Source organism: Janthinobacterium sp. UMAB-56, from assembly GCF_900095265.1.
Classification (GTDB): Bacteria; Pseudomonadota; Gammaproteobacteria; order Burkholderiales; family Burkholderiaceae_D; genus Janthinobacterium.
Genome location: NZ_LT607660.1, coordinates 170,767 through 227,910, shown reverse-complemented (window position 1 = coordinate 227,910; position 57,144 = coordinate 170,767). Strand labels below are relative to the sequence as shown.

Below are 57,144 nucleotides of genomic sequence, written 5' to 3'. Positions count from 1 at the left end.
GATGGCCGGCGATCCACGCCTTGATGCCCTGCGCGGACGCCTGACTCAGGGTCAGCTCGCCCTTGTCGACCAGATAGCGGCCGATCGACTTGTAGGGATGGCCGTTTTGATCCGCATACGCCACGCGCACGGTTTCCTGCGTATCGGTCAGCTGCACGCGTCCGGAACCCTGCACCTGCAGGAAGAACGCTTCGACTTCGTCATCCACCCACAGCAATTCCTTGCCCGTGACGGCCGTGGCGCGCTCGATGTCGGCGCGGGTCGCGTACGGTATCACCTTCTTGCCGACCAGCTTGCCCCGCAAGCGCATGTTCTTCAGCTCCGGATACACGCCGGCCAGGTCGACCGAAACCAGATCGTCAGGCACCTTGTACAGCGGCGTCTGGTATGGACCGCCGCGCTTGCGCGCCCCGTGCAGCAGCGGTTCGTAATAGCCGGTCACCAAACCGGTACTGGCGCCATCGGCGGTGATGACTTGATTTGGCACAAAGAAAGTCTCGAAGAACAGGCGGATGGCTTTGTCGCTGTCCGCATTGACCTGGCGCGCGATGGTGCACGATTCCTTCCAGTCCGGGCGTTTGACCAGCACGCCGCATGAAGCCATGAACGCTGGCCAGACGGCGCGCATGTCATCGCGGGCCCAGCCAGGCAAGGCGGCAAACTTGGCGGGCACGAAGGTGGGAGCAGCCACATCAGTGGCATCCTTGGCATCCGCCGGCTTGGCAGGCACTGGCTTGACGACGGTCGGCGCGATGGCGGGCGCCTTGCCGCTGGAGGCAGTGGGCGGCGTGGACGGCGTGGTGCAGGCGGACAAAGCAAGCGCTACGACGCCGATTGAAACGGGTAGACTACCGCGTGTCAGTAGACGGCGGGTAAATACTAAGCTGCGGGTAAATAACATAGGGGTACGTATGTGGATCTTGATGATAGAGGCGCTGGTGGCGTTCTTCTTGCTGGCATTTATAGTCTGGTGGACCATGTATTCGGGTAAAAAACCCGCGCCACCAGCACGCAAACAGCTCAAAGAAGAACAGGACAGCACCGAAAAACTGAAATAAAGGGGCGCAAGCCCCGGCGTCCCGTCAATGCAAGGTACGCGGCACCGACAGTACGAACTCGGGAATCGGCGCTTCGAACTGATGGCCATCTTCGGCCACGCAAAAGTATTCGCCGTGCATCGAGCCTTGCGGCGTGCCCAGCATCGTCCCGCTCGTGTATTCGAACTGTTCGCCCGGCTGCAGGAGCGGCTGGTGACCGACGGCGCCCAGGCCGCGCACCTCTTCCACCTTGTTGTTCGCATCCGTGATGACCCAGTGGCGCGAAATCAGTTGCGCGCCAGCCGTGCCCGTGTTGACAACGCGTACCGTGTAGCTGAACACATGCCGCCCCTGGTCTGGTGCCGATTGCTCGGGCAGATATTGCGTCTTGACCGTTACCGTAAATTCATAAGTCGCCATCGTTATTCCTATTCAGACATTGCCAGTCGTATATTGTGTGCCGCGCGCCCGCATTGGCCATCGCGCGCCGTGTATTCAGCGTTTCACTGTGCTTCAATAAGGCATGGTAACGGCGTCAAGCGTAAAATAGCGCATCTTCGCATTTTCTACTCTTAGCTCTTAGCCACCATGACAACATTCCGTATCGCTCCCAGCATCCTGTCCGCCGACTTTGCCCGTCTGGGCGAGGAAGTGCGCAACGTCGTTACCGCCGGTGCCGACATCATCCACTTCGACGTGATGGATAACCATTATGTGCCGAACCTGACCATCGGCCCACTGGTGTGCGAAGCGATACGCCCACACGTGCAAGTGCCCATCGACGTGCATCTGATGGTCAAGCCTGTCGATCGCATTATCCCGGATTTCGCCAAGGCTGGCGCGAACATCATCACCTTCCACCCGGAAGCGTCGGATCACGTGGACCGCTCCTTGCAGCTGATCCGCGACAATGGCTGCAAATCGGGCCTGGTGTTCAACCCGGGCACGCCGCTGCACTACCTGGAACATGTAATGGACAAGATCGACATCATCCTGATCATGTCCGTCAACCCGGGTTTCGGCGGCCAGTCCTTTATTCCGCAAGCGCTGAAGAAAATCGCCGAAGCGCGCCGCATGATCGACGAATCGGGCCGTGACATCATGCTGGAAGTCGATGGCGGCATCAAGATCGACAACATCGCCGCCGCCGCCGCCGCCGGCGCCGACACCTTTGTCGCCGGCTCGGCCATCTTCGGCAAGCCTGACTACAAGGCCGTCATCGACGCCATGCGCGCCGAATTGGCCAAAGTGACGGGCGCCTGATGCAAGCGGGCACGCTGAAAGACCACGTACTGGCCGGCGTGCGCGCCGCCATCATCGATCTCGATGGCACGATGCTCGACACCGTGCCCGATTTTCATGTCGCCATCAATGGCATGCGCGCCGAACTGGACCTGGCACCCATCAGCGCCGAGGCCATCAAGCTGATGGTGGGCAAAGGTTCGGAAAACCTGATCCGCTCCGTGCTGGCGCTCGACTTTGATACGGCCGGCGTGGAACAGCGTTTTGACGCGGCGATGGAGGCCTACCAGCGCCACTACCTGGCCATCAATGGCCAGTTCAGCACCCTCTACCCGGACGTCGAAGCAGGACTGGCGGCGATGAAGGCGGCGGGCTTGCGCCTGGCTTGCGTCACCAACAAGCCGATCGCCTTCGCCCTGCCCCTGCTGCAGCAGAAAAACCTGGCGCAGTATTTCGAGATCGTCTACGGCGGCGATTCGCTGCCGAAGAAAAAACCGCACCCCATGCCGCTGCTGCAAGTGTGTGCGGACTTCGACCTGGCGCCCGCCAAAGTGGTGGCCATCGGCGACTCTTCGAATGACGCGCAAGCGGCACGGGCAGCGGCTTGCCCCGTGTTGACGGTGCCGTATGGCTACAACCACGGACACTCTATACACGACACCGATTCCGATGGTATAGTAAATACGCTGCTCGAAGCGGCCGATTTTATTAGCATGCACAACAGACCAGCATACTGACCAACCCCAACACCATATCGTGAACACGTTTCTCATCAAAAAACACAATGTCACCCAAACCGGCTCGATTGAGGCCTGGCTTTGGCGACGCTGGCAATCCTGGCAGGCCTAAGGGCCGAGCCGTGTAAGATTGCTGTCGGTTGCGCACGCGCACCGGCAGGTTTTTTGATAACCCACCGCAGGGTTTGTGCTTTGTAAGCACGACGCACACGCGTACCCTGGCGGCATGGAGAGACACATGACCGAACTCGAATTCAAATCGCTGGCACAGCAAGGCTACAACCGCATCCCCCTGATCGCGGAAGCTTTCGCCGATCTCGAAACCCCGCTCACCCTGTACCTGAAACTGGCGCAGACCCAGCAAGGCGGCAAGAATACCTTCCTGCTCGAATCCGTCGTCGGCGGCGAACGCTTCGGCCGCTATTCCTTCATCGGCTTGCCCGCCAACACCGTCTTGCGCAGCCATGGCAAGCGTACCGAGATCGTCAAGAACGGTGTCGTGATCGAAGAGCACGAAGGTAATCCGCTCGACTTCATCGAGCAGTACCAGTCGCGCTTCAAGGTAGCGCTGCGCCCCGGCATGCCGCGCTTCTGCGGAGGCCTGGCCGGCTACTTCGGCTACGACACGGTGCGCCACATCGAGAAAAAACTCGCCGGCGGCGCGCCGAAAGATGATCTGAACCTGCCCGACATCCAGCTGATGGTGACGGAAGAACTGGCCGTCATCGACAACCTGTCCGGCAAGCTTTACCTGATCGTCTACGCCGATACGACGCAAGCCGAATCGTTCAGCAAGGCGCGCCAGCGCCTGAAGGACTTGCGCATGATGCTGCGCCGCGGCGTCGATGCGCCCGTTACCAGCGCCTCCGTACGCACGGAAACGATCCGCGACTTTTCCAAGGAAGACTATCTGAAGGCGGTCGCCAAGGCGCATGAATATGTGATGGCCGGCGATCTGATGCAGGTGCAGATCGGCCAGCGCATCCGCAAGCCTTACGTCGATTCGCCGCTGACCCTGTATCGCGCCCTGCGTTCGCTGAACCCGTCGCCGTATATGTACTTCTATAATTTCGGCGACATGCAGATCATCGGCGCCTCGCCCGAGATTTTGGTACGCAACGAGACGACGGCCGACGGCGGCAAGAAAGTCACCCTGCGTCCCATCGCCGGCACCCGTCCGCGCGGCGCCACGCCAGAACGCGACGCCGAACTGTCCGCCGAATTGCTGGCCGATCCGAAAGAAATCGCCGAACACGTGATGCTGATCGACCTGGCGCGCAACGACATCGGCCGCATCGCGCAGACGGGCAGCGTGCACGTCACCGACCGCATGGTCATCGAAAAATATTCGCACGTGCAGCACATCGTCTCGAACGTGGAAGGCAACTTGAAAGACGGCCTGTCGAACCTGGACGTGCTGCGCGCGACCTTCCCCGCCGGCACCCTGACGGGCGCGCCGAAAGTGCGCGCCATGGAAGTGATCGACGAACTGGAAATCACCAAGCGCGGCATCTATGGCGGCGCCTGCGGCTATCTGTCGTTTGGCGGCGAGATGGATGTGGCGATTGCGATCCGCACTGGCGTGATCAAGGACGGCATGCTCTACGTGCAGGCTGCAGCCGGCATCGTGGCCGACTCGATCCCCGAAATGGAATGGCAGGAAACCGAAAACAAGGCGCGCGCCGTACTGCGCGCCGCCGAACAAGTGCAAGATGGCCTGGATGGGGAGTTTTAAGATGCTGCTGATGATCGACAACTACGATTCCTTCACCTACAACATCGTGCAGTATTTCGGCGAACTGGGCGAAGACGTGCGGGTCTACCGCAATGATGAAATCACGATCGAACAGATCGAGGCGCTGAACCCGGACCGCATCTGCATCTCGCCCGGTCCGAAAGCACCAGAGCAGGCAGGTATCTCGGTGGAAGTGCTCAAGCACTTCGCCGGCAAGAAGCCGATTCTTGGCGTGTGCCTGGGCCACCAGGCCATCGGTGTAGCATTTGGCGGCAAAGTCATCCGCGCCAAGCAAGTCATGCATGGCAAGACTTCCCTCATCGCCCATACGGGCGTGGGCGTTTTCAAAGGCTTGCCCAGCCCTTTCACAGTGATCCGCTACCACTCTTTGGCGATCGAACGCGCTTCGCTGCCTTCCTGCCTGGAAGTGACAGCGTGGACGGACGACGGCGAAATCATGGGCGTGCGCCACCGGGAATACGATATCGAGGGCGTGCAGTTCCACCCCGAATCGATCCTCTCGGAACACGGCCACGCCCTGCTGAAGAATTTTCTCGAGCGCTGATTTCATGCGCACGCCCCGGCGTGCCATCAGTGTCCTCCTGCGCCATCATTGAAGAAGGAAGCATCATGCCGATCACCCCACAAGAAGCCCTGCTGCGCTGCATCGAACACCGCGAGATCTTTCACGACGAAATGCTGTACCTGTTCCGCCAGATCATGTCCGGCGAAATGTCGCCCACCATGATCGCGGCCCTGACCATGGGTTTGCGCGTGAAAAAGGAAACCATCGGTGAGATCGCCGCCGCCGCGCAAGTCATGCGCGAGTTTTCCACCAAGGTGCCCATGGCCGACACCACCAACCTGCTCGACATCGTCGGCACGGGCGGCGACGGCGCGCACACTTTCAATATTTCCACCGCCTCGATGTTCGTGGCGGCAGCAGCCGGCGCGCGCGTGGCCAAGCATGGCGGACGCAGCGTCTCGTCCTCGTCCGGCAGCGCCGACGTACTGGACTCCCTGGGCGTCAACATCAACCTGCAACCCGAGCAGATCGCCCAGTCGATCGCGCAGACGGGCATCGGCTTCATGTATGCGCCCAACCACCATGCGGCCATGAAGCATGCGGCGCCCGTGCGCCGCGAACTCGGTGTGCGCACGATTTTCAATATCCTCGGCCCCCTGACGAACCCGGCCGGCGCACCTAACATTTTGATGGGCGTGTTCCACGCCGACCTGGTCGGCATCCAGGTGCGCGTGCTGCAGCGCCTGGGCGCACAGCACGCCATCGTCGTGTATGGCCGCGACAATATGGATGAAGTGTCGCTGGGTGCGGCCACCATGGTCGGCGAACTGGTCAACGGCGAGATCCGCGAATATGAAATCCATCCCGAAGATTTCGGCATGTCGATGATCGCCAGCCGCAACCTGAAGGTGGCCGATTCCATCGAATCAAAGGCCAAGATGATGGAAGCGCTACGCGGCGAGCCCGGTGCGGCGGCTGACATCGTCGCCCTGAATGCGGGCACGGCGCTGTACGCGGCAGGCGTGGCCAGCTCGATCGAAGACGGCCTGGCGCGTGCGCGCAGCGCCGTCAATTCCGGCGCCGCCCTGGCCAAACTCGACCAATTCGTGCAGGTGACGCAGCAACTGGGCACCCCGGCGCAAGCGTAAGCTGCCGCCCTCCTTTATAGAATAGCGACCATCATGTCCGACATACTCGATAAAATCCTGGCCGTGAAGGCCGATGAAGTGGCGAAAGCCAAAGCGCACCGCAGCCTGGCCAGCCTGCGCAGCGACGTGGAAAGCGACAACGCCCTGCGCGCCGGCCTGCGCGGCTTTGAAGCAAGCCTGCGCCAGCACATCACCGCCGGCAAGCCCGGCATCATCGCCGAAGTGAAAAAAGCGTCGCCGTCGAAAGGCGTGATACGCGCCGACTTCCATCCGTTTGATATCGCCGCCAGCTATGCGGCGCATGGCGCGGCCTGCCTGTCCGTGCTGACGGACGAGCAGTTCTTCCAGGGCTGCGTGGCATATCTGCAGCAGGCGCGCGCCGCCTGCACCATCCCCGTGCTGCGCAAGGATTTCATGGTCGACATGTACCAGATCTATGAAGCGCGCGCCATGGGTGCCGACTGCATCCTCCTGATCGTCGCGGCGCTCGACCATGGCCTGATGGCCGAGATGGAAGCGTGCGCCCACGAACTGGGCATGGGCGTGCTGATCGAAAGCCACGACGGCGAGGAACTCGACGCGGCACTCAAGCTCAAGAGCGCGCTGATCGGCATCAACAACCGCAACCTGCGCACCTTCGAGACCTCGCTCGACACGACCATCAATCTCTTGCCGCGCATCCCGCAAGACAAATTGATCATCACCGAATCGGGCATCCACAGCACGGCCGACGTGAAACGCATGCGCGACGCACACATACACAGCTTCCTGGTGGGCGAAGCGTTCATGCGTGCGCCAGACCCCGGCGTGGAACTGGCACGCCTGTTCAGTTAAGCCATGGTAGGCTGGCAGCCATGAGACACGCGATCAGCCTCCTTGCCGCCACTGTCCTGCTGTCGGCCTGCCAGACTGCGGCCCCGCCAGTAGCGCGCACGCCCCCTGGCACGCCGGCCGCGATACAGCTGGCCGCCAACATCGACATCTACAAGTCGCTGGTGGCGCAGCAGATCATGGCGGCCAACGGCGCATACACATACAGCGGGCGCCTGCCGCCCATGCTGCCGGCCATCGTCGTGCTCGACCTGAGCGTAGGCGCCGACGGCGAGCTGCAAAGCGTGCGCGTACGCCGCTCTCGCGACAGCGAAGCATCGGCAGCGGCGCTGGCCGCCGTACGGCGCGTGCAAAGCAAATTTCCGCCGGCGGCACACCTGATGCACCGCCACGCCCGCACCTTCGATTTTTCCGAAACCTTTTTGTTCAACGAGCAGTACCGATTCCAGCTGCGCACTTTGTCCGGTCCGCAGTAAGCGCGCCAGCATCGAGTTCGATGCGGTCGCGTCCCCGCTCCTTGGCCAGGTACAGGGCCGCATCGGCGCGCGACAGCAATGCTTCCAGCCCTTCCACCACCGATGCCTGACAAGCGACGCCTATGCTGACCGTACACGATGGCAGCCCCGCATGATTAGGTTCATGCAGCAAGGCGCGGATGCGCTCTGCCACGCCCAACGCGCTCTGCACCGGCATGTCCGGCATCAGCACGACGAACTCCTCGCCACCGAAACGCGCCACGCAATCCGATTCGCGCAAGGCGCCTTTGATAACGCTGGCCACATGCGCCAGCACCTGGTCACCCACCGCATGACCGTGGCGATCATTGATCAATTTGAAGTAATCGAGGTCGATGCTGAGCAGGGTCAGCGGCAGGCGGTGCCGCCGCGGATTGTCTGTCTCGCGCGCATAGGCGTCGCCAAAACCGCGCCGGTTCAGCACCTGCGTCAGCGGATCGTGGGTTGAGCGGCGCTCTAGTATCTGCTGCAGGCGTCGCGTCGCCATTGTCATGAAGCCGACCGTCAGCTGCAGCGCCATGAAATTGGCAACCACCAGATAAATGCCGGCCGGCGTACCTGCCACCGCCAGGTTCACACTGGCGCCGCCATGCAGCACAGCCGACACGCCGCGCGCCAGCACCACGACAGCTTGCAGCAACATCAGCGCGCCAAAGAAAAAATTCGAAAAGTGGCGCTCGCCGTAACGCCATACCAGTTGCGCCTGGCGCGCATAAAACAGGAAGACCAGCAGGGAGAAGAGTGCCACACGCGCCGAGAAATCGGGATGCGCCAGCAGCAGCCAGCTATTGCCGCAGATGTTCAGGGCAAGTATCAGCAGATAAGCGCGGCGACTGGGCGCCAGACCATAGAATTTCTCCGTGCCCAGCATCGACAAGCCGATGCCGGCCACCAGCGCCGCATTGGCCGCGATCAAAAACGCCGCCGATGGCCACGCCTCGCGGACAGCGAACAGCATGGACGCGCACACCAGCAACATCAAACCGGCTGCCCAATGCCCCAGGCCATGCACCTCGCGTCGGAAACTGCGATATACCGAGAACATGACGATACTCATCGCCCCGCACATCAGGGTCGTCATCAGCATAATCGTTCGAGGATCGAGGGTTTGCACGTTGGGAGCAATCTAAAAGAGACAGTGCGGCAATTTTAGTTTAGTTAAAGAAAAATTAGTTCATTTGCAGTAAATATGCTGGCAAGCCGCCAATGTCGGCGTAGGCGTTGAATTCGGGAAAATGCTGCCTGCAATAGAAAACCGGCCAGTCAAGGCCGGTTTTCTGTCTTAACGCATGCGCGTCAGCGTCATGCCGCGCTAGGACGCTTAGGCCCCGTGACTTTCTTTGGCGCCGGCAACAACGCCAGGCTGACACCCGGCACGCGGTCGCCCTGCAGTACAGCCGTCAATGTCATCAGCTCATCGCGGCGGAAGGCGTGGATCGCCACCTTGGCGCCGACCGCGTAACGGCCCAGCAAGGTGTCCAGGTTGGTGCCCGTGACGCGCAAGCCATCGACCGCCACCAGCACGTCGCCGGCCGACAGGCCGGCCACGTGGGCAGCGCCGCCCTGGTGCACCTGCGCCAGCCTGGCGTCGTTGCCGTCGCGGCCCAGGTTGACGTCCAGGCTGGCTTTTTCCGCCTTGCGCGCGTCGCTGTATTTCACGCCGAAGGGTGCCAGCAGGCGCGCCAGCGGCACATCATCCGTGCCGCGGATGTAGCGCTCGAAGAAGGGCTTCATGCGCGTGCCGGAGACCTCATCGAACAGGGCTTCGACTTCGGCCGGCGTCACGCCGCGCGCTTTGCCCTTGTAGAAATCGCGGCCATAGCGCTGCCATAGGGCCTGCATGACGTCGTCCAGCGATTGCTCACCATTCGTCTTGCTGCGGATCGTCAGGTCGAAGGCCAGCGCGATCAGCGAACCCTTGGTGTAGTAGCTGACGATGGCATTCGGCGCGTTTTCATCCTGGCGATAGTACTTGCCCCAGGCGTCGAAACTGGAATCGGCCACGCTTTGCTTGGTGCGGCCGCTGCCGCGCAGCACGCTGTTGACGGTTTTCCCGAGCAATTTGAAGTAGGCTGCCTCGTCGATCAGGCCCGCGCGCACCAGCATCAGGTCATCGTAATAGCTGGTGAAGCCCTCGAATAGCCACAGCAGCGGCGAGTAACTTTCCGCCTGCAGATTGTAGGGCGCGAAGGCGGCCGGCTTGATGCGCTTGACGTTCCATGTATGGAAGTACTCGTGGCTGCACAGGCCAAGGAATTTCAGGTAGCCATCGCCGATCTCGGTACTGGTTGATGCCGTCGTCGGCAAGTCGGCGCGCGCGCAGATCAGCGCCGTCGAAGCGCGGTGCTCCAGGCCACCGTAGCCGTCACCGACGGCCATGGTCATGAAGACATAGCGGTCCATCGGCGCTTTTTTGCTCTTCGGTTCGAAGAAGGCGATCTGCGTTTCGCAGATGGCTTTCAAGTCGCGGCACAGACGGTCCAGGTCCAGGTTTGGCACCTTGCCCGTGACGACGATATCGTGCGGCACGCCATGCGCGCTGAAGGTGGCCAGCGCGAAGTCGCCCATCTCCACAGGGTGGTCGATCAGCTCATCGTAGTTGGCCGCCTGGTAGCTGCCGAAGCCATAGCGTTTCGCTTTCAGTTCCGGCAGGGTCGTAGCGACTCGCCAGGTCTTGCAAGCCGCATCCTTGGGCTGCACGATGTGCACTTCGTGCGCATCGGATTCCTGGCCCAGCACGCGCAGGAACACGCTGGTGCCGTTGAAGAAGCCGTGATTCTGGTCCAGGTGCGCGGCGCGCACGGACAAATCCCAGGCATATACATCGTATTCGACCGTCAAGGCGCCCTGGCAGGGCGCGGCCTGCCACGAATGCTTGTCCAACTTGGTCAGCGCCACGGCCTTGCCCTCGGACTCGGCGCGGATGCTGACGATGTTGCGCGAAAATTCGCGGATCATGTAGCTGCCCGGGATCCAGGCCGGCAGGGACAATACCTGGCCGATGGCGGCCGGCGACTTGACTGTCAACGTCACCTTGAACATGTGGCCCGCCAGGTCAAGGGCGGCAATGCTGTAAATGATGCCGGCGGCCAGTGGGGCTTTCACTGCGGTTTTCACTGCGCTTTTCGCCGCGGCTTTGCTTGTGGCTTTGCCGCTTGCCTTGGCGCCTGCCTTGGCGGTGATTTTTTGAATCGGTGCTTTCTTCATGTTTTCCTCGTGTCTGGCTTGTCTTCCCGGGAGCGCCACTGCCCCGCCTTACAAATCGTCAGGTGTATCAATATCGCGCAAGATGCCGCTGTCGTCCACTGTCACTTCACACACGGCATGGCTGTTGACGATGCTGCGCGCGCCCTGGTCGCCATCGAGCGCCAGCAGCAGCGGCAAGTGGAAGGCGCTGAAGGCGACAGGATTGCCGCGCCGTCCCTGTAACACGGGCACGGCGATGCGCGCACCATCGTCTATGGCGTGTGACAAGGCGGCGATTGTAGCGGCTTCCACCCAAGGCATGTCGCCCAGGGCGATCAACCAGCCCGGCGCGCCGCGCACGTAATCGATGGCGCAGGTGAGCGAGGCGGCCATGCCCGTGTCGGCATCATGGCAGACGCGCACCTCGCAGCCCAGCGCGCCGAGCACGCGCGCGACCTGCGTGTCGTCGGCACGCACCACGGCCAGCACGCGCGGCAAGGCCGCCAGCATGGACTTTGCAGCCGCCACCACCACGGGCAAGCCCGCATGCGGGCCTTCCGTCAAAGGCTGCAATAATTTGTTCTGACCGCCGGAAGGGTCGAACCTGCGTCCCCTTCCGGCTGCCAGCAAGATGCCGACCGTACTCAAAAAACTGCTACCGTCATGCGGCCGCCAGGTCGAATGGCAGCTTGCGCAGGCGCTTGCCCGTCAGGGCAAACAGCGCGTTGGCGAAGGCGGGCGCCAGCGGCGGCACGCCTGGCTCGCCCATGCCCGTCGGCGCGTCGCCCGACGGCACCAGATGCACCTCGATCACGGGCATGTCGGGCATGCGCGGCACCGGGTAGTCGCCGAAGTTCTGCTGTTCCACCAGGCCATCCTTGAGCGTAATGGCCGCGCCGGGAATCGTCATGCCCAGCGCCATCAGCGCAGCGCCCTGCACTTGCGCCTCGATCGTCAAGGGATTGACAGCCAGGTTGCAATGCACGCCCGCCCACACCTGGTGCAGCTTGGGCGCGCCTTCCACCACGGAGGCCGTCACCACGTAGGCGACCACGGAATTGAACGATTCATGCATGGCCACGCCCCAGGCTTGCCCTTTCGGCAGCTTCTTCCTGCCATAACCGGACTTGGCCACGGCCAGGTCCAGCGCGGCGATGTGGCGCGTATGCTTGGCATCGATCAGCTGCTTGCGGTAGGCGACGGGGTCCATCTTCGCCACGTGCGCCGCTTCGTCGATCAGGGTTTCCATGACGAAGGCCGTATGCGTCGAACCTACCGAGCGCCACCACAGCACGGGCACGTTTGCCTTGGCCGTGTGCACCGACAGCTTCATCGGCAGGGTGTACGGCTCGCCCATGCCTTCGACCATGGTGCCGTCGACGCCATTTTTCACCATGAAGGCCTCGAACGGCGTGCCGGCCATGATGGACTGGCCCACGATGGTATGGTCCCAGGCGAGGATTTTCCCTTTGGCGTCGAGACCGATCTGCGCGCGGTGCACATGCGACGGCCGGTAGTAGCCGCCCTTGATGTCATCCTCGCGGCTCCACATCAGCTTTAACGGGCCGCTCTTGCCCGCCGCCCGATAAGCCTTGGCCACGTTGACGGCTTCGACCACGTAGTCGGAGGACGGCACGGCGCGCCGGCCGAAGCCGCCGCCCGCCATCATCGTGTGCAGGGTCACTTGCTCCGGTTTCAGGCCTGACGTGGCGGCGATGGCCGCCTGGTCGCCCGTCTGGAATTGCGAGCCCACCCACATCGTGCATTTGTCGGCCTGCAAGTCGACGACGCAATTGAGCGGCTCCATCGGCGCGTGCGCCAGGTAAGGGAATTCATACACGGCTTCGATCTTTTTCGGCGCCGAGGCCAGCTTGCCCATGTCGGCCAGTTTGGCGACGGTGCCCGGCGTTTTCGCCAGTGCCTTGAAGGCGGCCAGTTGCTGCTCGCTGCTGACCTTTTCCACGGCGCTCGTATCCCACTCGATCACCAGCGCGTCGCGCCCCTGCTTGGCCGGCCAGTAGCCGTCGGCGATGACGGCCACGCCGCTGCCGCCACGGTCCGTCTTCACTTCCAGCACCTCCAGCACACCCTTGATGGCCTTGGCCTTGCTGGCATCGAATTTCGCCACCCTGGCGCCGAACACGGGCGGGCGCGCCACCATGGCCACTTTCGCGCCAGGCGGCTTGAAGTCGATGCCGAACTGCTGTTTTCCCGTGGACTTGGCGGCCGCGTCGAGCCGTTTCACGGGTTTGCCGATGATGGAAAAATCGCGCGGGTCTTTCAGCTTGACGCTGGCGGGCACGGCTTGGCGCATGGCCGCATCGGCAAGTTCGCCATACGTCGCCTTTTGCCCACCGGGGCCATACAGCACACCCTTGGCGGCGCGCACCTGGTCGGGATTGACTTTCCATTGCGCGGCGGCGGCGGCCACCAGCATGGCGCGCGCCTTGGCGCCGATTTCGCGGTACTGCGTAAACGAGTGCGCGATGCTGCCCGAGCCGCCCGTCATCTGCATGCCGTAGGCTGCATCCTTGTACTGCTCGCCGGCCGGCGCCAGCGCGCCATGCACCAGGCTCCAGTCGGCGTCGAGTTCCTCGGCGATCAGCATGGGCAAGCTCGTTTGCACGCCCTGGCCAAATTCCAGCCGGTTCACCTGCACCGTCACCGTGTTGTCGGGAGCGATGTGCAGAAAGGCGTTCGGTGCATACACGGGCTTGGCGGGAGCGCTATCGGCCGCCATGGCCAGCTTGCCCGCGCCGGGCAGGAAAAAGCCCAACATCAAGCCGCCGCCGGCCACCGCGCCGGCCTTCATGAAACCGCGCCGCGAGACGCCATCGGCCACGCCAACCACAGCCACCGGCGCCGATGCCAGCGCCGCGCCCAGGGTCACCCCGCCATGCTGCAATGCTTCCTGATTCAACCATTCGATACGCATGTCGCTCTCCTCAGGCCAGGGTCTTGGCCGCGTCCTTGATGGCTGCGCGGATACGTTGATAGGTGCCGCAGCGGCAGATATTGCCGCTCATGGCGCCGTCGATGTCGGCATCGCTGGGCGCCTTGTTGCTGCGCAGCAGCGCCGTGGCGCTCATCACCTGGCCACTTTGACAGTAGCCGCATTGCGGCACGTCGTGGCGCACCCATGCCGCCTGCACGGCCTTGCCCACCTGGTCGTTTTCCATCGCTTCGATGGTGGTGATCTTTTGTGCGCCGACCGAGGAAATCGGCGTTATGCACGAGCGGATAGGCTGGCCGTCGAGATGCACCGTGCAGGCGCCGCACAGGGCCGCGCCGCAACCGAATTTGGTGCCCGTCATGTTCAGGTTATCGCGCAACGCCCACAAGATGGGCGTGGAAGGATCGGCGTCGACCTGCGTGTCGTGTCCGTTGATATTCAAGGTAATCATCTGCTGCTTCCCCTTTTTTGGATTGTTATGGCGTCGACAAACAACACCTGATGATACGACAGCGGAAAAAAGTGCAAAAAAAAGCGCGCCTTGCGAGGGCGCGCCGTCCAGCCTTCCTGGCGACAGCCCGGATTACTTAATGGTCGAGAATTTCTGTTCCAGCGTTTTCGCATCGACTGCGCCCGGAATGCGGCTGCCGTCGGCAAAGAAGATGGCAGGCGTGCCCGAAACGCGCAATTGCTGGCCCAGGGCCAGGATTTTTTCATGCGGGTTGGCGCAAGTGGCGGCCACCGTGGCCGGCGCCTTGCCGTTCAACATCCAGTCATCCCAGGCCTTGTTGCGGTCAGGTGCGCACCAGACATTGCGCGACTTGACGATGGAGTCCGGCGACAGAATGTTGTACATGAAGGTGTAGACGGTGACGTTGTCGATTTCCTTCAGCGCGTTCTGGCGGAAGCGCTTGCAATAGCCGCAGTTCGGATCTTCGAATACGGCGATCACGCGCTTGCCATTGCCCTTGACGGATTTCATCGCCGAATCGAGCGGCAGGTCGGAGAATTTGATGCGGTTGACTTCGTCCAGGCGCACCTTGGTCAGGTCTTGCGAGGTCTTGGCGTCGAAGACGTGGCCCACGAACAGGTATTGCGCGGCCTTGTCCGTGTACAGGATGTCGCCGCCCGTACGCACTTCATACAGACCGCCGTACGGCGTTTCCTTGACCGAATCGACCTTGGCGCCTTCGCCCAGGCGCGGTTCGATCAGCTTTTTAATGCTCGCTTCCGTCGGCGTTTCCGCGCCGGCGCACGACATCATCAGGCCCGAGGCCAGCACCAATGCGATTCTGCTCATTTTTATCACTATTACTTCTCCACTTGAAACGCCTGGCGGAACTGGCCTCTGACCCGGCGCAACTATCTTCTTAACAAAACGAGCGCCGCAGACCAGCTGCGGCGACCTTGAATTTTCACTACTTCCATTATCCAGCGATATCTTAAGGCTTAATGATGTCCCAACGCGTGAGAAATCATTTTTCGCTTCAGGGCCGGTAATTTATCCAGCAAGTTTAATCCCAAATTGCGAACCACGCGCAACGGCTCCAGATCGGCGCCGAACAAACGCGCCAGGCCATCGGTGGCCAGTTGCATCAGCAGCACATCTTCCTTGCGCGCGCGGGCATAGCGGGCCAGCACGCGTTCGTCGCCGATGCCGCGGTGCGCTTCGCGCTCGGCGATCGTCTTGACCAGCTGCGCCACGTCGGCAAAGCCCAGGTTCATGCCGTGGCCGGCCATCGGGTGCACCACGTGGGCGGCGTCGCCCACCAGGGCCACGCGCGGCGCCACCATGGCGTGCGGGCGCATCAGGGTCAGCGGAAATGCGCGCACCAGCTCCGGCTGCAACGGCGTCAGCTTGCCCAGTTTGTCGTGACTATACGCAGCCAGGCGCTCGGCCAGCGCGTCGGCCGATTCGGACATTAATGTATCAGCCAGCGCATCGGGCGCCGACCAGACCAGCGAGACGCGCTCACCCTGCAGCGGCAGCAGCGCGACGATGCCTTCGCTGCCCGTAAACCACTGGTGGGCCGCGCCATGGTGCGGCTTTTCGCAGGCAAAGTTGCTGACCACGCCACGCTGGCCGTAGGAGCGGTAATCGAGGCCGATGTCGCACTGGCCGCGCACCCACGATTGGGCGCCGTCCGCGCCCACTACCAGCGCGCAGGTGATGGTGTCGCCGCCATCGAGGTGCACGATGGCCGAGTCGTTGGTCCATTCCAGGCGGCTGGCGCGGCCCTGCAGCACGCTGACGTTCGGCGCGAATTTCAGGGCGGCGTCCAGGGCCTGGCCCAGGTTGCGGTCTTCGACGATCCACGCCAGGCTGCCCACATGCGCGCCGTAGGCGTCGAAACCGAGTCCGCCCGCCTGCGCGCCGTCGCCGTTGACCAGCATGGCGTCGACCGGCGCCACCCTGTCGGCTTCCAGGGCGCCCCACACCTTCAGCGACGACAGCAACTGGTGCGCCGTGTGATTGAGCGCATACACGCGCACATCCCAACTGGCTTCGACCGGCTTGACGGCGGCAGTGGGCGCGGACGGGCTCACCGGGGATAACAGGGTGACGCTTTGTCCTGCCTGGGCAAACGCCAGCGCCGTGGTTTTCGCGATGGCGCCATTGCCGACGATGCAAACGTCGCTGTGGCTATGCATGCAGCGCCGCGTGGTGGGGGAAGTAGGACTGTTCATGCGGCCATTATAGCGTTTGCCCCAGCTGTTTCAGATAGTCCGGAAGTACAGGACGCGTGCCCCAGATCAAGCGGCGCAATGAAATACAGGCAACACGTGGTCTGCGAGCTCCTGCAAGATCTCGGCCAGCGGGAGGCGGCTCTGCCGCAGTTGCAAGCCGATATGCCGCACGCCCCCCCCGCGCATGGTCTTCCGGCGTGCCCGCAGGTACGCGAGCGAGCCATCTGCGCGCCCATCGCGGCCAGCGTTGGCGTCACGCCGTGCTGGCCGCGATGGCCACACCATGCACCCTTGCTTTGTTGATAAAAATACCGTTTATATCAAATCATATTTGATTCAAAGGCAAATAAATCAATGAGCATGCAGGAAATCCGGGAAAAGTCGCAGCCGGCTCTTGCATTCCCGTTTTGGTCTGCTATAATTCGCCACCTTGGCCTGGTAGCTCAGTCGGTAGAGCAGAGGATTGAAAATCCTTGTGTCGGTGGTTCGATTCCGCCCCGGGCCACCAAGAATTCGTTCACGCAACGCCCACTCATGCTAGTGGGCGTTGTCATTTCTGAGGGGCGCAATCCTTGGCTCCGGTTCATTTCCGGCGCAAGCGCTGCACCCCGTTGACATCCCTCACTTCAGCTCGACCTGCGCCGTGCCTTGCGTCGCCCAGAGGCGCCGATATGCCCCTTCTGGATCATGGTCGCGCATTTGCTTTTGCAGGTTGAACCGTCGCCCATTGCGCGGGTCGGTCCCCCGGCCGGCAACGTACAGCCAGTTACCCTGATTGCTGTAGACGTCGTAGTCGATCAGTTGCGCTTCAAACCAGGCAGCGCCGGCGCGCCAATCGCAGCCCAGATCGTGCACCAGGTAACTGGCAACAATTTGACGCAGCCGGTTGGAGAGATAACCGGTGGCACTGAGCTCGGCCATGCCCGCATTGACAAGCGGTTCACTGGTGCGGGCTTGGCACCATGCTTCGAATCGATGCGCATCGTGACTGGGCTGGCCCAGGCTGCTCAAGCCTTGCGCCCGGTACAACGCGACCCCGTGCTGCAGGTGCAGAAAGCGGAAATAGTCACGCCACATCAATTCAAACCAGATCCAGTAAGTGCTGTCGTTGGCGCCGTGCGCTGCTTCAAACTGCCTGAGCGCGGCGCATACCATGCGCGCGGATAGCGCGCCGCAGGCGAGCCATGGCGAAAACTTGGTGGAGTAGTCCACGCCGGTCAAGCCATTGCGTGAGAGCTTGTAAGTGTGCGCCAGCGCGCCAGAAAAATACTGGCGCAGATGTTCAGCGGCGGCACTCGGGCCACCGTAAAAAGCAGGTAGCGCGTACGGGAACGACGACCGTGCGGTGGCAAGATGCGCGTCCTGGGGCACGTCCGGTACCACTGTCCAGGTTTCAGCCAGGGCTGCGAAGGCCGGCGGCAAGGGCGGAATCGTCGTCGGCCGCGCGAGCGGGGCCGACGGCGCCAACTGCTCTCGCTCTACAAGTATGCGGAAGTTAGTGAATACATCGGGCAAGGCAGCGCACGGAAACGGCAGCGCTGCCGGATCGAGCAAGCTCGATTGCCACAGCGCTTCTACTGTCAGGCCAGCAGCACGCAGTGCGGCAAGGTCGCCCTGCTCTTCTGGCGCGGCAACCTCCTCGCAATGGATAGTCGTCACGCCGATGGAATGCGCCAGCGCCAGCAACACCTGGGCGGGGTCGCCCACGACCTCCAGCAACTGACTGCCGTGCGACGCCAGCTGCGTCGCCAAGTCCGCCAGGCCCGACCGGAAAAAATGCTGGCGATGCGGGCTGGTGCGCGGCACATTCCAGGGCGTCGCGACCGATGCGCTGCGATGGCAATACACAAATAACAGATGGCCGGCGCGTTGGCAGGCTTCGCGCAAGGCCAGATTATCCTCGAGCCGCAAATCATTGCGGAACCAGTAAATATGCGTTTGTGCCGACCTTGCAGCGGGGTCGGTATTCATGCCTGACGCTTGCTATCCTGGCGACAGCGATCTGAACAGTACTTCACCTCGGCCCAGACCTTTTCCCATTTTTTACGCCATGCAAACGGCAGCTGGCATTGCTGACAGAGCTTGGTCGGAAGGTCAGATTTTTTTCGCATACGCATGTTGATAGCTCTGGCTAACGTCGGACGTAGGGTGTCGCGGGAGGCAGCAGAAGCCGGCCGCAACTGGGCGGCCTGACGGCCCGCTCGATCGAGTATGCCACATTCGGGCGGCGCCACACTCTTACGGAAAAAACGGATCTGGCGCTGCTATAAGCGCCGTCCTGAACGGGCCATTTCCGGCCCGCTCGCTACCCTCATCCGACGCACCTGGCGCCGAGCAATCCGCTTTACCACATCAAATCATCAGGAATCTGGAACGCCGCATACGGATCGTCCTCGTCCACTTCCGTGCTGGCCTGCTTCACGCGCACGACGATGGCGGGGTCGCGTTCGGCGATCTTGTCGGCGATGATGCGCGGCACCAGTTCCACGGCGCCGCCCAGGCAGACGATCACCAGACGGCCCGCCACCAGGTGGGCTTGCACGGCGGCCGTCACGTAGATGCGCTCGATCTTGTTGTTGAACGTAAAGTTGTACGGCACGTCGCCGTTGTTGCCCTTGCTCTGGCGGTTCTTTTGCACCATTTGCGCGATCTGCGCCACGATGGCTTTCTGGTTGGCGGCCGCGTCGCGCTGGGCGTTCAGTTCGCGCGCGCGCTCCGCGTTCTTGCGCTGCGTCTCCAGGGCGGCCAGGCGCACCTCATCGACACTTTGCGTGCCGCTCTTGCGCTCGTCCTTCTTCTGCTTGCTCTTGTCCTGGTTGGCCAGTTTGACCTTCTTCTTGTCGACCAGGCCGGCCTTTAAAAACTGCTCTTGCAACGAGACCATAACTACTCCGTATTGAGGGTGCGCCGGCCAAGGCAGCGGCATCGGCCGGTGGAAAGACGCTAGCATAGCAAAAAACAGGGCTGCTGCCGCCGCAGAATAGCTGCCCTGGCCAGCGGGCGGGCGCTTGACACCGGGCAGTAACAAAAAGACACACTCAATTTGAAATTTTGTTGATAAATGTCATATAGTTGGTTACGTTTTGCATATCGACACTTGCGTGCCGATTGCATGCCCCTTCCATCAACTGCGTCTACAAGGATTTGCCATGAAACAATTAATCGCCCTTTGCATCGCCGCCGCGTTTGCCAGCACCGCCTTTGCCGCCGCACCGGAAGCGGCGCCCGTCGCCAAGACGGCGCAACAGTCAAAAATGACCACCTGCAATGCGGACGCCGCCGGCAAGAAAGGCGATGAGCGCAAGACCTTCATGAAGGAATGCCTGAGCGCCAAGCCGGCGCCGGCCATGACGCAGCAAAACAAGATGAAAGCGTGCAATGCCGACGCCAAGGACATGAAGGGCGACGCGCGCAAGGCTTTCATGAAAGAATGCCTGAGCGCACCCAAGAAATAAGCACCGGTTCGAAGCGCCCGTGTGTGCTTCACGCCGCAGCGCCAGCCGAAAGGCTGGCTTTTTTTTGTTCCCACCACCTGGAGTTGCCTCTTGCCCCATCGCCAGCCCCTGTCCTTTGCCAGCAGCCTGTTGGCCACCGCCTGCCTCGCCACATTCCTGGCAGCTTGCCAGACGCCCACTGCGCCGCCGGTTTCGACACCGGCCGTGCGCGTGCCGGCCAGCATGCCTGCCGGCTGCGCCAAGCCAGCCTGGCCCCTGGACGCGAAGCGGCACGGCGCCCAGGGCAGGGTGACATTGCACTTCACGGTGGAAGCCGATGGCAAGGTCAGCAAAGCGGCGGTCATCCGCTCCAGCGGCTATCCCGCCCTCGACGAGGCGGCCCGCGATGCGCTGGCCAGCTGCGTCTTCCAGCCCGAAACGCTGGACGGCAAGCCCGTCGCCAGCAAAGTGATCATGCCCTACCAATGGATCAATGAATGAATCGCCGGCGCTGAACGCCGGCAATCATGATCAATGATCAAGATGACATGTGGAAAGATAGCGCGTAGTATTTAATCAACCTACTGCTCAGTACGGTTACATGGCATTCTGGAGAAAGGACGGCAGCTTGGCGGCGTCGAACGATCTCGCGCACTGGCGCGGCCAGGTCTTTAGCCGCCTGTTGCAGGTGGTGCTGCTGCTTGGCTGCGTCACGGCCATTCCCAGCGCGCTGCTGGCCGCGAGCGAAGCGCTCTGGTCCATCGTCGCCCTCGACTTGCTGGCCATCGGCTGGGTCGGCGTCATCTGGCATCTGCGCGCCATGCCCTACCGCTGGCGCGTATGGCAATTCCTCATCGTCGCCTACCTGTTGGGCGTGGGCTTGCTGCTGAAAATCGGCCCCGTCAGCCAAATCTACATGATGCTCATGCCCGTGCTGGCGGCACTGCTGCTGGGCATGCGACCGGCCCTGTCTACACTGGCCCTGACCTCGCTGACCATCTTTTTTCTCGGCCTGCATCCCACCGTCGCCCTGCACCTGCCGGGCACGCCCGACTCTCCCGTGCTGCGCGCGCTGATCGTGGCCCTGAACTTCCTGTTTATCGCCGCCGTGCTGACCCTGTCCTGCGCCTTTCTGCTGCGCCATCTGGAGCGCAGCAGCCAGGCCCTGTCGCAGCTCAACGCCGAGCTGCGCTTGACGGCCACGGCGCTGGCCCGCCTGAACGACATGGTGATGATCGCCGACGTGCTCGATGCCCCGCCCGGCCCCGGCGCAGTACCGGCCACGCGCATCATTTTCGTCAACGACGCCTTCGAACGCAGCAGCGGCTATGCGCGCGCCGAGGTGCTGGGTCGCAGCCTGCTGTTCCAGCAAGGTCCCGCCACCGATAAGGATGAGCTGGCGCGCATCGCCGCCGCCATGGCAAGCGCCCAGCCGGCCAGGGCGGAGTTACTGAACTACAACAAGGCCGGCAAGGCGTACTGGGTCGAAGCGGAACTGGTGCCGTTTACGGATGCGGATGGCAGGCAGACGCACTGGGTGGCCGTCGAGCGCGAAATCGGCGAACGCAAGAAATCGGAAGCGGATATCCACCGCCTGGCCTTCTACGACGTGCTGACGGGCTTGCCCAACCGGCGCCTGCTGATGGACCGCATCGGCCACTTGCTGGCCGCCGCGCCGCGCGACCATACCATCAGCGCGCTGATGTTCATCGACCTCGACCACTTCAAGCACATCAACGACGCGCGCGGCCATGCCACCGGCGACGCGCTGTTGCGCCTGGCAGGTGAACGGCTGGCACAGCTGATGCGCAAGGCCGATACGGTGGCGCGCATCGGCGGCGATGAATTTGTCGTACTGCTGGCGCACCTGGCCGATGACATCGACAACGCCGCCCGCGCGGCGGCCCAGGTGGCCGAAAAAATCCGCGCCGCCATCGCGCGCGACTTCGAGATCGGCGCGCAGTCCTATCATTGCAGCGCCAGCATCGGCGTGACCCTGCTGCCGAAAGCGGGCCGGCAGGCGCACGACCTGCTGCGCGAAGCCGACATCGCCATGTACCGCGCCAAGGCGGAAGGGCGCAACGGCATCGCCTTCTTTGAAGCTGCCATGCAGGCGGGCGTGGAGCGGCGCCTGACTTTGGAACGGACGTTGGCGCGTGCCCTCGACCAGGGGCAATTGTGCATGCACGTGCAGCCCCAGGTCGACCGCCATGGCCGGGTCACGGGCGCCGAATTGCTGATGCGCTGGCCGCAGCCCGACGGCATGCAGATCGCGCCGGGCATCTTCATCCCGATTGCCGAGGAATCGGGCCTGATCGTCCGACTCGGAGACTGGGCCCTGCGCGAAGCGTGCCGCGCCGCCAGCCTGCTGGCGCAGGCCGGCCAGTCCGTGGCGCTGTCAGTGAACGTCAGTCCGGCCCAGTTTCGCCAGCCCGATTTCGCCGCCCGCGTGCAGGCGGCGCTGGCCGAACACGGCACGCCGGCCGGCGCCCTGATCCTGGAATTGACGGAAGGCTTGCTGATCGACCAGCGCGACGCCTCGCTGGCGCGCATGCGTGCACTGGCGGCCCTGGGCATCCGCTTCTCCATCGACGATTTCGGCACCGGCTATTCCAGCCTCGCCTACCTGACCTCGATGCCGCTGTACGAACTCAAAATCGACAAGCGCTTCATCGACGACACGCCGCACGACACGGCCATCGTACAAGCGATACTGGCCATGGCGCGCCACCTGGGCTTGCGCGTCGTGGCCGAAGGCGTGGAAACGCAGGAGCAGGCCGACTTCCTCGTCGCCCACGATTGCGACGGCTTGCAGGGCTATCTGTATGCGCAGCCCATGCCGCTCGATGACTTTATCGCTTGGCTGGCCCTGCCCCGGGCTTAGCTTTCCGACATTTCCTGTACGAAACTCCTCCGCTAGAATACCGGCCTCATAGCCTGTACCTGCACCATCCCCACTTGTCATCTTGTCACATAAAGCGATCCCTGATGCGTCTGCTTCTTCCCCTGTTGGCCCGTCCCTTGCTGCTGTCTCTGCTGGCCGCCGCCCTGCCCGCCGCCCACGCGGCCCCTTCCACCACCGCGCCCACGCCGATCACGCTGGACCAGGCCATGGCCGATCCCGACTGGATCGGCACGCCCGTCGAAGCGGCATGGTGGGGCTGGAAAGGCCAGCTGTATTACATGCAAAAACGCCTCGGCTCGCCCCTGCGCGACACCTATCAATTGCCTGGCGCGAACGCCAAGCTCAATAGCGGCAAGAAGGTCGATGACGCGCAACTGGCCAACCTCGATGGCCAGCAAATGGTGGTCAACCGGGCCGGCACGCGCGCCATCCTGCTGCGCAACGGCGACTTGTTCGAACGCGACCTGAAAAGTGGCGCCTTGATCCAGATCACGCGTGGCGTCACGGCCATCAGCGATCCGCAATATTCTGCCGATGGCGGCGCCGTGCAATACCGCAGCGGCAGCGACTGGTTCAGCTGGAACCGTGCCGAACGCTTGAGCGCACCCGTCGCCCTGCTGCGCGCGGCCAAGGACCCGGACGCCAAGCCGGAAGCGGACGCCCTGCGCGAACTGCAACTGCGCCTGATCGTCAACCTGGCGCGCCAGAAGGAAGACCGCGACGCGAGCCGCGAGCGCCGCCACGAAGAACGCCGCCTGGACAGCACCCGCGCGCCGGAACCGATCTACCTGGGCGAAAAAGTCACGATATCGGGCAAGGCCCTGTCGCCGGATGGCCGCTGGCTGCTGTTCGTCACGCAAGACAAGGCCGCCGAAAAAGGCAAGCTGGGCAAACTGGCCCGCTACGTCACGGAAACGGGCTACCCGGACGTGGACGACGAGCGCACGCGCGTGGGCCGCAACATGCCCATCGCGCAAAGCCTGAAACTGGCCGACCTGCGCACGGGCCAGGTACGCGACATCGGTTTCGACAGCCTGCCCGGCATCGCCACCGATCCGCTGGCGACTTTGCGCATCGAGCAAAAACTGCCACCGCTGAAAGGCAACCGTGCCGTGCACATCGACGCCCAGCGCGACGGCATCGCCTGGACCGATGACGGCAGCAAGGTTGTCGTGCGCGTGCGCGCCATCGACAACAAGGACCGCTGGCTCGCCAGTGTCGACCTGGCTAATGCCGCCCTGGTGCCCGTGCACCGCCTCAGCGACACGGCCTGGGTCAACCGCCGCGCCGACGAATTCGGCTGGCTGCCCGACAACGCCACCCTGTGGTATTTGTCCGAGGAAAGCGGCTACGCCCACCTGTACGCGAAAACCGGCAACGCGCCCGCACGCGCCTTGACCAGCGGCCAGTGGGAAGTGAGCGCCGTCGAATGGAGCCGCGACGGTAAACACGCCTATTTCCTATGCAACCGGCAAGCGCCAGGCACGTATGAAGTGTGCGCCAGCACGGCCAGCGAGGGCGGCGCGCGCGAAGTGACGAACTTGAAAGGCGTGGAAAACTTCGGCCTGTCGCCCGATGGCGGCAAGCTGCTGCTACGCTATTCCGCCAGCTACCTGCCGGCGCAGCTGGCGACCATTCCAGTGTCCGGCGGCAAGGCCCATATCCTCACGGATACGCGCAGCGACGCCTTCAAGGCGCGCAGCTGGGTCATGCCGGAACTGGTGCAAGTGCCGTCCACGCATGGCGCGGCGCCCATCTGGGCCAAGCTGTACCGCCCTGCGCAGCTGGAAGCGGGCAAGCATTATCCCATCGTGATGTTCGCGCACGGCGCCGGCTACCTGCAAAACGTGACCGAGCGCTACCCTGTTTATTTCCGTGAACAGATGTTCCACAACCTGCTGGTGGAAAAGGGCTATATCGTGCTCGACGTCGATTACCGCGCCTCGCTCGGCTACGGCAGCGCCTGGCGCACGGCCATCTATCGCCAGATGGGGCACCCTGAACTCGAAGATTTCATCGACGGCGCCAATTGGCTGGGACAGCAGCACCAGGGCGATATCCAGAATGTGGGCATCTATGGCGGCAGCTATGGCGGCTTCATGAGCCTGATGGCCCTGATGCGCGCGCCGGACGTATTCAAGTCGGGCGCCGCCCTGCGTCCCGTGACAGACTGGACCACCTACAACCACGAGTACACGGCGAATATCCTGAACACGCCGGACATCGATCCGCAAGCCTACAAAATCTCGTCGCCGATCGAATACGCCGACAAACTGACGGGTAACCTCCTGATCGCCCACGGCATGATCGATGACAACGTGTTTTACCAGGATTCCGTGCGCCTGTCGCAGCGCTTGATCGAACTCAAAAAGGATAACTGGGAAATGGCCAGCTACCCGATGGAGCGCCACGGCTTCGTGCAGCCGGAAGCATGGTATGACGAATACCGCCGCATCTATCAATTGTTCCAGCGCACGCTGAAATAAGCCACGATGCCCGCTGGCGGCAGGATTTACCGGCACGCGAATCGCGCTTGCCATTTACGCAAGCGTGGCACATGATGAGAGCATGCAAACGCCAAACTACTCCGCCCTGCTGCGCGCCGCGTGCGCCAGCTTCCTGCTGCTGACCGCCAGCGCCTGCGGCAGCGCCCCCACGCACGATGCGCCGCCCGCCCCCGGCAATGCCGGCTTGCTGGCGCAAATCCAGGCGGAAGTGGGCGCCGCCGCCTGCGATTCCACCCAGCAATGCAAGACCATCGCCATCGGCGCCAAGGCCTGCGGCGGCCCCGAGCGCTACCTGGCCTGGTCCAGCAAGGACTATGACGGCAAGAAACTCAAGGCACTGGCCCAGGCGCAAGCCGAGGCAAGCCGCAAGCAGCAGCAGGCAGACGGCATGATGTCGACTTGCTCCATCGTCACGGACCCGGGCGCCACTTGCCAAGCGGGACGCTGCGTGCTGCAAAAAAGCGGCCTGGGCGGCAGCAACGCCATGTAACTGAGTGATTCGGCAACCAGTCAGGACTGTAGCTGCAAGGTCTTGACGATCTTGCTGTCTACCTTCTCGCCCGCGCCCGAGGTGGTGTTCCGGCTTTCCTTACGCAGCAACAATAAACGGTCGCCACTGACGCCATACTGGCGTGTCTCGTCCGTTTTTTGCGTGAAGCTGACGACGACAAAGGCGCGCCCGCTCACGTCAAAATGAAAATGGCTGGCCAGCGGCGTGCCATCGGCGGCGAGCCACACCTCGATCCCGCCTTCGAACTTCTTCACATACTTGCGGTCTTTCTCAGACACCTTGTCCAGCGACAGGGTAAAACTCAGCAGCCGTGCCGGCTTGCCTTTATAGCTGTCGAGCTTTTCGCCGCTGAACACCGCCTCGTCGATCTCGCGCGACAGGGCGTCCGCTGCCGACACCATGGAACGCAACTCCGTCGCCTTCATTTCCCCCAGCGCAAAGCCGGTCGGCGTCTTGACCTTCGGATCCTTTACCTTGGCGCGCTGCTCGGCTTCCACTTTCGCCAGCAAGTCTTTACCGTAGAGCACCTGCAAGCCCGCAGGCCCGCCCTCGACAGCCACCATGGCCTGGCCGCTATCTTCTTCCGCCGCCTTGCCCTCGCCCTCGCGGCGCCAAGTTTTCGATTCGACCTGCGCCTTGATAGGCATCTGCCCCTGCAAGCGCACCAGCGCCGCAGTCAAATCGGCCAGCCCGTCGGCCCGCGCCGTACCGCAAAACAAACTGAACAAGCCCACCACCGCCAGGCCTTGCACTCCACAACGTCGTTGCATCGTCGCATCCTCATGTCACATATCGATGCCAAAACACCATGTTTTAGCCATCTGTTGCATTTGAACACAGCTAGCTCTGGTCAGGTAGAAAGTCTTTCTGCTATAATTCGCCGCCTTGGCCTGGTAGCTCAGTCGGTAGAGCAGAGGATTGAAAATCCTTGTGTCGGTGGTTCGATTCCGCCCCGGGCCACCAAGAATTCAGAAAAAATATCAAGAAGCCAACCTTAGGGTTGGCTTTTTTGTTTACAGGCTCAAAAAATCTGTGCCCCGGTCCATCTATGATGCCCGGTAGGCCACCGTACTTCTGGCGGCTCCGCTTGTTGCTCAGCGTCAATATACTCCACCATGCCGAGCACGACCGCCTGAGATCAGGGCGTAGGACTATTCAGTTCTTGGCACCCATGCCTTAACCTTTGCAAACATTTTTTCATGCGCCGCATCTGTCTCATTGCTGTCAAAGGAAGCAAGTAGCCTGGATAGCGTTGCGGCTTTATGGCCTCTGAAGCTAGATAACAGGCACCAGAAATAAGCTTGCTGAATATCCTGCGGGACGCCTCTGCCGTAAAGGTACATCAAGCTCAAATTGTACTGCGCACCAGCATCACCTTGATCCGCCGCTCGGCGATACCATTTAACCGCTTGCTTCTCATCCTTGATAGGCCCGCGACTGCTGGCATACAGCACTCCCAGATTGTATTGCGCGTCGACGTAGCCTTGCTCCGCAGCCTTCCGATACCAGGTCGAGGCTTCCTCTTCGTCACGCGGGACCCCTGTACCGTTGACATAAGCCAATGCCAAACTGAACTGTCCACGCGAACTCCCCTGCGCCGCCGCTTTTCGATACCAGCTCACAGCTTGCTGCTCATCTTTCGGGACACCATCCCCACTGGCGAACGTTAAGCCCAATTCAAGCTGTGCGTTGGCATGCCCTTGTTCAGCAGCCTTGCGATACCAGGTCACCGCCTGCTGTCCGTCCTCAGGCATGCCCCACCCGTCTGCCGCTGCCGTTCCCATACGATATTGCGCACGAGCAAACCCATCATCGGCCGCTCTGCGGTACCAACTGATAGCTTGTACTGGATCCTTGGAAACCCCATGTCCGAATTCGTACATCCCTCCCATGAAAAACTGTGCGAGAGCGTAGCCCTGCTCTGCCGCCTTGCGATGCCAAGCCAGAGCCTGTTGCCAATCCTGGGGGACTCCCTTGCCTTTGCCGTACATTACGGCCAGGTTCTGCTGCGCATCGGCCAAGCCCTGCTCCGCAGCTTTTCGATACCATGAAACCGCCCGTTGCTCATCTTTTGAAGTACCCACGCCGTTGGCGTACATCTCGCCCAACTTGTTCTGCGCCACCGCATTACCATCCGCAGCGAGTTTCGCGTAGCCCGTTAAAGACGCAGCGTAATCTTTCGCCTCATATGCCGCGTTGACTTCGTCTAATGTCGGGGACGACATAGCAGCTTCGGAGGCAAGTGCGAGTGTCAACAGACATGTCAAAAAATAGAATTTCATGGTTGAATGACCTTTATCAGAAAAAATTTCTTCAAAACCATTTAGATGGAAAGTCGCTGCCTTGAAATGCGGGCCGAACCCTTCGGCCGACGATCGGGATATCCACGGTAGAGTTCCCGATGCTAGAGGTCGTTCGTACCATCGATATCAGGGGCAAACGCCGTCGAAGTTGACGTTCGTTTCGAAGAGGCACTCGGACTGCTCAGTAGATAGTGTCTTCCTTTTGTGCGGCAGCCGATGACCAGAATGAGAGATCGTTGCCCTTGATCAACTATGGTTTGATGTGCACGTACCGTACTCTGGGATACCAGATTGATTGCACCATGTTGATTTTCAGGAATTATCTCGAAGATAAATAAAAGTGTGATTTATTTGATATCGACCAGCATCGGAATTGAAAATCCTTGTATCGGTGGTTCGATACCACCCGGGCACCAAGAATTGAGCAGCACCGAGCAAAAACCTTCCATCCCGCCGCTATGTACGAAAACGTACGGACTGCGGCCGCGCAAGAGCACATGCTGCAAGCAGACCATCGCTTCCCATCCCGCCGCCAGCGTCCTGCGCGACACGGCAGACGCGGCGCACGGTCCGCTCTCCCCGCCTCACCGCCATGCGAAACCTGCGCCCGACGCCGTCGAGCCGTTCCGTACATAACGGCGCACACTGCCAAAGGATGCATCATGAAAACTACCCTGATATTGCTTGCGCTCGCCTCTACCCTCGCCTTGAGCGCTTGCCAGCGCGAAGCGCCTGCCGTCGTGCAAGTCGTCCCCGGCCCGGTCGGCGCACCTGGTCCTGCCGGCGCTACGGGTGCCACGGGTGCTGAAGCCCCTGCCGGCGCGATGGGTGCCACCGGCGCCACGGGCCAGACCGGTGACAGCGGTGCTGCCGGATACGACGGTGCCAAGGGCGCTACCGGTGCACAAGGCAACGATGGCGCCAAGGGCGATGACGGCGCCAAGGGCAAAACTGGCGACACGGGCGACACGGTAATCGTCGTTCCACAACGTTAAACCGCTACACGCCGGATACCACAACGCCCCCTCCGGTTGGCGTTGTGGGTATGCGCTGTACCGCACAGTAACATCAGCCATAATGGTCTACCCTGTACTTATTACACAGGGAGATATCGCATGCTGACGATCATACTGATGGTGGCCCTGCTGGGCCTGCTTGCACTGTTCGCGCCCGGCCCCGTGCGCCGCGCCCTGATTACGCCACACTTGCTGGCCCTGTTCAAGCGCATCCTGCCGAGCATGTCGGACACGGAACGCGATGCCCTCGAAGCGGGCACCACCTGGTGGGATGCGGACCTGTTTTCCGGCCGGCCCGACTGGTCCAGGCTGCTGGCTTATGGCCGCGCCTCGCTCACTGCCGAGGAACGCCACTTTCTCGAGCACGACGTCGAGCGGCTGTGCGAACTGGTCGATGACTGGCAAACGCAGCAGCAACTCGACTTACCACCGCAAGCCTGGGCCTACATGAAAAGCCAGGGCTTCCTCGGCATGATCATCCCGAAACAATATGGCGGCAAACAGTTCTCCGCCTACATGCACTCGCAAGTGGTCATGAAATTGTCCAGCCGCTGCTCGGCCCTGGCCGTGACCGTAATGGTGCCCAATTCGCTGGGGCCGGCCGAATTGCTGTTGCACTACGGCACCGAAGAACAAAAAGATTATTACCTGCCGCGATTGGCCTCCGGCACCGAGATCCCCTGCTTTGCCCTCACCAGCCCGTATGCAGGTTCCGACGCGGCCGCCATTCCCGACCTGGGCGTGGTCTGCATGGGCATGCACGAAGGGCGCTCCACGTTGGGTTTCCGCCTCAGCTGGAACAAGCGCTACATCACGCTGGCTCCCGTGGCAACCTTGCTGGGGCTGGCATTCCAGACCAGCGACCCCGATCATTTGCTCTCCGACAACGATGACCCCGGCATCACCTGCGCCCTGATCCCCTCCAGCCACGATGGCGTGGTGATCGGCCGCCGCCACCATCCCTTGAACGCCGCGTTCCAGAACGGCCCGACGTCAGGCAACGATGTCTTCATCCCCATCGACTGGGTCATCGGCGGCCAGGCGCAAGTGGGTAAAGGATGGCGCATGCTGATGGAATGCCTGGCGGCCGGGCGCGCCATTTCGCTGCCCTCGTCCAGCGTGGGCATGGGCAAGATGGCCGTGCGCGGCACCGGCGCGTATGCGGCCGTGCGGCGCCAGTTCAACATGGCTATCGGCAAATTTGAAGGGGTGCAGGAAGCGCTGGCCCGCATGGGCGCCAATCTGTACCTGATGGATGCGGCCCGCACCCTGGCCGCGCACGCCGTCGACCTGGGCGAAAAGCCGGCCGTCATTTCCGCCATCGTCAAATACCATGTCACGGAGCGGGGACGCGCGCTCGTCAACGATGGCATGGATATCCTGGGCGGCAAGGGCATCTGCGTGGGGCCAGGCAATTTCCTCGCCAGCGCCTACCAGCAAATTCCCATCGCCATCACCGTCGAAGGGGCCAACATCCTCACGCGCAGCTTGATCATCTTCGGCCAGGGCGCCATCCGCGCACACCCGTATGTACTGAGGGAAATGGCCGCCGTCAGCGAAAGCGACGGCCGCAAAGCCGTGCGCGATTTCGACTCGGCCTTCTTTGGCCACGTGGGCTTTGTGCTGGGCAACCTGGCCAGGGGATTGTGGTACGGACTGGGCGGCGCGCGCCTGGCGACCGTGCCCGATGCCGGCGCGCCCGCACTGGCGCCCTACTACCGCGCCCTGACGCGGCTGTCGACGGCTTTTGCCGTCATGACGGATATGTCGATGTTCGTGCTCGGTGGCGAACTCAAGCGCCGCGAGCGGCTGTCTGCCCGGCTGGGCGATGTGCTGGCGCAACTTTACCTGGCTTCGTCCGTGCTGAAACGCTACGAGGACGATGGCCGGCCCGAGGCCGACCTGCCCTATGTGCACTGGTCGCTGCAAGATGCGCTGGTGCAGGCGCAGCAGGGCTTGACGGGGGTGCTCGACAATTTCCCCGCGCGCGGCCTGGCCGTGCTGCTGCGCACCTTGCTCTTTCCTTTTGGACTGCCCCATCGTCCGCCCTCGGATGAACTTGGCAGTGAAGTGGCGCTGGCCCTGCAAACGCCGGGCGCCGACCGCGAACGCTTGCTGGCCGACGGCCATGTGGCCAGCGAGGGCAGCCAAGGCGGCGATCCCGTGGCCTGCGCCGAGCGGGCGCTGGCCCTGCTGCCCGACGTCTTGCACATCGAAAAACGCCTGAAAGACACGCCCGAAGGCGCGGCCCTCAGGCACCTGCCGCAAAGCCTGTCCGCCATGCAGCAGTGGCTGGCTGCGGCCAAGGCAGCAAGCTCGGTCAGCTGCCAGGAGCACAACACCTTGCTGGAATATGCGCGTCTGGTGGACGGCTTGATACAGGTCGACGATTTTGCCCCCGTCGCCGCGCAAGCCACGCCGCCCTATCCCCGCGATGACGCCGGCGTGGACGATGCCAGCGGCAAGCCCAGCACGAGCGGCACGAGTGCCGCATACACGACGATCACGGACAGCCAGATGGCGCCGGGCCAGTGCGCCCTGACGCCTAAATAAATGCTGGAAAACACCAGCGGGCACAGCACGGACGCCAGGCTAACGGACGCGGCCAACACGCCCTGGAACTGGCCTTGGCGCTCATCGGCAACCTGCCGCGTGGCCAGCGACTGCAGGGCTGGCGCGCCGATGCCGCCAAGGGCGAACACGGGCATGATGGCGAAGATCATCCAGCTACGCGTGGCAAAGGCCATGACGAGCAGCGCGGCGCAGGCACAGGCCACGCCCGCCAGGATGGTGGCGCGTTCGCCCAGCAGTTTTACTGCCGGGCCGGGCAAGAAGGCCTGGGCCAGCGCCTGGCACAGGCCATAGGCGCCCAGCGACAGGCCTATCCACAGCCCGTTCCACTCGAACGCATCGTGGCCCCACAGCGCCCAGCACACGCCATACACTTCACCGGCCGCACTGAAGGTAAAGAAGATGACGGTGATTGGCAGCAAGCTTTTGTGTGAGAAAACCCAGCGCAAGGGGCGCAGGGGGTTCAATGCCGCCAGGTCGATTTTTCCGCCAGTGGGCGTGCGTGACTCTGGCAGCAGATACCAGGCCAGTAGCAGGTTGCCTGTATTCAAGATGGCCGCCGCCATGAACGGCAGGCGCAATCCATAATCGCCGAGTGCGCCACCGAGTACGGGGCCGATGATGAAGCCGGCGCCGAACATGGCGTTGAGCAAGCCGAAACGGCGCGCCCGCCTCGCCTCGGGAGAAATGTCGGTGATGTAAGCGGTGGCCACGGAAACGTTGGCACTCGTCAGTCCGGCGATGGCACGCCCCAGCAGCAGCATCCACAGGCTGGGCGCAAACGCCAGGAACAGGTAATTGACGGCGGCGCCCGCCAGCGATAGCAGCAGCACGGGACGCCGACCCAGGCGGTCGCTCAGCGCGCCCAGCACCGGCGCAAAGATGAACTGCATCAGCGCATACAGGGCCGTCATGATGCCGATATACGGCGCCACGTTGGCCACCTGCGTGACGTCACGCAGCAGCGCAGGCAGGATGGGAAAGATCAGGCCGATGCCGATGGCATCGAGCACGACAGTGGCGAAGATGACAGACAGCGCTGTCGCAGATGTGGATTGTTTCATATACTCGATCTAAATATGTACTCAGTACATAAATATTAAACCTGGTCTTGTTACGCCATCAAGCGTTATCTGTACTCAGTACATCTGCTGTATGATCGTGGCAACATGACGATTCCTTCCGACCTCCGCTCCCGCAAACGCCTTGCTACCCGGCAAGCCATCTCGAATGCCGCCACGCGCCTGTTCTTCGTGCACGGCTTCGAGCAGGTGACGGTGGACGACATCGCGGCGGCCGCCAGCGTGGGACGCATGACGGTGTTCAACCACTTCCCCCGCAAGGAAGACATGTTCTTCGACCGCGAGGAAGAGGGACGCGAGCTGCTGCGTGAGGCGCTGCGCCAGCGCGCCCCCGCCATGGCCCCCATCGAAACCCTGCGCCTGCTGGCGCACCGTCTGGTACTGGAAGGCAGTCCCTACATCGCGTTTTCCGCCGCCGGCCAGGGTTTCATTGCCACCATCGAAGTCAGCGATACCCTGAAAGCGCGCGCGCGGGCAATACGCGACGAGCTGGCGCAAGTGGTGGCACAAGCGCTGACCGAGTGCAGCGGGCGCGACGCGCACGATCCCCTGGCCCCACTGGCGGCCAGCCTGCTGCTGGCCACCTGGAGCACCGCCCTCATCGAAGCGCACCGCGCCTTTCGCCGCGATGGCGACGCGCAGCAAGCCAAGGCCTGCTTCCTGTCCCTGGTGGACCAGGGACACGTCGGCCTGAATGCGGCATTGGCGGGTACGCCTTACGTCTGAAGTTGCCTGGCACCGGCGATGGCAGCGAATGCAAATCCCTTGACCCAAGGCAAGGCGCTACCGCGCCTGTCCGCATAGAATTGCCGGCTTTGCCCACCTTCCATGCGCCACGCTCCCGAACTCCTCCTGCCTGCCGGCTCCCTGGCCAAGATGCATGCCGCCTTCGACTATGGCGCCGACGCCGTCTACGCGGGCCAGCCGCGCTACAGCTTGCGCGTGCGCAATAACGATTTTTCGACCTTGCAAGCCTTGCAGGAAGGCATCGCTGGCGCGCATGCGCGCGGCAAGCAATTCTTTGTCGCCAGCAACATCTTCGCCCATAACGCCAAACTGAAGACCTATTTGCGCGACATGGAACCGGTGATCGCCATGCGCCCCGATGCCCTGATCATGGCTGACCCCGGCCTGATCATGATGGTGCGCGACAAGTGGCCCGACGTCCCCGTGCACCTGTCCGTGCAGGCGAATGCCGTCAACTGGGCCGACGTGAAGTTCTGGCACCGCATGGGTCTGACACGCGTGATTTTGTCGCGCGAACTGTCGCTCGACGAGATCGAGGAAATCCGCCAGCGCTGCCCGGAAATGGAACTGGAAGTATTCGTCCACGGCGCCCTGTGCATCGCCTATTCGGGCCGCTGCCTGCTGTCCGGCTATTTCAACCACCGCGACCCGAACCAGGGCACCTGCACGAATTCCTGCCGCTGGGATTACAAGGTGAAAAATGCCGCGGAAGATGCCAGCGGCGACCTGGGCGGCATGCAGGTAGTGCCGCTGGAATTTCACCAGGCGCTGGCCGAGGCCGACAACAATGCATTTTCCGCACTGCATCAGCAACCGCGCCACCCGCTGGCCGACCAGCCCTATTTCATCGAAGAAGCGCAGCGCCCGGGCCAGCTGATGCCGATACTCGAAGACGAGCACGGCACCTACATCATGAATTCGAAGGACTTGCGCGCCGTCGAACATATCGAACGCCTGGTCAAGATCGGCGTCGATTCGCTGAAGGTCGAGGGCCGCACCAAGTCGCTGTACTACGCGGCGCGCACGGCGCAAGTCTACCGCCAGGCCATCGATGATGCCGTTGCGGGCCGCCCCTTCGATATCGGTCTGCTGGGCCAGTTGCAAGGGCTGGCCAACCGCGGCTATACGGACGGCTTCTACCAGCGCCACCACACGCAGGCGCACCAGAACTATATGCGCGGCGCCTCCGAGGCAGACCGCAGCCAGTACGTGGGCGACGTGCTGGGCGTGACGGACGGCTGGGCCAGGGTGGAAGTGAAAAACCGCTTCGCCGTGGGCGACCGCATCGAGGCCGTGCATCCGGGCGGCAACCGCGATTTCACGATCGCGCGCATGCTCAGCGATGACGGCAAGGAGATCCAGGTGGCGCCCGGCAGTGGCCATTTCGTGCGCATCGAACTCGACGGCACACTGGACAGGGCCTTGCTGGCGCGCTATTTGTAACCGCCAGTCTGCCGCGCCGGCTGGCGTAGCAGTTTCCAAGTGTTTGATTTGACAAGTAAAAATCAGCAGCCGCTCGCTTAAACAATTTGTTTAAGCCTCAACATTGCTATACGATACGGCCACCCTGCGCACGGGGCCGTTATCGGACTCCCGTGCGTTCCTGACACGTTCACCGGAATCCCCGATGCCACCTGCCACTACCGCCCTGATCACCAATGACGCCGTCGTCCTCGGCCTGCTCGCCATGACCCTGGGGGCCGTCTTCTGGACCGCCTCCCGCCCGGATGGCTTCTGGAAAAAGTTCTACACGTATATTCCGTCGCTGCTGATGTGCTACCTGATCCCGGCGCTGCTCAACACGTTTGGCATCATCGACGGCAATGCGTCCGGCCTGTACGCCGTGGCGCGCGACTATCTGCTGCCCAGCGCGCTGGTCCTGCTGTGCGTGGCCATCGATTTCGGCGGCATCCTCCGCCTCGGCCCCAAGGCCATCATCATGTTTCTCACCGGCACCTTGGGCGTCATGCTGGGCGCCCTCGTCTCGTTCGAAGCGCTGCGCCTGGTCCACCCGGAAACGGTGGCGGGCGACACCTGGCGCGGCATGACCACCGTGGCCGGTTCGTGGATAGGCGGCGGCGCCAACCAGGCGGCCATGAAGGAAGTGTTTGAAGTGAACGCCACCCTGTTTGGCCAGTTCGTCGCCGTCGATGTGCTGGTGGCCAACGTCTGGACGGCCGTGCTGCTGTTCCTGGCCGGCCGCGCAGGCGCCTTCGACCGCTGGACCGGTGCGGATTTATCCGCCATCAATGCACTCAAGGATGGCATGGAAAGCTACCGCGCCCAGCATGCGCGCGTCGCCAGCCTGACCGATATCATGGTCATCCTCGGCGTGGGCCTGGGCGTGACGGGCCTGTCGCACTTCCTGGCCGGCCCCATCATCAGCGGGATCAACACCCTGCCCGCCGCATGGTGCCTGCAGGATTACAGCCTGACGTCGAGCTTCTTCTGGATCGTCGTCCTCGCCACCACCTTCGGCCTGCTGCTCAGCTTTACCCGGGCGCGCAGCCTGGAAGGCGCGGGCGCCTCGACCATCGGCTCGGCCATGCTGTACGTGCTGGTGGCCACCATCGGCATGCACATGGACTTGAAAGCCCTGCTCGACAAGCCCTTCCTCTTCCTGCTTGGCCTGATCTGGATGGCCGTGCATGGCGGCCTGATGCTGCTCGTCGCCAAGCTGATCCGCGCGCCCCTGTTCTTCATGGCCGTGGGCTCGCAAGCCAATATCGGCGGCGCCGCCTCCGCCCCCGTGATCGCCAGCGCCTTCCACCCGGCCCTGGCCCCCGTCGGCGTGCTGCTGGCCGTGCTTGGCTATGCGCTGGGCACCTACGGCGCCTACATCACGGGATTGCTATTGCGCAGCATGGCGGGCTGATCCACCCGGCAATAACGACAACGCCAGCCTGCGGGCTGGCGTTGTCGTTCATGGGCTGCTCACCGGCCTGTTTTTCCAGCCACACCAGTTCCCCTCACATCGGCCAAAGCGGCCTAAAAAAGCCCCACAATGTAGCAGAAAGCCCTCAAAACCAAATTTCCGCACCATTTTCGTGCAAAATCTGCGATGATAGTTGCCCAAATAACCGATTACCTCCATGGAATTCTGATGAAATACGCATCTGCTCACGAGTATGTCCAGCATGTCGCCGCACGCAATCCAGGTCAGCCCGAGTTTCTGCAAGCCGTCACCGAAGTCATGGAGAGCTTGTGGCCATTCCTGGAGCAGCACCCGAAATACGCGGAACAAGGCTTGCTGGAACGCTTGATCGAGCCGGAACGCGTGGTGATGTTCCGCGTGTCATGGGTCGATGACCATGGGCAGGTGCAAGTCAATCGCGGCTACCGCATCCAGCACAGCATGGCCATCGGGCCGTACAAGGGCGGCATCCGCTTCCACCCTTCCGTCACCTTATCGGTGCTGAAATTCCTCGCCTTCGAGCAAACGTTCAAGAATGCACTGACGACCTTGCCGATGGGCGGCGGCAAGGGCGGCGCCGACTTCGATCCGAAGGGCAAGAGCCCGGGCGAAGTGATGCGTTTCTGCCAGGCCTTCGTGAGCGAGCTGTTCCGCCATGTGGGTTCGGACACGGACGTACCGGCCGGCGACATCGGCGTGGGCGGGCGTGAAGTCGGTTATATGGCCGGCATGATGAAAAAACTCAGCAACCGCGCCGATTGCGTGTTCACGGGCAAGGGCGCCAGCTTCGGCGGCTCGCTGATGCGCCCGGAAGCGACGGGCTACGGCACCGTATATTTTGCGCAGGAAATGCTAAAGACGCGGGGCCGCTCATTCGAAGGCATGCGCGTGTCCGTTTCCGGCTCGGGCAACGTGGCGCAATATGCGGTGGAAAAGGCCATGGCCATGGGTGCGAAAGTCATCACCGTCTCCGATTCGAGCGGCACCGTCATCGACGAAGACGGTTTTACGCCGGAAAAACTGGCCATCTTGATGGAAATCAAGAACCATCTGTATGGCAGGGTCAGCGACTACGCAGAACGCACGGGCGTGCGCTTCGAGGCGGGCGTGTCGCCATGGCATGTGCCGGTCGACATCGCCCTGCCCTGCGCCACGCAAAATGAACTGCATATCGACGATGCGCGCCTTCTCATCGCCAATGGCGTGCAGTGCGTGGCCGAAGGCGCCAACATGCCCACCACCATCGAGGCAGCCAAGGCCTTCGAGGCGGCCGGCGTGCTGTATGCACCGGGCAAGGCCAGCAATGCCGGCGGCGTGGCCACGTCTGGCCTGGAAATGAGCCAGAACGCGGCCCGCATGGCATGGCCGCGCGAAGAAGTCGACGCGCGTTTGCTGCAGATCATGCAAGGCATCCATGCCGCATGCAAGCAGTACGGCACGCGCGCCGATGGCACCGTCAGCTATGTCGATGGCGCCAATATCGCCGGCTTCGTGAAAGTGGCCGACGCGATGCTGGCACAAGGCGTCATTTAAAGCATCTCCGGCTTCATCAGGCTCTTGCGGCTAATCGTGCGGCCCGACACCATGAACTCGCCGTTGCCGCGGTAGTGCAGGGTTTCGGGCAGCTTGGGCGAGGTGGCCACGTGGGCCTTCACGCACTCGAAAATGAAGAAGCCGCCCTTGGGATTGCCCGCCACCTGGGCCAGCTTGCATTCGAAGTTGGCGTAGCACTCGGCGATCAGGGGCGCGCCCACCAGCTCGGCCGGCTGCGGCTTCAGGCCGAAGGCCGTGAACTTGTCCGTGTCTTCGCCACTGCAATTGCCGATGGCGACCACCTGGTCGACCATGTCGGCCGTGGGCAGGTTGATCACGCATTCCATGCTGCGCTTGATCATTTCATAGCTGTGGTTTGCCTCGGAAATGAAGCAGCCTAGCAACGCGGGCGACAATGCCATCGGCATATGCCAGGCCATGGTCATGACATCGCTCTCGCCCTTCCAGGTAGAACTGACCAGCACCACCGGCCCCGGTTCGAGGAAGCGACGGATATCGGCGACGGGATAATCTTCTTTGTGGTAATTTTTCATCTGATCTCCAGGACGCGGTACGCCATAGCATAGCCCAACGGCGCCTGGCCGGGCGCGCGGCTGGCCCATGGCGGCAGCGTGCCATCCGCGCCGCGATTTGTGCCGTTCAGCGCAATTTTCTCCCTCTCGGCGAACTTGCGCCCTAGAATACAAGATCAACTACTCAAGGAAACCGCCATGCGTCCTCTGTTCCTGTTGTCCATCCTGTCCCTTGCCTGCCTCTCCAGCCTCGCGCATGCCGACGAGCAGACGCGCACGGTCGGCGCCTTCAACGCCATCGACATCCGCGGCCCCATCAGCATCGAAGTCGAATCGGGCAAGGAGCAAAGCCTGTTGCTGCGCGGGGACCAGAAATTCCTCAGCGGCGTGATCACGGAAGTGGTCGATGGCGAGCTGAAAATTTCCATGAAGGATAAAGACATCAAGAAAACGGAGGGCGACCCGCGCATCATCATCACCATGCCCACCTTGCGCAAGCTGATCGCGGAAGGCGCGGGCGAGAAGATCTTGACCAAGCTCAATGGTCCAAGAGTCGACATCAGCTACAAGGGTGCGGGCCGCCTGGCCGCCGATGGCCAGATCGACTGGCTGCGCCTGAAGGCGCAAGGCGTGGGCGAAGTCGACACGAAAGCCTTGCTGGCGAAAAACGTTGACGTCAATTTCGAAGGCATCGGCTCCGTCAAGGTGTATTCCTCGGGCGAACTGAACGCCGTGGTGCGCGGCATGGGCGAACTGACCTATTACGGCAAGCCGAAGATCGTGCACAAGTCGGTCGCCGGTATCGGCAGCGTGAATGCCGCCAAATAAGATTTTCTAAAACAACAAGGCCATCAGGCCAGTGGAGACCGCATGACAGCAACACACGACACCGACGCACCGCTTGTGCTGCGCGAGAATGAAGGTGGCCTCGTCACCCTGCGTTTGAACCGTCCCCTGCAATTCAATGCCCTGTCGGTCGCCATGCTGGCGGCGCTGCAAGAGGCGTTCGATGCCATCGCGCAGCAGCCGCACGTGCGCTGCGTGGTGCTGGCCGCCGAAGGCAAGGCCTTTTGCGCGGGCCACGATTTGCGCCAGATGCAGGCGACGCGCCAGCTTGCGTATTATCAAACCCTGTTCGCGCAATGCTCGCGCGTGATGCAAGCCATCCAGGCCTTGCCCGTGCCCGTGATTGCCCGCGTGCACGGCATCGCCACGGCGGCCGGCTGCCAGCTGGTGGCCAGCTGCGACCTGGCAGTAGCGGGCGCGTCCGCGCGCTTTGCCGTGTCGGGCATCAACGTGGGCCTGTTCTGTGCCACGCCATCGGTCGCCTTGTCGCGTAATGTGTCGCCCAAGCGGGCCTTCGACATGCTGGTGACGGGCCGCTTCATCGACGCCGACACGGCTGTCGACTGGGGCCTGGTCAATGAAACGGTGGCCGACACGGCGCTCGACGAAGCCGTGGCGCGCCTGGCACAGCAGATCATGGCGAAAAGCCCGACAGCCATCCGCTACGGCAAGCAGATGTTCTACCGGCAGCGCCAGCTGCCGTTGGACGAGGCGTATGCGTATGCGGGCGAGGTGATGGCGCGCAATATGATGGAAGAGGATGCGGATGAAGGCGTGAGCGCCTTCCTGGAGAAACGGCCGCCCAATTGGCTGGCGCGGCCGTAAGATAGTTTAACGCTCTTGCTTCATCTGCTGCAGCACGGAAAGACTCAAGGTACCGAGGTCTTCCTTGCCCAGCAGCGGCAATTGCGCCAGCATCTGCATCAGGGCGGAGCTGCCTGTCACGTCCAGCTCGGACGACTGCACCAGCACCGTGCCGGCGCCCGTGAAGTCGATCTGCTTTTCCTCGCCAGATAAACTGAAGCCCGTCAGCGCGCCGGCGGCCGAGGCCCAGCCCTGCACGTGGGCATAATCATAATGGTAGGAAGGGCTGGGGCAATCTGCCCAGCCCAGCACGGCCTGCTCGTCTACGCGGCACGGCAACTCGAGGAAATGCACGGGGCCGTTCGACGAGGCGATCACTTTACCGGTGCCTATCATGGTCAGATAACCGGGCAAGGTCGATTCCTGGCAAATCACATCCTTGGTAAAACCCAGCAGGTTTTTCGCGCGTATGGTCATGTTGGCGTTGTCCAGGTCGTAGCACGCCAGGTCGTTGCCGTTGTCGCCCAGGATCAGCTGGCCCTGACCATGGGCCACGACAAAGTGATGCACGTACTTCGGTGCATTGAAGGCATTGCGCACGATCAAGTCCAGCACGCTGCTGCCCATGGCTTCGAAGCGCAGCTCGCCATAGAAGGCGATCATCTTGCCCTTGCGAATGAAGATCTGTTCCTTGACATCGATGACATACGAAAAGCGGTTCAGATTATCGTTCTTCGGCAAGGTATCGGGATTGTAAATCGTCATGGCTTACCTTTCGCTCGCTTGAATGTAGACCGTGCCCTGGCCCGTAAACTTTACCTGGTAGGATTCGCCGGAAGCCTGGCCGACAAAGGTTTTCCAGTTCAGGTCCGTGACGATGGTCGAGCTCAGCTGCCCCGTATGGCCGATATACGCTTGCGGGTCGACGAACACGGGCACGTCCGGCGTGACGGGCAAGCCGATGGCATTGCCATCCGACAAAATCGCCACTTCGCCCGTGCCTTGCAAGGTGGTGGTAAACAAGCCCTGGCCCGAGGCCATGCCGCGCACCACGCCCTGCACGCCGCCCTGGTTGCCCAGAAACATGGTGCCGGCCGTCAGGCGCGCATCGAAGGCCAGCAGGGAGTCGCTTTCCACATAGAAAGTTTCGCCGCGCACGGGCACGATGCTGACGAACAAGCCGCCCTGCGCATAAAACACGCTGCCCGTGCCGCGCGCCGACATCAGGGCATAACCCTCATTCGTGACGGCGCGCATGGCCAGGCTTTGCACGCCCTGGCCCGCCAGGAAGGAGCGGCTGAACGCCACATCGCCCTGGTACGACACCATGGCGCCCTTGCGAGCGAACACTTCTTCATTGCCGAGTTTGACCTCAAGCATCTTTTCATTGATTTGCTGATAGACAGGCATCGCGGGTCCTCGCTAACTTAACGTTCGGCGGGCTGGATGAACACCACGCCCTGGCCTGTGAATTTATGCTGGTACGACTCGCCCGAGCTCTGGCCTATCATGGTGCGCCAGTTGACATCAAAAACGAATTCCTGGCGAATATCGCCCTTGAAGCCGACAAAGGCGTCAGGGTCCACGCGCAGCGGGTGCGCCGGCGTCACTTCCAGCATGATCAGGTTGCCGCGCGAAATGACGGCCAGGTTGCCATGGCCTTCGACGGTGGTGGAAAACAGGCCCTGGCCCGAACTGGCGCCGCGCAGGCCGGCAAAGCTGGTGCCCGTCTTCAGGCTGGTGTCGTAGGCCAGCAGGCTGCTGCTTTCGATGGTCAGCTTTTCGCCGGCCAGCGCCATGACGGTGATCTCGGCCGCATTCTGCGCGAAAAACACCGTGCCGCTGCCTGAAGCCTGCATCAGCTGCATGCCTTCGTTCGTCACCTTGCGCTTGAGCGCGCCGAAGATGCCTTCGCCACCGAGCAGGGATTTTTCAAATTTGATACTGCCCGTATAGGCGACCATGGCGCCGGCAATCGCCAGCACTTTTTCATCCTGCAGGCGTACTTCCAGCAGGCGGTCGGTATTGGTGCGGAAACTGGTCACGCGCGACTCCCAAAATATGCCAGGGCACAAAACCATGGCTGCTCGACAAGATACCCGGGGTATTGCCGCCCTGCAAGTGCTATTCCTGTCGAACGGGGGGGCGCACCATAAAAAAAGCGTGCCCGGAGGCACGCCTTGCGTTCACGCAGGAAACGGCTTATTCAGCCAGCACCGGCTTGGCGCCGCGCGCATTCTGGAACAGCGGCACCGGATCATTGGTATTGACCTCGACCACCGTCACGCCCTGCACCACGCCAGCCACCTGGTAGCCGACGGCGCCCAGGTGGCGCTTGCCTTCGGCCAGGTTGGACCAGCCCAGTGAGACTGACGCGGTGCCGCCCGTATAGGCCGTGCCAGGCATGAGCGCCTTGAAGTTGCCGTTGTTCAAGCCCGGCGCCAGCACCCACGACGACAAGGTGTAGTTGGCCTGGCCATTTTGCGGCGCGTAACCTATCACGCACACCTTGTAGGTGCCGGCGGCGGGCAGGCGCAGTTCCACTTGCTCATTGGAACTTTCATTGCCGCTGCTGCCGACCAGCACATTGGCGGCATTGTAGACCTCCATGTCCATGTCGGTATTCGCGCCGCCCGTCGTTTCCGCATCATAGGTGGCAAAGCGCGCCGCCAGGGTGCCGGCCGGTATCACCACGTTGTGCACGTTCACGCCCGTGGCACCGCCGGCCTTGCAGGCAGCCGATGCGGCGGCACCCGTCGCCGCCTGGCCTATCGTGCGCGTCTCGCGCACGGCTTCGACCAGCCCCGACTTGATGCCCACCAGCGCGCCCGTGAAGCCCGTGCCCAGGGTCAGCACCTTGCTGCCCGTGGCCGCTTCACTGCTGACCAGAGGAATGGCGGCCAGCGAGGTGCCGCGCGCCGTCAGCGGGCTGCGCACCGTGTGCGTGCCATCCGTCCAGCTCAAGGCGCCGTAGGTCCAGGTATTGGCCGGCGCCGTGGTGCGCGTCAGCTTGACCTGGTACTGCGCCTTGGCGCCGGGCGCCAGATTCAGGCTCGTTGGCGTCACCACCACCGCATAGCCGGGCAGGCTGGCCGAGACGTTGTAGACGGCACTGCTGGCGCCCACGTTGGTCACCGTGCGCGTCAGCACTTGCGTGCCCAGCACATTGGCCGCCGTCAGCGACGCCAGGTTCAGGTTGTAGGCGGCGATGCTGCCGATGGACTGGCAGGTGGCGGCGCTGTAGACCTTCAGGTTCAGGCCGCACAGGAAGCGCGCATAGTCGATTTCCGACATGTCATACACGAGGCCGGGATCGGCCGCGCCGTTCGGTGCGATGTGGCCGGCGCCCTGGCCCCACGGCAACTGGCCCGAGTTCTTCGCCGTGGCATCCCACGACACGGAACCGTTCAAGCCATCCGAATACGTGCTGAAGGCCGTCGTCATCAGCGCCGACTTGATGGCCGCAGGCGACCAGTCAGGATGCTGCTGCTTGAGCAGCGCCGCCACGCCCGCTACGTGCGGGCTGGCCATCGAGGTGCCGGAATAGAAATCCCATTCCGCCGATGGCGCCACGCCGCCGGCCGCCACGGCATCGCGCTGCGCCTGCGTCAGGTCGGCCGTCACGCCAGCGAGCACGTTGGTGCCGGGCGCCGACAGGTCGGGTTTGAGGATGTTCGCGTTAGCCACGTTCGGCCCGCGCGAGGAACGGTCGCTGACGATAGGCGCCTGCACCGTCGTGTCGGCGACAGTATGGATGTCGCCCAGTGCCGCCGTACCGTCGGGCGTCGCCGCCATGAAGGCCTTCAGCGCGTCGCCCTGTGCCTGCGCCAGGTGCACGGTCGACAGCGCGTGCGCCTGGTTGATGATGGTGTTGGCGCCGCCGGCCACGTTGGCGATGACCACGCCCGCCGCGCCCGCCGTCCTGGCATTCGCGCTCTTGTTGACCAGCACGTTGCCGCCACGGTCGCACACGAGTACCTTGCCGGCCACTTTCGCCGGGTCCAGATAGGCCGAGGTGGCATCGGCCCCGCCGAAGCAGCGCAGCAAATTGAGGTCCGTCGGCAATACGCCGGCCAGGCCCGCGTCGCGCGAGCGTATCAGCGGCAGCGCCGGCGTATTCGCATTGCTCGACGCGCCTTCCAGTTTCGTGCCATTGCTGAGAGTCACGTTGCCCGCGTACAGGCGGTTGTGGGTGGAATTGGCCACCGTGGCCAGCCAGGGGCTGATGTGCGACACGGGCGCCGGCACGTCGGGGGCGGGCGTGGCAGGGCCGGAATTGCCACCGGACGTGGCGACGAAAACGCCAGCCGCCGCCGCGCCCAGGAAGGCGACTTCCGTCGGTTCGTCGAAGGCGCCGCCGCCCGCATTCGGGCCGATGGAGAAATTGATGACGTTGACGCCATCCTTCACCGCCTGGTCGATGGCGGCCACGCTGTCGGCCGTGGCGCAACCATTGCGGCCCGTCGACGCTGCCGTCCAGCAGACTTTATAGGCGGCGATGCGGGCGCGCGGCGCCATGCCCGAAGCCTTGCCCAGCGACACGCCGCCCGAAGTGGCGATGGCGCCATTGTTGCCGCCGGCCGTGGACGCCGTGTGCGTGCCATGGCCGCCGTGCCCCGTCAGTCCGGCGACGGAATCGCGCGGCGATAGAAATTCCGTCCAGTGCAGCGCCGACGTGGCGGCGCGGTAATAGCGCGCGCCGATCAGCTTATTGTTGCAATTCTCGACGGAAAAGCCCTCGCCCGTCTGGCAAGTGCCATGCCAGTTGGCCGGTGGCGCGCCGTACACGACATTGTTGCCGCTGTGGCTGGGCACGCCGTTCTCGTCGAGGCGGTCGGCAAAGGCCGTGTTCTCGGGCCAGATGCCGCTGTCGACGATGCCGATGATGATGTCTTCGCCCGCATGCGCCTTGCCGCCCAGTTGCTCCCAGATGCCGCCCGGCTTGTCCAGGCCCAGGAAGCTGGGCGTGTAGCTGGTGTCGAGCTGCAAGATGGAGTCGGCGCTGATATTGGCCACGCCGCTGTTCTTCTTCAGGGCCCGCACTTCATCGTCCGTCAGCAAGGCGGAAAAGCCGTTGAAGACGACGCTGTACTGGTGCGTGATTTCGGCCGCGCTGACGGTGCCGGCCACGGCGGCCTGCTTGTTGTCGAGGTAGCTCAGGTAAGCTTGCACATCGGCGGCGCCCACATTGATGCGCGCGCCGGGAGCCGGCTTGGTGGCAGCCAGGCCGTCGACCTGGCCCGTATAGGTGGCGGCCGGCTTGTCGACCAGCTGCACGATGTAGGAGCGGCGTTCCTGCGCCTGCGCCGCTTGCGCCAAGCTGGCAGCCAGCAAGAGGATGCCGAGTGAGACGGGACGTAGTTTCATCTTACGCTCCTTGCACAGTGGCAGTGGCGACTTTGCCGGCGCGGCGACGCGACAGCATGCCGATGGCGCCCAGGCCGGCCAGCATCAGCATGTAGGTCGACGGTTCCGGCACCGCACTGACATTGATATTGTCGAGCGCAAACTGGCCCTGGTTAAAAGCGGGGAAATCGAGGGAATTGCTGCACGCGCCAGTGTCATTGAAAATGCAGGCATTGAAGGTCAGGCCCGTGAAGGCGTAATTGCTGAAGCCGCCCAGCAGGGAAGCGCTCTGGAAATAGTAATTGCCATCGCTGCCCTGGCCGGGAAACGCCAGCGAGGTGCTGACCACCTGGCCATTGCTGAGGGTGCCACTCAGCTGCAACTCACCCCACTGCATATTGGGCAAGCCGGACACAGGGGCGATGAAGGAATAGTCGAAGCCGGCCAGGGTGAATGCCTGGTGGTCGGCACGGGAAAAGTTCACACCGCCATCGTTGAGGATGGCCAGGTAATTGCCGGTGGCGCCCTGCGGGCAGGCGGCGATATCGCATGACGAGCCCACGCGGCCATCGAGGATGGCGCCCACGCCGCTGACGCCGCCGCCGGCCGCCGTGGTCGGGTCGGCCAGGAACAGCAGGTTGTAGCTCGACGTATTGAGCGTCTGCCCGCTTTCATAGATATCGGGAGGCAAGGAGTCGAAGCTCAGGACACCGGCCATGGCCGGCGCCGAGGCCAGCACGGACAAGGCGGCCAGCGCGGCAAGGACGGTGGAGCGACCGCGGGTAGCGGGCGCATTGACGGTGGCGGGCGATACCCGCGCATGTGATAAACGATTCATTCTATTCCCTTGATTGTTGTGGATAGATAGGTCGGCAGGTCTGATGCCCGCTTTCAGCTTTTTCACAAAAGTGTCAACAAATATAGCAAATCGCATAAAACAAATAACATATTTTTAATATCATTTATTTATTTTTTATCTAACTCAGCGAAACTTTGTTTTGTTTTATCTATGGAAATTTGAGGAATTTCAGCGTTACATTGAAACAACAATTGATGGCAGGCCACGCGTGCGCAGCAGCGCGCGGACAGAACTTCGGATAAGCTCGAAAACCGCGCCTCAGCGCACGGTCAGCGCAAGCGTCACATCGCGGTACACCTGTTCCATCCTGGAACACCAACGCCCTGCCAGAGGCACCCTTGCCTCGCCTGCGCCGATGGCATGAAACTTGCGCAACAAGGCAATCGACTGTGCTCAGGGAACCCCATCATGGAACACGAGCAACTGGCCGGCAGCGGCCGCACAAGCACGCGCGCGGCCTGGCGCGTCATCGCTTGCGGCGCCCTGGCGCTGGCTTTTTTCCTGCTGGCCGCCAGGCTGGACCTGGCTGAACGGCTGACGCACGCGCTCTGGCGCCAGGAACACTGGCAGCTCGATGAGCTGGTCCTGAGCCTGCTGCTGCTGGTATTGGCCCTGGCCGGCTTTGCCGTGCGGCGCGGGCGCCAGGTGGCGCTGCTGCTGGCGCAGAACCGGATGCTGACGCAGCGCCTGCTGCGCGCACAGGAAGAGGAGCGCTGCGCGCTGGCGCGCGAGCTGCACGATGAAGTGGGACAAGACTGCACGGCCATCCGCGCCGCCGCCAGCTACATCCTGCGTGCGCGCGAGGGCGACCAGGCGAACGTGCAGGCGTGCGCCGCCAGCATCGCCCGCTCTGCGGAAGCGCTGCATGCGATGGTGGGCAGCATGTTGCGCCGGCTGCGTCCGCCCGTGCTAGACAGCCTGGGATTGGCGCCGGCCCTGCAGGCGCTGTGCGACAGCTGGGCCCAGCAACACGGCATCGCTTGCCATTTCGCGCCGCACGCCCTCCCCGCCGACCTCGACGACAGCACCGCCACCGCTCTCTACCGCCTGGTGCAGGAAGGCTTGACGAACGTGGCGCGCCACGCGGGCGCCGACCAGGCCACGGTGGAATTGCGCGCCGATGCACACGGCTTGCTGCACCTGGCCATCGAAGACAATGGCCGGGGTTTGCGCCAGGACAGGCAGCAGGCGTCCGGCTTCGGCATGCTGGGCATGCGCGAGCGCGTGGCCGGCCTGCGCGGCCATATCCGCTGGGTCAGCGCGCTGGGCAAGGGCTTGCGCATCGAAGTGGCCCTGGCGGCACGGTGCACGGCATGAGTGGGATGAGCGGCAGCATGCTGCCCATCCGCGTGATGCTGGTGGACGACCACCCGGTAGTGCGGGCGGGCTACCGGCGCCTGCTGGAACAGACTGGCGACATCGCCGTCGTGGCCGAGGCCGGCAATGGTGAAACGGCCTATGCCTTGCATCTGGAGCAGGCGCCCGACGTCTGCGTGACGGATTTGTCCATGCCCGGCATCGGCGGCCTGGAATTGCTGCGCAAGCTGCTGGCCCGTGACGCCAGCGTCCGCGTGCTGGTGTTTACCATGCACGACACGCCACAGCTGATCGCTCGGGCCCTCGATGGCGGCGCCTGCGGCTTCGTCAGCAAGCAAGCCGACCCGGAGCATCTGGTCGCCGCCGTGCGCGCCGCCCACGCAGGCCGGCGCTACCTGGACCCGCACAGCGCACCGGACGTGCTGCAGGGCGCGGCCCGCCTGGAAGCGCAGCGCTTGAGCAGCCTGAGCCAGCGCGAATTTGAAATCTTCCGCCTGCTGGCCGAAGGCCGCAGCGCCGCCGACTGCGCCCGCCTGCTGCACGTGAGCAGCAAGACGGTGGCCAACCACCAGACTTGCATCAAGGAAAAGCTCGACGTGCCCGGCCCCGCCGCTTTGGTCCACCTGGCCTTACGTAACGGGGTCATCGAACACGTTCAGCCGAATGCCTGACCGAACCTACTGCGCGGCGCGCTTTGCGGCCTGCGATGCTCACCGTACTAGAGTACGGTTGCGCTTCTTAGCCACAAATCCCATCCGCTCGCTACGGTTTTGCCAGGCATCTTGAGTGTCAAGAAAACCTAATTAAATACATAGCGCAAGCCCGCATTCACGCTGCGCGGCGCGCCGGCCGCATAAAACGTCGCGTTGACCATCGGATACGCACCGCCCACGGCGGGCAGTGGCCGGGCGGCAAAATTGCCGTTGGCATCGAAACCCGTCGCACCCAGCTGGGCCGCCGTCGCATACTGGCGGTCGAACAGATTATTCACCTGGGCGAACACGCTCAGCTGCGGTGTCAGCTGATATTTGCCATTCAGTTCGACCACGGCGTAGCCGGCGCTCTTGCCGGAACCCAGGTACGCTGGGCCGCCCGCCTGGTGCTGGTTGTTTTCATTGCCGCGCGCATAGGCGCTGGAGACGGCGATCATGGCCAGGCCCACCGTCCAGTCGCGTCCGCCCTGGAGATCCACGTGCGCCTTGAAAATGTGGCTCGGTGTCAGGGGAATCCGCTTGCCCGGGCTAATGACGATATTGCCTTCCAGGCCGGGCGCATCCGCATCGCTGCTGCTGTTGGCGCTGCCGTTGACCACTTCCCGGCTTTGATACGTCGCCTGCAGCCACGTGTAGTTGATGCCGAAGTCCAGCGCGCCCGTCTTGCCGTCCGCCGCCAGCTCCACGCCCTGGTGGCGCGTCTTGCCGAAATTCTTGAAGTAGCCGAAACCAGCCTGCCGGTTGGCCACGAACAGGATATCGTCGTGGTTTTCCGCGCGAAACAGGCCTGCGCTCCAGCGGGCCACGTCGGCAAGCTTGCCGCGCAGGCCAGCCTCCCACGTCTTCGTCACCACCTGCTTCAATGGCGGGTCGCCGGCCATGGCGTTGGGCAGGCGGCACGGGTTTTCCGGATCGGCGCAACCGAGTTCGATGGCCGTCGGCGTGCGGCTGCCTTCGTTGTAGCCCAGGTAGGCGCCGATGCCGACGGCTGGCGCGTAGGCCAGGCCGATGGCGGGATTGAAGCGGCTGAAGCGGTGGTCGCCATCCAGCGAACCACTGCCGCCGCCGGGCGTGATGGCGTCGCGGTTGCGCACCGTGTTGCGGTTGTAGCGGCCGGAAACGCTCAAGGTCAGGTTTTGATTGAACGCAATGCTGTCGCTCGCATACACGCTCCAGGTACGCATGCGCCCGCTCAAGTCGACCCGATTATCGACGGGCGTGCCGTCGTCGTCAATTTCCGTGCCATCGGCAAAGAAGTTCACGGGTGTGATGCTGCGGTCCGGGGTCAGGTAGCCGAACTGACTGGTCTGGCGGAAGGTGGCATGACTGGCATCGAAGGCCGCGCCGGCCGTGACGGCATGGCGTGCTCCCGCCAGGTCGGCCAGCGCGGTGAACTGGCCTGAAAACCCATAGTTTTCCTGTTCTGTATGGCTGCGGTTGATCATGCCGTTGCATTTTTCGGCTGGCTCATCGTTCAACAACACATTGCCGATACAGCGCCACTTCGGGAAAGGCGTATTGGACGCATTCGCCGCGCTGGCGGGAAAGCCCGTGTAGCCGGCCGCCGCCAGGGCCGCGCGCTCGGCCGCACCGGGCTGGTAGACGGACTGGTCAAGCGACTCGTCGTTCAGGTCGCCATTCAAGGTGTGCGTGTCGATCTTGCGGTAGTACACATTGCCCGACAACAACAAGGCCGCGCCGGCCTGGTGCTTGCCCGTCAGATTGAGCAGGGTCGACTTGTTTTCGGTCAAGTCCGGCTTGGTGTAGACACTGCGGTAATCGCGCGCCAGCATACGCTGTTCCTGCAAGCCGTTGCCCGTCAGCGCATTGTCCGCGTGGGCCACGGTGACGGCGATATCGGTGCGCGCATCGCTCCAGCCCAGCTTGCCAAATACCTGGCGCACGTCGGACGGCGAAGCGTCGCGCCAGCCCTCTTCCTTAAAACGGTTGCCCGTCACATACCAGTGCCAGCCTTGTGCATTGCTGCCGCCATGCTCGACCTCGACGGCGCGCCGCTGGTGCGAACCCAGGCGCGCCTCGATGGCCGTACCGGGGTCGCTACGCCCATCCTTGGTTTGCAGGGCCAGCGCGCCGCCCAGCGTGTTGAGGCCGAACAGGGGGTTCGAGCCGGGCATCAGGGTCAGCGAGGCGATCGCCATGCGCGGGATCAAGTCCCAGCTGACGACGTCGCCAAACGGCTGGTTCAGCCGCATGCCGTCCAGGTACACGGACAGGCCTTGCGGCGTACCCAGCAGGGGCGAAGCCGTATAGCCGCGATAGCTGACGTCGGGCTGGAAGGGGTTGTTCTGCACTTCGTTCACAACCACGCTGCCCAGGTTGCGGCGCAAAAAAGCCGAGATATCGAGCGCGCCGCTGGCGGCGATCTGTTGCGCGCTGGCCGTCTGCACGGGTGCGGCCAGCGCATCGCGCGACTGCTCCACGGTGGGCAGCGGCATGCTGCCCGTGATGATGACGGTGGGCAAGTCGCCCGAGGCGGCCGGCTCGGCGGCCTGCGCCTGGCACAGCGCCATGGCGGCGACGGCGAATAAAGTCAGTTTCATGCGTATCCCCGTTTTTATAGTGGTTTTTATTGCGTCCAGTATCGGACAGCCACCATGGATGAACTAGGGAAAAACTCCCGCCCTGCATGCAATTAACGCTGCAAGGGTAAATAACTCTGTTTGAGCTGGCGCAAGACAAAGCTCGATTTGCTGTGGCGGATACCGGGAATTTTATATAAACGCTCGCGCAGCAGGCGCTCATAGTCGCGCGTGTCGCTAACCGCAATGCGCAGGTAGTAATCGTAGTCGCCGGAAACGAGAAACGCTTCCAGCACTTCCGGGATCATGGCCAAGGCGTGGCCAAATTCAAACAGGGCCTGGTCGGAATGGTCGTCCAGCGTGACTTGCACGATGACGGTGTCGGCCAGTCCCACCTTGGCCGCGTTGACGTTCACCGTGTAACCCTCGATGACGCCATCGTCTTCCATGCGCTTGATGCGCGCCCAGCACGGCGACGAGGTCAGGCCCACCTTGGCGCTCAGCTCGTGCAAGCTGATGCGGGCATCCTGCTGCAGGGCCGTCAGGATGGCGAGGTCGAATTTATCCAGCTTCATTCTGTCATATCCTTATTTCACAGCAAATTTTGCTCAAATATGCATTCTATACGAGAAAACCAGCAGCCTTTTCTGCCATGGGGAGCAGAAAATAGAGCCATGAAACCTGACCCCGCCCCCCTCCTCGCTCCCGCCCACGCTCTCGCGCCACGCAATGGCGCCAGCGTCCTCATCGACACCCTGCTGGCGCTCGGCGTCGACACCGTCTTCGGCTATCCGGGCGGCGCCGTGCTGCCCCTGTACGACGCGCTACACGCCCAGCCCCGTTTGCGCCACGTACTGGTGCGCCACGAACAGGCGGCCGTGCACGCGGCCGAAGGCTATGCGCGCAGCACGGGCCGGCCCGGTGTGGTGTTCGTCACGTCCGGCCCCGGCATGAGCAATACCACCACGGGCTTGCTCGACGCCCTGTGCGATTCGATTCCCCTCATCTGCATCAGCGGCCAGGTGGCCACTACCAGCATCGGCACCAGCGCCTTCCAGGAATGCGACGCGCTGGGCATTTCGCGCTCCGTCACCAAGTGGAACCGGCAAATCCGTACGGCAGATGAAACGGCTGGCGTCGTGCACGAAGCCTACGCGCAGGCCACGCAGGGGCGGCCCGGACCCGTGCTGGTTGATTTCCCCAAGGATTTGCAGTTGGCGCCGGTCAAGGAAACGGCGACGCGTGCCCCCGGCACGCCGACAGTTGCTCCCCTGCCAGAGTTCACCGACCTGGAACGGGCCGCCAGCCTGATCGCCGGCGCGCGCCAACCCGTGTTCTATGGCGGCGGCGGCCTCATCAATTCCGGCCCGGAAGCCTGCGCCGCCTTCGGCCAATTGGTGAAGCTGGCCGCCGCGCCGTGCACCCTGACCTTATTGGGCCTGGGTGCCTTTCCCGCCTCGCACCCGGCCTTCCTCGGCATGCTGGGCATGCACGGCACGCTGGAAGCGAACCTGGCCATGCACCACGCTGACCTGATCGTTTGCGTCGGCGCCCGCTTCGACGACCGCGTGACGGGCCGCCTGGACGCCTTCTGTCCCGGCGCGAAGATCATCCACATCGATATCGACCCGGCCTCCATTGGCAAAGTGGTGCGCGCCGACGTGGCCCTGCGCGGCGATTGCGCGCCCGTGCTGACTGCCTTGCTGGCGCAGCTGCGCGGACGCTTGCTGGCGGACCGCCAGCCGTGGTGGCAGCGCATCGATGGCTGGCGCGCGCAAGACAGCCTGGCATTCGACGACACGCCCGACGTCATCGCGCCGCAGGCGCTGATGCGCAGGCTGCAGGTGGCGCTGGAGGGACAGGACGCCATCGTCTCCACCGACGTGGGCCAGCACCAGATGTGGGCGGCGCAGCATTTGCGCTTCGAACTGCCGCGCCGCTGGCTGACCTCGGGCGGTGCCGGCACCATGGGTTACGGCTTGCCGGCCGCCATAGGCGCGCAGATCGCCCATCCCGGCAAGCGCGTCGTGTGCGTCAGCGGCGACGCCTCGATCCTGATGAATATCCAGGAACTGGCGACCGCCGTGCAGCACCGCCTGCCCGTCAAGGTGGTACTGTCGAACAATGGCGCCATGGGCATGGTGCGCCAGTGGCAGGAACTCATCCATGGCGGGCGCTACAGCCACAGCTACATGGAAGCGCTGCCCGATTTCGTCGCCCTGGCGCGCGCGTTTGGCTGGCAGGCGCAGACGGTGAGCCGGCGCGAGGAACTCGATGCGGCGCTGGCGGCCTGCCTGGCATCAAGCGGCCCGTATTTTCTCGACGTGCGCGTGCATGGCGCAGAAAACTGCTTCCCCATGATGGCGCCCGGCGCGGGGCATCATGAAGTCACGTTGACGAAAGACGTCGTCTATACCGAGTAAAACCCCCCGTTTAACTCCACACTCGATAAACCCAGTAACTTTCATCATCGCGGCTGGCGCGCGCCAGTTCGGTGGGGCTCAAGCCCGTGATGGCGCGCACCTCGCGGCACAGGTGGGCCTGGTCGGCGTAACCGCCCTGGGCGGCGATATCGCTCCATGCGGCATTGCCTTGCAGCATGGCCTCGCGCGCATCGAGAAACGACTGTTCCGCGCGGCGCATGCGGCGCAGGGTGCGCATGGGCTGGCCGGCCCAGGCCTTGATGCGGCGCTCGATATTGCGCACGCCACTGGCCAAGCCCGTCGATGCTGCCTGCACGCCCAGGCGGCGCACCCAGTCCTGTATGGCGCCGGCCGGATGGTCGCCGCTTTTGCGCGCCACCGCCCAGCGCGGCGCCAGGAACGCTTCCACCAGCGCGATGCGCGCCGCGTCGTCGGGTGCGGCCAGCACGGCGTCCGACAGCGCCAGCCAGTCGGCGTCGAACAGGGGTTCGAGCGGGCGCACCTGGTCGAACAGGGCTCCCATGTCGATGCCCGTCAGCGCATGCAGGGCGGCCGGATACAGCATCACCATGAAGGAGTGCACGGGGCCGGGATTGTAGCTGACCAGCGGATAGCCGCGCGGGGCGCTGAACAGGGCGGGCGGCATACGCACATGCAGCAAGTCGGGGCCGGGCGCCGCCGCCTCGACCTCGCCAGCGACGGTCCACAGCAGGCAACACATGGGCGTGGCAGGAAAACGGTTCAGGCGCTGCGCCGGCGGCAATAAGGCACAGCCGGTGGTGTCGCGCACGAGGAAGGCGCGCACGCAGGAAGCGAGCGCGGCGCGCGGCGCGATCAAGCGGGTCAGGGGCGTAGGGGCGGCAGGCATGGCGACGATTGTACCGGCAATTTCTGGCGGCGCGCGATGTCGTATTCGTTCAAGACGCGCCAACGCAAGCGCGCTACAGTCATGCCATCGTTCCCACTGAAACAGGAGCTTGCCATGCCGCCACTCGACCACGCCGCCGCGCCCGCCACTACCCCCATCCTGCGCCAGATCCGGCAGTTGCCGGGGCCTTTCGCCCTGCCCATCATCGGCAACGCGCTGCAAGTGAGACTGCCGCGTATCCACCGCGACGTGGAAGGCTGGGTGCGGCGCTACGGTCCCTACGTGCGCGCCTGGTTCGGCCGCACCCTGGTGCTGGTGCTGGCCGACAGCGAAGCCGTGGCAGCCGTGCTGCGCGACCGGCCGGACGGCTTCCGGCGTCCGCTGTCGAGCTATATCGTGTCCGAGGAAATGGGGGGCAACCCCGGCCTGTTCCTGGCCGAGGGCACGCAGTGGCGCAACCAGCGCCGCATGGTCATGGCCGGCATGGCGCCGGGCGCCATCAAGGCCTACTTCCCTGCTCTGGTGACGGTGGCAAAGCGCCTGCAGCGGCGCTGGCATCTTGCGGCCACGCAAGGCCAGGCGATAGCCCTCGATGGCGACCTGAAGCGCTACACGGTCGACATCATCGCCGGCCTGGCCTTCGGCACCGCAGTCAATACGCTGGAATCGGGCGAGGATGTGATCCAGCGCCACCTGGATTCGATCCTGCCTGCCGTGGCGCGGCGCAGCCTGTCGATGCTGCCGTACTGGCGCTACTTCAAACTGCCCGTGGACCGGCGCCTGGACCGCGACGTGGCGGCGCTGGATGTGGCCGTGGCCGACCTGGTACAGCAGGCGCGAACGCGCATGGCGCGCGACCCGGCGCGCCGCGAGCGTCCGCCCAACCTGCTCGAAGCCATGATCGCCGCCGCCGACCTGGAAGGCAGTGGCGTGGACGACCGCGCCGTGGCCGGCAATGTGCTGACCATGCTGCTGGCGGGCGAAGACACGACGGCCAACACGGTGTCCTGGATGATTTACCTGCTGCAACGCCATCCGCACTGCCTGGCGAAGGCGCGCGAGGAAGTGCGGCGCCTGGCACCCGACGTCGCCCACTTCACGATCGAGCAGATGGAGTGCCTCGACTACCTGGGCGCCTGCGCCAGCGAAGCCATGCGGTTGAAACCGGTGGCGCCCTACATCCCGCTCGAAGCGCTGCGCGACACGGTGGTCGGCGACGTGGCCGTGCCCGCCGGCAGCATGCTGTGGTGCGTGATGCGCCACGACAGCGTATCCGATGCGCACTTTCCCGACGCGCAGGCGTTCCAGCCCGAACGCTGGCTGGCCGAAGGCGGCGAGGCGAACAACAAGCGCGCCGCCATGCCCTTCGGCGCCGGCGTGCGCACGTGCCCCGGACGCTACCTGGCCTTGCTGGAAATCAAGATCGCCATGGCCATGCTGCTGGGCAGCTTCGACATCGCCGGCGTCGATACGCCGGAAGGCGGCGAGGCACAGGAACTGATGGGTTTTGTCATGTCGCCCATCGGCCTGTCGATGCGCCTGGCGCGGCCGCAGTGATACCATGGGGATATTTCATACCCTTGAATTTCCCCATGACAATCCGCCTGGAATCGCCGCAGCAAGCCGACGTGCAAGCCCTGATCGCCGAGCTCGATGCGTATCAACAAACCCTGTATCCGGCCGAGTGCGTCTATTCGCTGGACCTGGCATCGTTACCGCCGGAGAGCCTGCTGTTTGCCGTCGCCCGCGATGCGGCAGGCACGGCGCGCGCCTGCGGCGCCATCGTCGTCACGCCCGATTTCGGCGAAGTCAAGCGCATGTACGTGCACCCGGACAGCCGCGGCCTGGGCCTGGCAAAACGCCTGCTGGCGTTGCTGGAAGAACAGGCGCTGGCGCGCGGCTGCCGCTTGCTGACCCTGGAGACTGGCATCCACCAGCCGGCAGCCATCGCCCTGTACGCGCGTCACGGCTACCAGCGGCGCGGACCGTATGGCGACTATCCCGACGATCCATTCAGTGTCTTCATGGAAAAACCGCTGCAGGTGGCAGCATGAACGCACCCGCCGACAGCTTGCTCGACATCCGCGCGCGCCTGCGCGCCTTTGCCAACGAGCGCGACTGGGACCAGTTCCACACGCCGAAAAACCTGGCCATGGCCCTGTCCGTGGAAGTGGCGGAACTGGTGGAACACTACCAGTGGCTGGCCACGGGCGCGGACGCCGAGCTGGACGAAGCGAAGCGCACGGGCATCCGCCACGAACTGGCCGACGTGCTGATGTATCTGGTGCGCCTGGCCGACAAGAGCGGCGTTGATCTGCATGCAGCCGTGCTGGAGAAAATGGAAATGAATGCGCAAAAATACCCGGCGCAGCAGGTGCGCGGCGACGCGCGCAAATATAGCGAATACTGATACGCCCATCCGTGCGTGGCTGCCGCGTAAAAAGGCGTAGCATCAAGCCATGCGTATCCATCTTTCACTGCTGCTCGCTGGCTTGTTCCAAGGTTCACTGTACTGCGCTGTTGCAGTGGCGCAAACCGCGCCCGTGCCGCAAGTCAAAGTGGGCGCCACGCGCGACCCCGTTGATAAATCCTACCGCAAGATGCTGCAGGGCGTGGACCGCTTCGAGCGCGACCATGCGCTGGCGCCGCAGGCAGTGCTGCGCTTTCGTTTGCTGCCGCGCCAGCCCGGCGTGGACATGAGCGGCGTGCAGCTGCGCATCGCCGGCGACACCGTCAGCATCCCACTGCCCTTGGCCGAGGACAACAGCTTTGCG

51 protein-coding genes, 2 tRNA genes and 1 pseudogene (2 of these 54 cut by a window edge) are annotated in these 57,144 nt (G+C 63.2%); 30 read left to right on the top strand and 24 right to left on the bottom strand.

The features are described from left to right. Positions 1-814, bottom strand: partial view of a murein transglycosylase A gene (locus K0F85_RS18640; protein WP_257572870.1) — the 5' portion only. Its footprint begins 368 nt before the window's first position; 814 of the gene's 1,182 nt are visible here — the first part of the coding sequence; it begins with the start codon at positions 812-814; the stop codon falls past the left edge of the window. Positions 815-911: 97 nt separating this feature from the next. Between K0F85_RS18640 and K0F85_RS18635 the strand changes: the two genes are divergently transcribed. Further along, positions 912-1,058, top strand: coding sequence for a hypothetical protein (locus K0F85_RS18635; protein WP_219117437.1), 147 nt, complete (start codon positions 912-914; stop codon positions 1,056-1,058). 24 nt (positions 1,059-1,082) lie between these two features. On the opposite strand, the gene apaG is transcribed toward K0F85_RS18635, so the two are convergent. Continuing rightward, positions 1,083-1,457 (bottom strand): Co2+/Mg2+ efflux protein ApaG, encoded by a 375-nt coding sequence (apaG, locus tag K0F85_RS18630; RefSeq protein WP_219117436.1) that lies wholly within the window; start codon positions 1,455-1,457, stop codon positions 1,083-1,085. A 168-nt stretch (positions 1,458-1,625) separates the two neighbouring features. Here apaG and rpe point away from each other — a divergent pair, with 168 nt between their 5' ends. The 7 genes from rpe to K0F85_RS18595 all read left to right on the top strand — a co-directional run bounded on the left by rpe (position 1,626) and on the right by K0F85_RS18595 (position 7,732). Beyond that, positions 1,626-2,300, top strand: coding sequence for a ribulose-phosphate 3-epimerase (rpe, locus tag K0F85_RS18625; RefSeq protein ID WP_219117435.1), 675 nt, complete (start codon positions 1,626-1,628; stop codon positions 2,298-2,300). After that, positions 2,300-3,016: a phosphoglycolate phosphatase gene (locus tag K0F85_RS18620; RefSeq protein WP_219117434.1), complete on the top strand. Its 717-nt coding sequence runs from the start codon at positions 2,300-2,302 to the stop codon at positions 3,014-3,016. Before rpe ends, K0F85_RS18620 begins: the two co-directional genes overlap by 1 nt. A 238-nt stretch (positions 3,017-3,254) precedes the next feature. Further along, positions 3,255-4,751: an anthranilate synthase component I gene (trpE, locus tag K0F85_RS18615; RefSeq protein ID WP_219117433.1), complete on the top strand. Its 1,497-nt coding sequence runs from the start codon at positions 3,255-3,257 to the stop codon at positions 4,749-4,751. Position 4,752: 1 nt separating this feature from the next. Further along, complete coding sequence (locus K0F85_RS18610; protein WP_219117432.1) at positions 4,753-5,316, top strand: aminodeoxychorismate/anthranilate synthase component II; 564 nt, start codon at positions 4,753-4,755, stop codon at positions 5,314-5,316. Positions 5,317-5,381: 65 nt separating this feature from the next. Beyond that, the gene (gene trpD / locus K0F85_RS18605; protein ID WP_219117431.1) at positions 5,382-6,425 is read left to right on the top strand and encodes an anthranilate phosphoribosyltransferase; all 1,044 of its coding nucleotides are present in this window, start codon (positions 5,382-5,384) and stop codon (positions 6,423-6,425) included. A 33-nt stretch (positions 6,426-6,458) separates the two neighbouring features. Beyond that, complete coding sequence (gene trpC / locus K0F85_RS18600; RefSeq protein WP_219117430.1) at positions 6,459-7,259, top strand: indole-3-glycerol phosphate synthase TrpC; 801 nt, start codon at positions 6,459-6,461, stop codon at positions 7,257-7,259. Between the two features lie 20 nt (positions 7,260-7,279). Then, entirely contained in the window at positions 7,280-7,732 is a 453-nt protein-coding gene (locus tag K0F85_RS18595) for a hypothetical protein (protein WP_219117429.1), read from the top strand. Here K0F85_RS18595 and K0F85_RS18590 read toward each other — a convergent pair. The 7 genes from K0F85_RS18590 to K0F85_RS18560 all read right to left on the bottom strand — a co-directional run bounded on the left by K0F85_RS18590 (position 7,683) and on the right by K0F85_RS18560 (position 16,598). Continuing rightward, the gene (locus K0F85_RS18590) at positions 7,683-8,852 is read right to left on the bottom strand and encodes a GGDEF domain-containing protein (protein WP_257572869.1); all 1,170 of its coding nucleotides are present in this window, start codon (positions 8,850-8,852) and stop codon (positions 7,683-7,685) included. The genes K0F85_RS18595 and K0F85_RS18590 overlap by 50 nt on opposite strands. Before the next feature lie 221 nt (positions 8,853-9,073). Beyond that, complete coding sequence (locus K0F85_RS18585; protein WP_374198739.1) at positions 9,074-10,978, bottom strand: M61 family metallopeptidase; 1,905 nt, start codon at positions 10,976-10,978, stop codon at positions 9,074-9,076. Between the two features lie 48 nt (positions 10,979-11,026). After that, positions 11,027-11,605, bottom strand: a complete 579-nt coding sequence (locus K0F85_RS18580) for an NTP transferase domain-containing protein (RefSeq protein ID WP_219117427.1) — start codon at positions 11,603-11,605, stop codon at positions 11,027-11,029. Between the two features lie 13 nt (positions 11,606-11,618). Next, positions 11,619-13,892, bottom strand: coding sequence for a xanthine dehydrogenase family protein molybdopterin-binding subunit (locus K0F85_RS18575; protein ID WP_219117426.1), 2,274 nt, complete (start codon positions 13,890-13,892; stop codon positions 11,619-11,621). Positions 13,893-13,902: 10 nt separating this feature from the next. Continuing rightward, entirely contained in the window at positions 13,903-14,361 is a 459-nt protein-coding gene (locus tag K0F85_RS18570) for a (2Fe-2S)-binding protein (protein WP_219117425.1), read from the bottom strand. A 132-nt stretch (positions 14,362-14,493) separates the two neighbouring features. Further along, positions 14,494-15,210 carry a DsbC family protein gene (locus K0F85_RS18565; RefSeq protein ID WP_219117424.1) on the bottom strand — a complete coding sequence of 239 codons (717 nt, stop codon included), beginning with the start codon at positions 15,208-15,210 and terminating at the stop codon, positions 14,494-14,496. A 149-nt stretch (positions 15,211-15,359) separates the two neighbouring features. After that, positions 15,360-16,598: an FAD-dependent monooxygenase gene (locus K0F85_RS18560; protein WP_219117423.1), complete on the bottom strand. Its 1,239-nt coding sequence runs from the start codon at positions 16,596-16,598 to the stop codon at positions 15,360-15,362. A 432-nt stretch (positions 16,599-17,030) separates the two neighbouring features. Between K0F85_RS18560 and K0F85_RS18555 the strand changes: the two genes are divergently transcribed. Then, positions 17,031-17,106, top strand: a tRNA-Phe gene (locus tag K0F85_RS18555). A 113-nt stretch (positions 17,107-17,219) separates the two neighbouring features. Here the strand turns inward: K0F85_RS18555 and K0F85_RS18550 are convergent. The 3 genes from K0F85_RS18550 to K0F85_RS18540 form a co-directional block, all read right to left on the bottom strand. Then, a complete protein-coding gene (locus tag K0F85_RS18550; RefSeq protein WP_219117422.1) occupies positions 17,220-18,569 on the bottom strand; it encodes a DASH family cryptochrome in 1,350 nt (449 codons plus the stop codon). Then, a complete protein-coding gene (locus K0F85_RS18545) occupies positions 18,566-18,709 on the bottom strand; it encodes a DUF2256 domain-containing protein (protein WP_374198740.1) in 144 nt (47 codons plus the stop codon). Before K0F85_RS18545 ends, K0F85_RS18550 begins: the two co-directional genes overlap by 4 nt. Before the next feature lie 233 nt (positions 18,710-18,942). Further along, the gene (locus tag K0F85_RS18540; RefSeq protein ID WP_034753528.1) at positions 18,943-19,482 is read right to left on the bottom strand and encodes a DUF2058 domain-containing protein; all 540 of its coding nucleotides are present in this window, start codon (positions 19,480-19,482) and stop codon (positions 18,943-18,945) included. A gap of 265 nt (positions 19,483-19,747) precedes the next feature. Here K0F85_RS18540 and K0F85_RS18535 point away from each other — a divergent pair, with 265 nt between their 5' ends. The 5 genes from K0F85_RS18535 (at position 19,748) to K0F85_RS18515 (ending at position 25,934) form a co-directional block, all read left to right on the top strand. After that, complete coding sequence (locus K0F85_RS18535) at positions 19,748-20,053, top strand: PsiF family protein (RefSeq protein WP_096233722.1); 306 nt, start codon at positions 19,748-19,750, stop codon at positions 20,051-20,053. Between the two features lie 90 nt (positions 20,054-20,143). Then, a complete protein-coding gene (locus tag K0F85_RS18530; protein ID WP_257572867.1) occupies positions 20,144-20,533 on the top strand; it encodes an energy transducer TonB in 390 nt (129 codons plus the stop codon). 100 nt (positions 20,534-20,633) lie between these two features. Next, the gene (locus K0F85_RS18525; protein WP_257572866.1) at positions 20,634-22,916 is read left to right on the top strand and encodes a bifunctional diguanylate cyclase/phosphodiesterase; all 2,283 of its coding nucleotides are present in this window, start codon (positions 20,634-20,636) and stop codon (positions 22,914-22,916) included. 104 nt (positions 22,917-23,020) lie between these two features. Next, positions 23,021-25,423, top strand: a complete 2,403-nt coding sequence (locus K0F85_RS18520) for a S9 family peptidase (RefSeq protein WP_219117420.1) — start codon at positions 23,021-23,023, stop codon at positions 25,421-25,423. Positions 25,424-25,505: 82 nt separating this feature from the next. Next, a complete protein-coding gene (locus tag K0F85_RS18515) occupies positions 25,506-25,934 on the top strand; it encodes a hypothetical protein (RefSeq protein WP_219117419.1) in 429 nt (142 codons plus the stop codon). A gap of 20 nt (positions 25,935-25,954) precedes the next feature. Here the strand turns inward: K0F85_RS18515 and K0F85_RS18510 are convergent, their stop codons facing one another. After that, a complete protein-coding gene (locus K0F85_RS18510; RefSeq protein WP_257572865.1) occupies positions 25,955-26,725 on the bottom strand; it encodes a hypothetical protein in 771 nt (256 codons plus the stop codon). A 117-nt stretch (positions 26,726-26,842) separates the two neighbouring features. Here K0F85_RS18510 and K0F85_RS18505 point away from each other — a divergent pair. Beyond that, positions 26,843-26,918, top strand: a tRNA-Phe gene (locus tag K0F85_RS18505). 188 nt (positions 26,919-27,106) lie between these two features. Here K0F85_RS18505 and K0F85_RS18500 read toward each other — a convergent pair. Beyond that, the gene (locus K0F85_RS18500; RefSeq protein ID WP_219117418.1) at positions 27,107-28,237 is read right to left on the bottom strand and encodes an SEL1-like repeat protein; all 1,131 of its coding nucleotides are present in this window, start codon (positions 28,235-28,237) and stop codon (positions 27,107-27,109) included. A gap of 683 nt (positions 28,238-28,920) precedes the next feature. On the opposite strand from K0F85_RS18500, the gene K0F85_RS29135 reads away from it, so the two are divergent. Both K0F85_RS29135 and K0F85_RS18490 read left to right on the top strand, forming a co-directional pair. Further along, positions 28,921-29,253 (top strand): collagen-like protein, encoded by a 333-nt coding sequence (locus tag K0F85_RS29135; protein WP_219117417.1) that lies wholly within the window; start codon positions 28,921-28,923, stop codon positions 29,251-29,253. 120 nt (positions 29,254-29,373) lie between these two features. Then, the gene (locus K0F85_RS18490; RefSeq protein WP_219117416.1) at positions 29,374-31,827 is read left to right on the top strand and encodes an acyl-CoA dehydrogenase; all 2,454 of its coding nucleotides are present in this window, start codon (positions 29,374-29,376) and stop codon (positions 31,825-31,827) included. Here K0F85_RS18490 and K0F85_RS28890 read toward each other — a convergent pair. Next, positions 31,803-32,909, bottom strand: a pseudogene (locus K0F85_RS28890) (TCR/Tet family MFS transporter); the annotation flags it as partial. The gene K0F85_RS18490 and the pseudogene K0F85_RS28890 overlap by 25 nt on opposite strands. 105 nt (positions 32,910-33,014) lie before the next feature. On the opposite strand from K0F85_RS28890, the gene K0F85_RS18485 reads away from it, so the two are divergent. The 4 genes from K0F85_RS18485 (at position 33,015) to gdhA (ending at position 38,121) form a co-directional block, all read left to right on the top strand. Continuing rightward, complete coding sequence (locus tag K0F85_RS18485) at positions 33,015-33,653, top strand: TetR/AcrR family transcriptional regulator (RefSeq protein ID WP_219117415.1); 639 nt, start codon at positions 33,015-33,017, stop codon at positions 33,651-33,653. Positions 33,654-33,755: 102 nt separating this feature from the next. After that, the gene (gene yegQ, locus K0F85_RS18480) at positions 33,756-35,117 is read left to right on the top strand and encodes a tRNA 5-hydroxyuridine modification protein YegQ (protein ID WP_219117414.1); all 1,362 of its coding nucleotides are present in this window, start codon (positions 33,756-33,758) and stop codon (positions 35,115-35,117) included. A gap of 184 nt (positions 35,118-35,301) precedes the next feature. After that, the gene (locus K0F85_RS18475; RefSeq protein WP_219117413.1) at positions 35,302-36,549 is read left to right on the top strand and encodes a DUF819 domain-containing protein; all 1,248 of its coding nucleotides are present in this window, start codon (positions 35,302-35,304) and stop codon (positions 36,547-36,549) included. 228 nt (positions 36,550-36,777) lie between these two features. Further along, positions 36,778-38,121, top strand: coding sequence for an NADP-specific glutamate dehydrogenase (gdhA, locus tag K0F85_RS18470; protein WP_219117412.1), 1,344 nt, complete (start codon positions 36,778-36,780; stop codon positions 38,119-38,121). Here the strand turns inward: gdhA and K0F85_RS18465 are convergent. After that, positions 38,118-38,675 (bottom strand): flavin reductase family protein, encoded by a 558-nt coding sequence (locus tag K0F85_RS18465; protein WP_219117411.1) that lies wholly within the window; start codon positions 38,673-38,675, stop codon positions 38,118-38,120. The genes gdhA and K0F85_RS18465 overlap by 4 nt on opposite strands. A gap of 177 nt (positions 38,676-38,852) precedes the next feature. On the opposite strand from K0F85_RS18465, the gene K0F85_RS18460 reads away from it, so the two are divergent. Together K0F85_RS18460 and K0F85_RS18455 are read left to right on the top strand one after the other, a co-directional pair. Beyond that, the gene (locus tag K0F85_RS18460) at positions 38,853-39,482 is read left to right on the top strand and encodes a head GIN domain-containing protein (protein WP_219117410.1); all 630 of its coding nucleotides are present in this window, start codon (positions 38,853-38,855) and stop codon (positions 39,480-39,482) included. 42 nt (positions 39,483-39,524) lie between these two features. Continuing rightward, positions 39,525-40,325 (top strand): enoyl-CoA hydratase, encoded by an 801-nt coding sequence (locus K0F85_RS18455; protein WP_219117409.1) that lies wholly within the window; start codon positions 39,525-39,527, stop codon positions 40,323-40,325. A 6-nt stretch (positions 40,326-40,331) separates the two neighbouring features. Here the strand turns inward: K0F85_RS18455 and K0F85_RS18450 are convergent, their stop codons facing one another. From K0F85_RS18450 to K0F85_RS18430, 5 genes are all read right to left on the bottom strand, one after another. Continuing rightward, on the bottom strand, positions 40,332-41,069 hold the full coding sequence (locus K0F85_RS18450) for an AIM24 family protein (protein ID WP_219117408.1): 738 nt from the start codon (positions 41,067-41,069) through the stop codon (positions 40,332-40,334). Positions 41,070-41,072: 3 nt separating this feature from the next. Then, entirely contained in the window at positions 41,073-41,714 is a 642-nt protein-coding gene (locus tag K0F85_RS18445) for an AIM24 family protein (RefSeq protein ID WP_101483726.1), read from the bottom strand. Between the two features lie 17 nt (positions 41,715-41,731). Next, positions 41,732-42,349, bottom strand: coding sequence for an AIM24 family protein (locus K0F85_RS18440; protein WP_205704660.1), 618 nt, complete (start codon positions 42,347-42,349; stop codon positions 41,732-41,734). 157 nt (positions 42,350-42,506) lie between these two features. After that, the gene (locus K0F85_RS29130) at positions 42,507-45,671 is read right to left on the bottom strand and encodes a S8 family serine peptidase (protein WP_219117407.1); all 3,165 of its coding nucleotides are present in this window, start codon (positions 45,669-45,671) and stop codon (positions 42,507-42,509) included. Between the two features lies 1 nt (position 45,672). After that, positions 45,673-46,488: an NF038120 family PEP-CTERM protein gene (locus K0F85_RS18430; RefSeq protein WP_219117406.1), complete on the bottom strand. Its 816-nt coding sequence runs from the start codon at positions 46,486-46,488 to the stop codon at positions 45,673-45,675. Between the two features lie 429 nt (positions 46,489-46,917). Between K0F85_RS18430 and K0F85_RS18425 the strand changes: the two genes are divergently transcribed. Together K0F85_RS18425 and K0F85_RS18420 are read left to right on the top strand one after the other, a co-directional pair. Then, complete coding sequence (locus K0F85_RS18425; RefSeq protein WP_219117405.1) at positions 46,918-47,826, top strand: ATP-binding protein; 909 nt, start codon at positions 46,918-46,920, stop codon at positions 47,824-47,826. A 5-nt stretch (positions 47,827-47,831) separates the two neighbouring features. After that, positions 47,832-48,497 carry a response regulator transcription factor gene (locus K0F85_RS18420; RefSeq protein WP_257572864.1) on the top strand — a complete coding sequence of 222 codons (666 nt, stop codon included), beginning with the start codon at positions 47,832-47,834 and terminating at the stop codon, positions 48,495-48,497. A 128-nt stretch (positions 48,498-48,625) separates the two neighbouring features. Here K0F85_RS18420 and K0F85_RS18415 read toward each other — a convergent pair whose 3' ends face one another. Together K0F85_RS18415 and K0F85_RS18410 are read right to left on the bottom strand one after the other, a co-directional pair. Beyond that, positions 48,626-51,100, bottom strand: a complete 2,475-nt coding sequence (locus tag K0F85_RS18415; protein WP_257572863.1) for a TonB-dependent receptor — start codon at positions 51,098-51,100, stop codon at positions 48,626-48,628. 92 nt (positions 51,101-51,192) lie between these two features. Then, complete coding sequence (locus K0F85_RS18410) at positions 51,193-51,654, bottom strand: Lrp/AsnC family transcriptional regulator (RefSeq protein WP_034784295.1); 462 nt, start codon at positions 51,652-51,654, stop codon at positions 51,193-51,195. 99 nt (positions 51,655-51,753) lie between these two features. Between K0F85_RS18410 and ilvB the strand changes: the two genes are divergently transcribed. Further along, positions 51,754-53,502 (top strand): biosynthetic-type acetolactate synthase large subunit, encoded by a 1,749-nt coding sequence (gene ilvB / locus K0F85_RS18405; protein ID WP_219117404.1) that lies wholly within the window; start codon positions 51,754-51,756, stop codon positions 53,500-53,502. Positions 53,503-53,512: 10 nt separating this feature from the next. Here ilvB and K0F85_RS18400 read toward each other — a convergent pair whose 3' ends face one another. Next, positions 53,513-54,370 (bottom strand): AraC family transcriptional regulator, encoded by an 858-nt coding sequence (locus K0F85_RS18400; RefSeq protein ID WP_257572862.1) that lies wholly within the window; start codon positions 54,368-54,370, stop codon positions 53,513-53,515. Between the two features lie 114 nt (positions 54,371-54,484). On the opposite strand from K0F85_RS18400, the gene K0F85_RS18395 reads away from it, so the two are divergent. The 4 genes in view from K0F85_RS18395 to K0F85_RS18380 are tightly spaced (at most 49 nt apart) and all read left to right on the top strand, a layout consistent with a single transcriptional unit that may run on beyond the window. Further along, a complete protein-coding gene (locus K0F85_RS18395) occupies positions 54,485-55,927 on the top strand; it encodes a cytochrome P450 (protein ID WP_257572861.1) in 1,443 nt (480 codons plus the stop codon). A 35-nt stretch (positions 55,928-55,962) separates the two neighbouring features. Further along, positions 55,963-56,424, top strand: a complete 462-nt coding sequence (locus K0F85_RS18390) for a GNAT family N-acetyltransferase (RefSeq protein WP_219117402.1) — start codon at positions 55,963-55,965, stop codon at positions 56,422-56,424. Continuing rightward, positions 56,421-56,780, top strand: a complete 360-nt coding sequence (locus tag K0F85_RS18385) for a nucleotide pyrophosphohydrolase (protein ID WP_219117401.1) — start codon at positions 56,421-56,423, stop codon at positions 56,778-56,780. The genes K0F85_RS18390 and K0F85_RS18385 overlap by 4 nt, the downstream gene beginning before the upstream one ends. A 49-nt stretch (positions 56,781-56,829) precedes the next feature. Next, positions 56,830-57,144 carry the beginning of a hypothetical protein gene (locus K0F85_RS18380; protein ID WP_219117400.1) on the top strand. Its footprint extends 486 nt past the window's final position, so only the first 315 of its 801 coding nucleotides appear in the window; its start codon is at positions 56,830-56,832; its stop codon lies beyond the right edge, outside the window.

Coding starts and splice junctions, on each gene's coding strand:
- K0F85_RS18595 (WP_219117429.1), top strand. CDS start 7,280: ATGAGACACGCGATCAGCCTCCTTGCCGCCACTGTCCTGCTGTCGGCC.
- K0F85_RS18525 (WP_257572866.1), top strand. CDS start 20,634: ATGGCATTCTGGAGAAAGGACGGCAGCTTGGCGGCGTCGAACGATCTC.
- trpE (WP_219117433.1), top strand. CDS start 3,255: ATGACCGAACTCGAATTCAAATCGCTGGCACAGCAAGGCTACAACCGC.
- K0F85_RS18445 (WP_101483726.1), bottom strand. CDS start 41,714: ATGCCTGTCTATCAGCAAATCAATGAAAAGATGCTTGAGGTCAAACTC.
- rpe (WP_219117435.1), top strand. CDS start 1,626: ATGACAACATTCCGTATCGCTCCCAGCATCCTGTCCGCCGACTTTGCC.
- K0F85_RS18620 (WP_219117434.1), top strand. CDS start 2,300: ATGCAAGCGGGCACGCTGAAAGACCACGTACTGGCCGGCGTGCGCGCC.
- K0F85_RS18565 (WP_219117424.1), bottom strand. CDS start 15,210: ATGAGCAGAATCGCATTGGTGCTGGCCTCGGGCCTGATGATGTCGTGC.
- K0F85_RS18430 (WP_219117406.1), bottom strand. CDS start 46,488: ATGAATCGTTTATCACATGCGCGGGTATCGCCCGCCACCGTCAATGCG.
- K0F85_RS18395 (WP_257572861.1), top strand. CDS start 54,485: ATGCCGCCACTCGACCACGCCGCCGCGCCCGCCACTACCCCCATCCTG.
- K0F85_RS18425 (WP_219117405.1), top strand. CDS start 46,918: ATGGAACACGAGCAACTGGCCGGCAGCGGCCGCACAAGCACGCGCGCG.
- K0F85_RS18475 (WP_219117413.1), top strand. CDS start 35,302: ATGCCACCTGCCACTACCGCCCTGATCACCAATGACGCCGTCGTCCTC.
- K0F85_RS18465 (WP_219117411.1), bottom strand. CDS start 38,675: ATGAAAAATTACCACAAAGAAGATTATCCCGTCGCCGATATCCGTCGC.
- K0F85_RS18520 (WP_219117420.1), top strand. CDS start 23,021: ATGCGTCTGCTTCTTCCCCTGTTGGCCCGTCCCTTGCTGCTGTCTCTG.
- K0F85_RS18585 (WP_374198739.1), bottom strand. CDS start 10,978: ATGAAGAAAGCACCGATTCAAAAAATCACCGCCAAGGCAGGCGCCAAG.
- K0F85_RS18385 (WP_219117401.1), top strand. CDS start 56,421: ATGAACGCACCCGCCGACAGCTTGCTCGACATCCGCGCGCGCCTGCGC.
- K0F85_RS29130 (WP_219117407.1), bottom strand. CDS start 45,671: ATGAAACTACGTCCCGTCTCACTCGGCATCCTCTTGCTGGCTGCCAGC.
- K0F85_RS18545 (WP_374198740.1), bottom strand. CDS start 18,709: ATGCGAAAAAAATCTGACCTTCCGACCAAGCTCTGTCAGCAATGCCAG.
- K0F85_RS18420 (WP_257572864.1), top strand. CDS start 47,832: ATGAGCGGCAGCATGCTGCCCATCCGCGTGATGCTGGTGGACGACCAC.
- K0F85_RS18590 (WP_257572869.1), bottom strand. CDS start 8,852: ATGACGACCCTGATGTGCGGGGCGATGAGTATCGTCATGTTCTCGGTA.
- K0F85_RS18460 (WP_219117410.1), top strand. CDS start 38,853: ATGCGTCCTCTGTTCCTGTTGTCCATCCTGTCCCTTGCCTGCCTCTCC.
- K0F85_RS18490 (WP_219117416.1), top strand. CDS start 29,374: ATGCTGACGATCATACTGATGGTGGCCCTGCTGGGCCTGCTTGCACTG.
- K0F85_RS18510 (WP_257572865.1), bottom strand. CDS start 26,725: ATGCAACGACGTTGTGGAGTGCAAGGCCTGGCGGTGGTGGGCTTGTTC.
- ilvB (WP_219117404.1), top strand. CDS start 51,754: ATGAAACCTGACCCCGCCCCCCTCCTCGCTCCCGCCCACGCTCTCGCG.
- K0F85_RS18540 (WP_034753528.1), bottom strand. CDS start 19,482: ATGGTCTCGTTGCAAGAGCAGTTTTTAAAGGCCGGCCTGGTCGACAAG.
- K0F85_RS18560 (WP_219117423.1), bottom strand. CDS start 16,598: ATGAACAGTCCTACTTCCCCCACCACGCGGCGCTGCATGCATAGCCAC.
- K0F85_RS18570 (WP_219117425.1), bottom strand. CDS start 14,361: ATGATTACCTTGAATATCAACGGACACGACACGCAGGTCGACGCCGAT.
- K0F85_RS18400 (WP_257572862.1), bottom strand. CDS start 54,370: ATGCCTGCCGCCCCTACGCCCCTGACCCGCTTGATCGCGCCGCGCGCC.
- K0F85_RS18410 (WP_034784295.1), bottom strand. CDS start 51,654: ATGAAGCTGGATAAATTCGACCTCGCCATCCTGACGGCCCTGCAGCAG.
- K0F85_RS18450 (WP_219117408.1), bottom strand. CDS start 41,069: ATGACGATTTACAATCCCGATACCTTGCCGAAGAACGATAATCTGAAC.
- K0F85_RS18485 (WP_219117415.1), top strand. CDS start 33,015: ATGACGATTCCTTCCGACCTCCGCTCCCGCAAACGCCTTGCTACCCGG.
- K0F85_RS18550 (WP_219117422.1), bottom strand. CDS start 18,569: ATGAATACCGACCCCGCTGCAAGGTCGGCACAAACGCATATTTACTGG.
- K0F85_RS18610 (WP_219117432.1), top strand. CDS start 4,753: ATGCTGCTGATGATCGACAACTACGATTCCTTCACCTACAACATCGTG.
- K0F85_RS18575 (WP_219117426.1), bottom strand. CDS start 13,892: ATGCGTATCGAATGGTTGAATCAGGAAGCATTGCAGCATGGCGGGGTG.
- trpC (WP_219117430.1), top strand. CDS start 6,459: ATGTCCGACATACTCGATAAAATCCTGGCCGTGAAGGCCGATGAAGTG.
- K0F85_RS18455 (WP_219117409.1), top strand. CDS start 39,525: ATGACAGCAACACACGACACCGACGCACCGCTTGTGCTGCGCGAGAAT.
- K0F85_RS29135 (WP_219117417.1), top strand. CDS start 28,921: ATGAAAACTACCCTGATATTGCTTGCGCTCGCCTCTACCCTCGCCTTG.
- K0F85_RS18515 (WP_219117419.1), top strand. CDS start 25,506: ATGCAAACGCCAAACTACTCCGCCCTGCTGCGCGCCGCGTGCGCCAGC.
- gdhA (WP_219117412.1), top strand. CDS start 36,778: ATGAAATACGCATCTGCTCACGAGTATGTCCAGCATGTCGCCGCACGC.
- K0F85_RS18390 (WP_219117402.1), top strand. CDS start 55,963: ATGACAATCCGCCTGGAATCGCCGCAGCAAGCCGACGTGCAAGCCCTG.
- K0F85_RS18635 (WP_219117437.1), top strand. CDS start 912: ATGTGGATCTTGATGATAGAGGCGCTGGTGGCGTTCTTCTTGCTGGCA.
- K0F85_RS18500 (WP_219117418.1), bottom strand. CDS start 28,237: ATGAAATTCTATTTTTTGACATGTCTGTTGACACTCGCACTTGCCTCC.
- apaG (WP_219117436.1), bottom strand. CDS start 1,457: ATGGCGACTTATGAATTTACGGTAACGGTCAAGACGCAATATCTGCCC.
- trpD (WP_219117431.1), top strand. CDS start 5,382: ATGCCGATCACCCCACAAGAAGCCCTGCTGCGCTGCATCGAACACCGC.
- K0F85_RS18415 (WP_257572863.1), bottom strand. CDS start 51,100: ATGAAACTGACTTTATTCGCCGTCGCCGCCATGGCGCTGTGCCAGGCG.
- K0F85_RS18535 (WP_096233722.1), top strand. CDS start 19,748: ATGAAACAATTAATCGCCCTTTGCATCGCCGCCGCGTTTGCCAGCACC.
- yegQ (WP_219117414.1), top strand. CDS start 33,756: ATGCGCCACGCTCCCGAACTCCTCCTGCCTGCCGGCTCCCTGGCCAAG.